Source organism: Actinomycetospora sp. NBRC 106375 (genome assembly GCF_030269665.1).
Classification (GTDB): domain Bacteria; phylum Actinomycetota; class Actinomycetes; order Mycobacteriales; family Pseudonocardiaceae; genus Actinomycetospora.
Genome location: NZ_BSTS01000020.1, coordinates 1 through 57671 on the forward strand (window position 1 = coordinate 1; position 57671 = coordinate 57671).

Here is a 57671-nt window from a genome sequence, read left to right on the forward strand (position 1 = left end):
GTCGTGCTCCAGCCCTTCCAGCCGGGCACGCCAGAACTCGCGCACTTGCCCCCGCAACGCCCGCGCACGACCCATCACACTCACCCCTAGCTCAGACGAGGTGTTGCGACAGCCCCTTGAATCCGCCGCCCGTCGAGGTGGACGACGTGCTCCTGATCTCCGGGAGCGGTCGCCGACGGGTCAGCGGACGATGTTGACCAGGCGCCCCGGGACGACGATGACCTTGCGCGGCTCGGCGCCGGCGAGGAGCTCGACGACCTTCGGGTCACCGAGGGCGGCACCCCGGACGTCGTCCTCGCCCGCGGCGGCGGGCACCGTGATCCGCGAGCGGACCTTCCCGTTGACCTGGATCGGGTACTCGACGGAGTCCTCGACCAGCAGGGACGGGTCGGGCTCGGGGAACGGCTCGTAGGCCAGCGTGTCCGGGTGGCCCAGGCGTGACCACAGCTCCTCGGCCACGTGCGGGCACAGCGGCGAGAGCAGGAGCACGAGCGGCTCCACCACCGCGCGCGGCGTGCCGCCGGCCGGGTAGGTCTTGGTCAGGTGGTTGGCCAGCTCGATGAGCTTCGCGACCGCGGTGTTGTAGTGCATCGCGGGCAGGTCGGAGCGCACGCCGTCGATCGACCGGTGCAGCGCGACGAGGGTGTCGCGGTCGGGCTCGGCGTCCGAGACCCGCAGCTCGCCGGTCTCCTCGTCGATCACCAGGCGCCACACGCGCTGCAGGAAGCGGTGCGAGCCGACGACGTCACGGGTCGACCAGGGGCGCGACGCCTCCATCGGCCCGGTCGACATCTCGTAGAGCCGGAACGTGTCCGCGCCGTAGGCCTCGCACATCTCGTCGGGCGTCACCACGTTGCGCAGCGACTTGCCCATCTTCCCGTACTCCTGGCGCACGGGCTCGCCGTTCCACGTGAATCCGGTGGCCGAAGCGGCGTCCTCGACGACCTCCTCGGCGGGCACGTAGACCCCGCGGGCGTCGGTGTAGGCCCAGGCCTGGACGTAGCCCTGGTTGAACAGCCGGCGGAACGGCTCCGAGGACGTGACGTAGCCGAGGTCGAAGAGCACCTTGTGCCAGAACCGCGAGTACAGCAGGTGCAGCACCGCGTGCTCGACGCCGCCGACGTAGAGGTCGACCCCGCCCGGATCCCCCGGAGCGCGCGGGCCCAGCCAGTAGCGCTCGACGTCGGGGTCGACGAAGCGCTCGCTGTTGTGCGGGTCGAGGTAGCGCAGGTAGTACCAGCACGACCCCGCCCACTGCGGCATCGTGTTGGTCTCCCGCACGTACTCCGCGAAGCCGCGCTCCGGGTCGGAGGGCAGGTCCTCGGCGAAGGCCACCCAGTCGGTCGCGCGCGCCAGCGGCGACTCCGGCGAGGAGTCGCGGTCGTCCGGGGCGAACGACTTCGGCGCGTAGTCCTCGACGTCGGGCAGCAGCACCGGGAGGTCGCCGTCGGGCAGCGCGCGCGGGATCGACGGCCCGCCGTCGGTCTCGCCGTCGGCCGCGTAGGCGACGGGGAACGGCTCGCCCCAGTAGCGCTGCCGGGAGAACAGCCAGTCCCGCAGCTTGTACTGGACCACCGGCTCGCCGGTGCCCTTCCCGGCCAGCCACGCGACGATCGCCGTCTTGGCGGCGTCGACCTCGAGCCCGTCGAGGCTGATCTCGTCGTTCGCCGAGTTGATCGCCGGTCCGGCGCCGACGTAGGCCTGGCCCCCGGAGCCCTCGAAGCCCTCCGGCGGCGCGACGGTGCGGCGGATCGGCAGCCCGAACACCGTCGCGAAGTCCCAGTCGCGCTGGTCCTGGCCGGGCACGGCCATGATCGCGCCGGTGCCGTAGCCCATGAGGACGTAGTCGGCGACGAACACCGGCAGCGGCTCGCCGTTGACCGGGTTCGTCGCCCAGGCGCCGGTGAAGACGCCGGTCTTGTCCCGGGCCTCCTGACGCTCGAGCTCGGAGCGCTGCGCGACCGCGCGGCGGTAGGCCGCCACGGCCTCGGTCGGCGACGCCGCGCCGCCGGTCCAGCGCCCGTCGAGCTCCTCACCGGTCAGCGGCGAGGGCCAGGCGTCGGCGGTCAGCGCGTCGACCAGCGGGTGCTCGGGGGCGAGCACCAGGTACGTGGCGCCGAACAGGGTGTCCGGGCGGGTGGTGAAGACCTCGATCGGCGGCGTCGATGGTCCGGCTCCGCTGCGCTGCGCGTCCTGGCCGCTGACGGCGAACCGCACCTGCGCGCCCTGCGAGCGCCCGATCCAGTTGCGCTGCATCGTCTTGACCGAGTCCGGCCAGTCGACGCCGTCGAGGTCGTCGGCCAGACGGTCGGCGTAGGCGGTGATCCGCATCATCCACTGGCGCAGGTTGCGCCGGAACACCGGGAAGTTGCCGCGCTCGGAGCGCCCGTCGGCGGTGACCTCCTCGTTCGACAGCACCGTGCCCAGCGCGGGACACCAGTTGACGGGGGCGTCGGCGAGGTAGGCCAGCCGGTGGTCGTCGAGGACGCGGTCCTGCTCCGGGCGGGACAGCGCGCTCCAGTCGCGGCCGTCGGGCAGGCCGCGGATGCCCTTCTCGAGCTCGTCCTCCAGCTCCGTGATCGGCCGTGCCCGCCCGATCTCGGTGTCGTACCAGGAGCCGTGGATCCGCAGGAAGATCCACTGCGTCCAGCGGTAGAAGTCGACGTCGGTGGTCGAGACCGAGCGGTGCTGGTCGTGCGCGAGGCCGAGCTGGCGGATCTGGGCGCGGTAGCGCGCGATGTTGGCCTCGGTCGTGGTGCGCGGGTGCGTGCCCGTCTGCACCGCGTACTGCTCGGCGGGCAGGCCGAAGGCGTCGAAGCCCATCGTGTGCAGCACGGTCCGCCCGGACATGCGCAGGAAGCGACCCAGGACGTCGGTGCCGATGAACCCCAGCGGGTGCCCGACGTGCAGCCCGGCGCCGGACGGATAGGGGAACATGTCCATCAGGTAGAACTTCTCGCCCGCCGGCGCCGGGTGGTCCGGGCCCGGGTTGGTGACGGCGAACGTGTCGGCCGACTCCCAGTGGTCCTGCCAGCGCCGCTCGATGTCGTTCGCGAGCGCGGCGGTGTAGCGGTACGGCGGGACGCCGCTCGCCCCGCCGGGACTGTCGGCGCGGCTCGCCACCTCGGGCTCGGCGGTCACGGCTTCCTCCTGGGTATCGACCGGGGGTCCTCACCGCGGGGAGCCCGCGGCCGGGTCCGGCGCCGCACGAAGGGGCACCGTGGATCCCGCGAGGACGGCGTCGAGCCTACTCTGGGGGTGTGATCGTCCCGGCCCTGGTCCTGGCGGCGGCCGCCCTGCTCGTGGGCGGCGCCGGTGTCCTCGCGCTGTTCCACCGGCTCCCTCGCAACCGCGTGCTCGGCGTGCGCACGGTGTGGACCATGGGCACGGTCGACGCCTTCCGCCGCGCCAACCGCGCCGCGGCCCCGGCGTTCGTCGCCGCGGGCGTCGCGGGCATCGCCGGCGCCGTCGCCGCGGTCCTGGCCGCGACCACCGGCGCGGGCATCACGATGCTGGTGCTCGGCGCGGTCGCGCTGATCGGTCTCCTGGGCGCCGGGGGCGTCATCGGGTCGCGCTTCGCGGCCGCCGAGGAGGCCGAGGACGCGGCTCTGGCCGATCTCCCGTCGTGCACCGCGGGAGCCGTCGAGGAGGAGCCTGCCTGCGACACGGCCCCCGGCGCGTGCGGCGGCACGTGTGCGCTCTGCCCGCGGGCGCAGGCCGGCGCCTAGTCACCAGCCCCAGGTGCCCGGGGCGCCCTTGAACGGGCCGACCACGTCGTGGGTGATCCACCCGCCGTAGAACCCGCCGGGCTGGGGCTCGACGCGCTCGCCGTCGAGGGTGATCTCGTCGAACGGGGCGGGGTAGAGCGCGACGCGGTCGGCGAGCTCGGGGTACACGGCTCCTTCCGACGGTCCAGCTCCGCTGCGCTTCGTGTCCTCCCGCGGGTACCACCACCCGACGTCGGTCAGTGGCGTCGCGCCGTTGACGACGATGTCGACGTAGCGCGCCGTTCCCTTCCACTCGCACATCGTCCGGCGCTCGGCGGGACGCAGGACGCCCTCGGTGAACGCGGTGCGCGGCAGGTACCAGGTCGGCGGGTGGCTGGTCTCCAGCACGCGCACGAGGTCGTCGGAGTCGGCGACGACGGTGCCGGCGTACGTCACGACCGCGCGGCGGCGGACGGCCTCCGCCCGTGGCGGGCGCGGGTAGTCCCACACCGATTCCTGCCCGGGGCCCGGTTCGACGCGTCGCACGGCGATGACGCTAGGCCCGGACGGGCGCGTCGGCGCGTCCGGGCGCGGCGGAGCGCCGGGAATGAACGGCGCTCTCGTTGCCTCGGAAGCAGCGAGAGCGCCGTTCGTTCGTCACTCACGGCCCCGGAGTCACGGCTCACGGCGCCTGGGCGGGACAGGTCTCCACGGGGGCGTCGAGGACGATGTTCTTGCGGATCGAGCGGAACCCCGGCGGCGGGGGGCAGAACGACGCCAGCGGGAGGTCGTACTCCACGTGGTAGACGGGCTTGCCCGCCGCGACGAACGGGGCGAGCGCGTCGCACTCGCGGTACTGGGCGCACTGCTCGTTGACGGCGAAGTCGAAGTCGCCGACGAGGTCGTCGACCTGGTCGAGGTCGTTCTTGAGCCCGACGGCCAGGCCGCGCTCGTGGGCGAGGCGGGCGAGCATCAGGTTGAACGCCAGCTGGTCGCCCTCGCCGAGCGGGAAGCCCGTGGGGTGGGTGTAGCCGTCGACGTTGTCGGGCTCGACGGCGTCGAAGCCCTTCTGCTTGCAGAGGTCGAAGCGGGCCGCGAGCCACGGCTCGAGGACGTCGGTGCGCCGGACGTCGAGCCAGTACTCGTCGGGCCAGTCCTCGAGCTCCTGGCCGCGCACCTCCGCGGGGAGCGCCCCGGCGTCCGGCCGCCAGTCCTCGACCGCACCCGCGTTGACGTAGCAGACGACCTGGCGCCCGTCGGCGTGCAGCGCCGCCACGGTCTGCGCCGAGGTGCCGAAGAGGTCGACGTCGTAGGTGGCCGCGTCCACCGACGTGTCGACGGGACCTTGGAGCTGGTACTGCCACGTGCTGCCCGCCGGCGCCCGCACCGCGCCGCCGGCCCCGGCCGGCGACCCGCACGCGAGCGCCATCATCAGCCCGCCGCACACGACGGCCACGAGCCCGGCGCGCGTCACGGGCCCACCCAGGTCGCCAGCGCGCCCCACGGGTTGGGCAGGGCCGCAGCCGTGGCGTAGGCGTGCGTCGCGCCCAGGGCGGTCGCGCGGTGCAGGGTCCGCTCCTCCTCGCCGTCCGGCACCCCGTGGACGAGGTGCCAGGTGGCGGCGGGTCCGGGCGGGTCCGGGGTGTCGAGCGCGGCGTGCGCCGACCACGGGCCCTCGAAGGTCACGACGACCGACGCCAGCCGCAGGTAGCCGGGGTCGGGGCGCACGCCCGGGTTGAGGATCAGCGGTCCGTCGACGGCCGCCGCGAGGCGCGCGTAGTGGCCCAGGTGCTCGGCCGACGACGTGACCTGGTCGGCGAAGACCGCCTCGACGCCGTGCAGCCGGCGGTACGCCGCGACGTCGGCGAGCACCTCGGAGAGCGGGCGGCGGGCGTAGTCGGTGTCGACGTAGCCCGCGACGAGGCCGGGCAGGTCGCGGACCGCGCTCCGGTAGGCGGCGTCGCCGCTGCCGGGCCCGGAGTCGGGGTTGACCACCACGACACCGAGCCGGTCGCCGAGGGCCCGGAGGCGCTCCCAGTCGGCGGCCTCGCGCCGCGGGTGGAAGTAGGCGGGCACGGCCAAGCTCATGACGCTCATCGGTGCCGCACCGGGATCCCCGCGGAGCGCCGCACGAGGACGGCGAGGACGACGAGCAGCACGGCGCCGGTCCCGAGGTGCCAGAGGATGGCCGCGGTCCCGGAGGTCGGCACGGCCTGGCCGCGCACGATGAACGCCGCGAGCCCGGCCACCGCCGCGGACAGCAGGGCGAGGACACGGTCGCCGCGGCCGAGTGCGGTGGCCACGGCCGCGGCGAAGAGCGCGGTGCCGAGCACGACGTAGTCGGCCCCGAGCAGCACCAGGCGAACGTCCCACCCGGGCATCGCGACCGCCACCGCCGCGCCGTAGAGCAAGGTCGTGCCCGCGAGCGCCACGACGTAGAGCAGGTGCGCGCGCAGCGCCGCGTGCCGCGCCCCGCGGGCGAACCGCGGTACCGAACCGGTGGCGGCGAGCAGCGCCCCGGTCCGCTCCCGGTAGCGGACGAGGAGCAACTCCGCGATGCCCGTGGTCAGCACCAGCGGCAGGGCGAGCGACGTGAGCGAGAGCGGCATCGGGTCGAACCCGGGGTCGAGCAGCTGCTCGAGGGCCGGGAACAGCACGAGCACGGCGACGAAGAGCCCGAACCCGACCTGCGCGGTGGCGTGCGTCCACGCCGACCGGGGCAGCGCGGAGACCGGTCGGCGCCCGCCGCGGGTCGCGACGAGGGCGAGGACGGTCGCGAGCACCACCGACGCGGCCGGCCAGAGGAGGTCGCGGGCCGGGACGCCGCTCGTGGGGTTGGCGAGCGCGCTGGCCGGTCCCTCGTGCGGGAGGAGCAGGCCGAGCACGGCGCCGACCACGGCCGGGAGCAGCGCCGCGAGCAGCCAGGCCTCCCGCCCGCACAGCAGCAGGGCCGCCGCCGCGAACAGGTAGGCCGCCTGGCCGGTGAGCAGCACGACGGTGACGAGGTCGACCGACATCGTCGCCGTGAGCACCAGCGCGGCGAACACCGCCGCGACCGCCAGCACCAGCGCGACCCCGGTCCCGACGAGCAGGGCGCGCCGCAGGAAGCGCCGGGCGGCGGGCCGGTCGAGGTTGCCGAGGTACGACCAGGCCACGCTCGCCACGCCGTACGCCGCCGCCCAGGCCAGCACCAGCCCGCTGAGCATGAGCGTGGCCGACACGGGGTCCTCGCTCGGCAGCAGCGCGAGCGCGACCACGGCGGGCACGGCGTAGAGCACCCCGCGCGCCGGGAGCCAACGGGGGTCACCGGCGGTGGACCACGTCCGGTGCGAGGGCGCGACGGCGGGCTCCGAGCGCGGGCGGCGCCGGTCGGCGACGAGCCACCCGGCGAGCTCGAAGACGTCGGCCGCGCCGTAGCGCTGCGACGCGACGCGGTCGTCGACCCCGGCACCCTCGATCACGACAGCGGCCTCGGACCGGGTCGTCGACGAGCCCGCGGCGTGCGCCACCGCGGAGTCGACACGCTTCACGCCCATCCCGGGCCCACCTCCTCGACCGGGCGCGCCACCGCGTCGCGGTGCGGCTCGAGGCCGTGCGGGGCCGGGTCCTCTTCCGGCGCGGCGTGGTGGGCGTAGATCGCCCGGAGGTCGGTGAGGAAGCGGTCGAGCGTGAACCGCCGCCGTGCGTGGTCCTGGCCGGCGCCGGCGAGCGCCCGGCGCAGCGAGGCGTGCGTGAGCAGCTCGACGCAGGCGTCCGCGAAGGCCTCCACGTGGCCCGCGGGCACCACGATCCCGCCGGGGCCGACGGCCTCGGCGACGCCGCCGACGTCGGTGGCGACGACCGGCCGCCCGCACATCCCGGCCTCGATGACGGTCAGCGGCAGGCCCTCGGAGACGCTCGAGAGCACTACGACGTGGCCGGCCTCGAACGCCCGGCGCACCGGGCTGACCGGCCCCTCGAACACCACGGCGTCGTCGAGACCGAGCTCGGCCACCAGCGCGTCGCACGAGGCCCGGTAGCCCTCGTTGCCCGCCGGCACGCCCCCGAAGAGGCGCAGCCGGGCGGCCGGCACCGCGAGACGGACCCTGGCGAACGCCGCGAGCAGCGTGTGGAGGTCCTTGAGCGGGTCGATGCGCCCGGCGTAGACGAGGGTCGGGGCCTCCGGCTCGGTCGCGAGCGGCGCGAGCCCGGCCGGGTCGACGCCGTTGGGCAGCAGCCGCACCGCGTCGGGGCGGGCACCGCCCTGCAGCGCCCAGCGCGCGTTGAAGCCGCTCACGGGCAGGACCGCGTCGGCCCGCCGGTAGCCGAGGCCGGTGAGGGCGGCGTAGAACCCACCGACGGCGGCACGCTCGGGGCGCCCGGCGCCGGACCGCCGGGTCGCCATCAGCCGTTCCCGCAGGTAGACCCCGTGCTCGGAGAGCAGCACGGGGGTCCCGTGCTCCCACGCGGCGCACAGCCCGAGCAGCATCGCGGGCCCGTTGACGGTGCAGTGCACGAGGTCGGCCCGGGGCGCGGGGAGCTGCAGCGGCCGCAGGAAGTGCTCGACGAGGTCGGTCACGGCCAGCGCGTCGGCGAGGGTCGGGGTGAGCTCCGGCAGCGCCGAGGTCACCTCGACGACGAGATCGACGGCCTCCTGGCTGCGCAGCGCCTCGGTGAGGTCGACCGTGCGGGCCATGTCGCGCAGCGTCCGCACGGCGTGCTCGAAGTCCCGGGGGGCCGCGGCGCCGCCGAGCAGCATCGCGTCGAGCAGGTCGGTGTAGGTCCGGAGGAACCGGCGCCCGGGCCTGCGGGGCCGGCGGGGACGGGCCGGCTCGGCCCACAGCCCGATCCGGCGCACCGCGGCCACGTTGGGGGGCACCGGGTAGGTCGCCGTCTCCCGCCCCGATCCCGACAGGGCCACGACCTCGAAGTCGATCTCCGGGAGGCTCCGCACCAGCTGGTCGCACCAGTCGCTCACCCCACCCGCGTGGATCGGGTACGTCCCCTCCGTCACCAGCGCGACCTTCACGGGGCCACTCCTCCGATCCGTTGCTCCCCGGCGACCGGGATCCAGCCCGAGCGCGTGGTGCCGTAGGGCTCGCCGAACGCCCCGTCGAGCGACGGCGGGACCGTCACGGGCACGTCCACGGGGTGATCGGCCGCCACCGTCACCACGCCGTCCTGCACCCAGGCCCGCGTGCTCCCCGCGGCGGCGGCCCAGGCGGCCTGGCGGGCGAGGACCTCCGCCGACTGCGTCATCGTCGGCACCAGCAGCGGGCGCGCCTCGGTGTAGAGCGCCCGGTAGGAGCCGAGGACCTGCTCGAGCACCGGGTAGAGGGTCCGGTCCTCGGTGAGCTGCGGCTGGTGCACGTAGTGGGGCCGCGGGTCGTCGGCGAGCACGTGCCCGAGCGCCTTCGTCGCCTCCATCGGCACGATCTGCGCCAGGAACCCCGCCCGCGGGTCGCCGGCCGGCACGGGCGGCACGCAGCCGCCGTCGGTCTCGCAGGTGCCGTCGCCGCCGTCGGCTCGGGAGGTGTGCGACCAGTTGTACTGGTCGACGGTCTCGGCGAACGTGGCCGTGTCGAAGTCGAGGTCGATCGGGTGGCGCGGCACGGTCCGCGCCCCGCCGATCGGGCGCTGGCCCGCCTCCTTCGACGCGTCCGCCGCGACGCTGCGGATCCCCTCGTCGTCGAGCGCGCCGGCCAGCCCGGGGTTGTCGTCGGGCATCTCCTCGTCGCCGCGCAGACCGCTGTGCTCGCCGGTGACCAGCTCGGAGGGGTCGATCGGGAGGCCGACCTCGCGGGCGAACCCGATGTTGCGCGCCACCTCGTCGTCGATCACCCGCTCGGGCACGTACCGCGTCCAGCCCAGGATCGGCACGGTGGCGCAGCGCCAGGGCAGGGCCTCGTAGTCGCGGACGCAGCCGAGGTACTGGTGCGACCAGGTGTGGTTGATCCAGCCGAAGGCGTCCCGCCGCGCGAGCAGCGCCGCGAGCAGGGGGTCGTCCGCTCCCGGCGCCGCGAGCCGCGACCCCGCGCCGTTGAAGGCCAGATCGAGGCGGAAGTCGTGGTCGCGGGACCAGCCCGCCGCCGCGTCGACGTCGGCCGGGGTCATGCGGATGGTGGGCGCGGGCGGCACGGTCGGCGGGCAGTCCGCCCCGTAGGCGCAGTGCGCCCCCGCGACCCAGCGGGCGTCCGGGAGGAGCACGTCGTCGATGTGCACGGCGAACCAGGCGCGCCGCATCCCGAGGTGCACCCCGCGCGTCAGCCACTCGACGAGACCGGGCGCGAGCGCGGCGAAGGGCTGGGAGCCCGGGGCGTAGGAGAAGGAGAGGCCGAGCTCCTCCCGGCCCCCGGTGCGCAGCACGCCCATGAGCGGCCCGCGCCGTGCGCCGTCGGGCGAGCTCCCCGTCAGCAGCGGGGTGTAGCCGGCCAGCGGGGTCCCGATCTCGACCCAGGTGTCCCCGCCGATCGGCACGTCCCCGCGCATGTCGCCGAAGCCGTCGGCCCGGGCCGCGTCGGTGAGCCGGGCGATCCCGCTGTCGAGCCGGCCCGACCAGCCCGCGCTCGGGCTCGGCTCGGCGAGCCCGGTCTGCGCGGTCGCGCGCACCGTGGCGTTCAGCTGGCGGAGCCGGAACTCGCGCTCGACGTCGTGGAGCACCGCGAGCTCGGCGGGGGCCAGCTCGACCGGCGAGTCGCCGGGCAGCACGACGGCCTGGTAGCGGGCGTGCGGGACCGCGTCCGGGACGGTCAGCGCGGCGCGGTCGACGGGCCGGCGGGCGGGGTCGGACAGGTCGACGACATCGGTCGGCACCCCGCTCTCGGTGAGGGCCTCGAGCACGGCGTCGACCTCGGGGCTGCCGTTCTGCACGACGAGCACCCGGAGGTCGACGCGCGGCCCCGCGGCGGAGGCGGGGGTGGCGACCAGGACCGTCGCGGCAAGCGCCGTGAGCAGGGGCAGCAGGACACGACGAACGCCCACGTCACCCCCCGGTCCACCGCTCGATGCCGGATCATCCTGTGGCCGGCCGTGGGCGGCGCCCAAGCGATCTGCCCGGGTCGGGGGACACCGGTCACTCGATGGCGTCACGGTCCGTCAGGGAGGAGCGCCCCTCCTGCCCCTGACGCCACAGGGGTGAACGGATCAGTTGCGGCGGGGCTCGCTCACGTGGGTGGCCAGGAGGGCCAGCGGCACGCCCTGGCGTCGGAGGACCCCGCCCCACAGGTCGTAGCCGGGCGGGGCGAGGACGTCGTCGGGCAGGGCCGGGACGACGTACCAGTCACCGCGGCCGATCTCGCCGTCGAGCTGGCCGCGGTCCCACCCCGAGTAGCCGGCGAACACCCGCAGGCCGCGGACGCGCGGGGCGAGGTCGTCGGGGTCGCCGTCGAGGTCGACGAGCGCGACCGGGCCCCGGACGCCGACGACGCCGCCCGTGCTGGCCGGGTCCTCGCCCGTGCGCAGGGCGGCGAGGCACAGCGCGGTGCGCTGCTCGACCGGACCGCCGACGAAGACCGCGTGCGGGGTGGTGGTGTGGGGGCCCCACGTCGGCAGCACGTCGGCCACCGAGACCTCGCTGGGCCGGTTGAGCACGACGCCGAGGGTGCCGGCCGGGCGGTGGTCGATGACGAACACGACCGACCGCGAGAAGTTGGGGTCGGTGAGGGTCGGGGCGGCCACGAGAAGCGTCCCGGCCTCGACCTCGGCCTCCTGATGTTCACCCACACCACTGGCCACGAGCCCCATCGTCGCACCGCCGCGCGCCGGGGCGGCAGGCACGGTGGAGGTGGTCACTCTCCCGCCCGCCGAGCGGTGACCGAGCGGTGACCGAGCGCCGGACCGGCGGGCGGACCGGACGCGTAGCGTGGGCCCCCGTGCCCGTCGCGCCCGGTTCGACCGCTGCTGCGGCCCCGACCGCGCTGCCGGCGAGGGGCCCGGTCGCCCGCCTGCGCGAGCTGCTCACCCGTCCCGGCTTCGGGAAGCTGCTGACGGTCCGGCTGGCCGCCCAGTGGGGCGACGGCGTGTTCCAGGCCGCGCTCGGCGGGCTGGTGCTCTTCAGCCCCGAGCGCGAGGCCGACCCCGTCATGGTGGCCGTGGGCCTCGCGACGGTCCTGCTCCCGTACTCGATCGTCGGGCCGTTCGCCGGCGCGCTGCTCGACCGGTGGGACCGGCGGCGCGTGATGCTGGTCGCGGGCGCGCTGCGGGGGGTGCTGACGCTCGCGACCGCCGCCGTGGTGCTGGCCGGCGTCACCGGTCCGCTGCTCTACCTCGGGGCGCTGGCCACGATCGGCGTCAGCCGGTTCATCCAGGCCGGGCTCTCGGCGGCGCTGCCCCACGTGGTGGCCGAGGAGCACCTCGTCGGGGCGAACTCGCTGGTCACGACCTCGGGAGCCGTGGCCGCCGCCATCGGTGCCGGCTGCGCCATCGGGCTGCGCGGCGTCATCGGCCCCTACGACGTGGACGCGGCGTGGACCACGAGCGCCGCCGCCATCGGGTCGCTGCTCATCGTCGTGGTCGCCGCCCGCATCACGCCGGGATCGCTCGGACCCGACGAGCGCCGCGAGGCCGCGCAGGCGCTGCGGGCCGTCGCGTCCGGCCTCGTCGACGGGTTCCGGGCGGCCCGCGCGGCACCCGGGGTGCTGGGGGCGTTCGGCGCGGTCGCCGCGCACCGGCTCGCGTTCGGCATCACGACGCTGGTGATGCTGCTGCTCATGCGCAACTCGCTCACCGACGTCGGGCCGTTCAAGGCCGGGATCGCGGGGCTGGGGGAGGTCGTGGCGACGGTCGCGGCCGGTCTCGGCGTCGCGGCGGTGGTGACGCCGTGGCTCACCGGGCGGGTCGGGCGCTCCGGCACCGTGCGGATCATGCTCGTGCTCGCCGCGGTCGCCCTGCTCGGTCTCGGGCTGCCGATGACGCTGCCGACCATCCTCGCGGGGTCGTTCGTGCTCGGGCTCGTCGGCCAGGCGATCAAGCTGTGCTCCGACGCGGCGGTGCAGAGCGAGGTCGGCGACGCGGCGCGCGGCCGGGTGTTCTCGCTCTCGGACACCACGTTCAACGTCACCTACGTGGTCGCGGTGGCCGGCGCGGCCCTCGTGGCGCCCACCAGCGGGCGCTCGCCCCTGCTGCTCGTGCTCGCGGCCGGCATCTACCTGCTCGGGCTCGTGATCTACGAGGCCGCGCTGCGCGTCGGCGACCGGCACGCGCCTCAGGGCGGCACCCAGCCCGGCGCGCCCTCGGCGACCGCCGTGTCCACCGCGCCGTCGCCGTCGGTGTCGACGAGCAGCACGTCCCAGCGGGCCGACGGCGAGCCCGGCGCCTCCGGACCGGCCGACAGGTAGGCCAGCTCCGCGCGGCCGTCGTGGTCGGCGTCGACGAGCAGCTGCTCGGCCCGGCCGTCGCCGTCGAGGTCGCACACCACCTCGGAGCCCGGCTCGTGGTCGGCGTCCACGGCCGCGCCGTCGAGCACCCCGTCGCCGTCGGTGTCGAGCGTCGCGTCGGCCCGCGCCGAGCGCCCGCGCACGTCGGACCAGCTCAGCGCCGCGCCCACCTCGGCCCCGCCGTCCAGCGGCACCCGTGTGCCCCACAGCCCGCGCCCGCCCGGGTCGGTGTAGGCGTGGTCGCCCCGGCCGTCGTCGTCGAGGTCGAGCACCGAGTGGTCGGCGACCCCGTCGGCGTCGGCGTCCCACAGGGCGTCGTCGGCGCGCCCGTCGCCGTCGAAGTCGAGCGCCACCGCGTCCCGGGAACCCGGCGGGCCGAGGTCGAGGTCGGCGGCGGAGACGTGGCGGTGCACCGGGCCCTCCCCGGTGCCGAACACATAGCTGATCGATCCCACACCCGGTTCGACGCGGGCGTCAGTCCAGCGGTTCCCCCGAGATCCCCTCCGCCTCGGCCCACCGCAGCAGCTCCGCGCGCGCCTCGTCGTGGTCGAGCGGCCCGCGCTCCAGCCGGACGTCCTTGAGGTGGCGCCACGCCCTCCCGACGAGCGGGCCCGGCGGGATCCCCAGCAGCTCCATGATGGCGTTGCCGTCGAGATCCGGGCGGACGCGCGCGAGGTCCTCCTCCTGCGCGATCCGCGCGATCCGCTCCTCGAGGTCGTCGTAGGAGCGCTGCAGCGCCGCGGCCCGGCGCTTGTTACGGGTGGTCGAGTCGGAGCGCACGAGCTTGTGGAGGCGGTCGAGCAGCGGCCCGGCGTCGGTCACGTAGCGGCGGACCGCGGAGTCGGTCCACTCGCCCTTGCCGTAGCCGTGGAAGCGCAGGTGCAGGAACACCAGCTGCGCGACGTCCTCGACGACCTGCTTCGGGTAGCGCAGCTCCCGCAACCGCTTGCGCGTCATCTTGGCGCCCACGACCTCGTGGTGGTGGAAGCTCACGCGCCGCCCCGGCTCGACCTTGCGGGTCGCCGGCTTGCCGATGTCGTGCAGCAGGGCAGCCAGGCGCAGGACGAGGTCGGGCCCGTCCGTCTCGCGGCCGATCGCCTGCTCCATGACCGTCAGGGAGTGCTCGTAGACGTCCTTGTGCTGGGCGTGCTCGTCGATCTCCAGGCGCATGGCCGGCACCTCGGGCAGCACGACGTCGGCGAGCCCGGTGTCGACCATGAGCTCGATACCGCGCCGGGGGTGCTCGCCGAGCAGCAGCTTCGACAGCTCGGCCTGCACCCGCTCGGCCGTGATCCGTCCCAGCTGCGGGGCCATCTCGGTCATCGCCTCGCGCACGCGGGGCGTGACCTCGAACCCCAGCTGCGCGACGAACCGGGCCGCCCGCAGCAGGCGCAACGGGTCGTCGGCGAAGGAGGTCCGTGGGTCGGCCGGGGTGTCCAGCACGCCGCGGGCCAGCGCCGCCAGCCCGCCGTAGGGGTCGACGAACGTGCGGTCGGGCAGCGAGAGCGCCATGGCGTTGGCCGTGAAGTCACGCCGGACGAGGTCGCCCTCGATGGTGTCGCCGAACGCCACGACGGGGTTGCGCGTCACGCCGTCGTAGGCGTCGGCGCGGAACGTCGTGATCTCGCAGGTCACGCCCCGGCGGGCGGCGCCGACCGTCCCGAACGCGATGCCGGTGTCCCACACGGCCTCGGCCCACCCGGAGACCAGCCGCTGGATCGCGTCGGGGCGCGCGTCGGTGGTGAAGTCGAGGTCGCCCTCGACGGGTCGAGCTCCCCTATCGGCGTGCTCCCCTGACTGCTCCGTCTCCCGGGACCCCCGTCCGAGCAGCGCGTCGCGGACGCTGCCGCCGACGAGGTAGAGCCGGTGCCCGGCGTCCGCGAACCGCTCCGCGAGCTCGTCGGCCACGGGGGAGAAGCGCAGCATGTCGACCACCGCCGCGTGATCGGCGCCGGTGGAGGCGGTGGGGGCCTGGGCGGGGACGGGCACGGCAGGACAGAGTACCGCGACCGGGTCGCGCGACCCCGACACCGGAGGTCCGCGGATCCGACACCCGCGCGTCGACCCGCCGACAGATCCCCGCCACCGAGGGGGCGCCGTACGATCGCGAGCGTGTCCACCCCGTCCCGCCGGTCCGGCGACCGGCGCCGGCGGGGCTCCCGACGGCGGATGCGCACGGTCGACGAGACCTCGGCGGGAGGCCTCGTCGTCGACGCCACCGGCGCCAGCGCGGCCCTGATCGGCCGGCTCGACCGCCGCGGCCGCCTGCTGTGGTCGCTGCCCAAGGGTCACCTCGAGGAGGGCGAGACCGCCGAGCAGGCCGCCGTGCGCGAGGTCGAGGAGGAGACCGGCATCATCGCGTCCGTGCGGGCGTTCCTCGGCAGCATCGACTACTGGTTCGTGGCCGAGGACCGCCGTATCCACAAGACGGTGCACCACTACCTGCTGCGGGCCCACGGCGGCGAGCTCTCCGACGCCGACGTCGAGGTCACCGAGGTGGCGTGGGTGCCGCTCGCGGAGCTGGACCGGAGGCTGGCCTACGCCGACGAGCGCCGCCTCGTGCGGCGCGCCGCCCAGATCCTGGAGGAGTCGGCGTGAGCCGCCGCCCGCCGCGGGCGTACGCGGCGGGGCTGCTCCTCCTCGTCGGCCTGCTCGTCGCCCTCGTCGCCGCGCCGTCCGCGGCGGCCGCGCCGGAGGCGCCCGAGGACGACGCCGCCGTCTCCCTCGTGCTCGACGGCATGACCCCGCGCGTGGTCACCGCGGACGGGCCCGGGGAGCTGGTGGTCACCGGCCACGTCGCCAACCGGTCGGCGGTGCCCGTTCGCGACCTCGCCGTGCGCCTCGCGAAGGGCTCGGCGGTCACCGGGTCCCGGGGCGCGGTCGACGCCCTCGACGGCGACGGGGCCACCCAGGCGGTCCGGGCCCGCGTCGACGCGCCGTCGACCGTCGAGCCCGGGCAGGACGCGCCGTTCACGCTGCGGGTCCCGCTCGCCGGCACGGACGCGCTCGCCGCCCGGACCGGCGTCCTCCCGCTGCGGGTCGAGGCCACCGGCAGCCTCGGCGGTGCCGGCACGAGCCGCCTCGGCGCGGTGCCGGTGCTGCTGCCCGTCGTCGGCGTGCCCGGCGGGCGGCCGGCCACCCCGCCCCCCGCGGACCGCGCCGCGAGCATCTCCGTGCTCTACCCCCTCGCCGACCGGCCGCGCCGCCTGCCGGTGGTCCCCGGGGCCCCCACCCTGCTCGCCGACGACGACCTGGCGACGTCCTTCGCTCCGGGCGGGCGTCTCGCGGGCCTGGTCGACGCACTGGGGCGGGCCGCCCCCGCCGGGTCCGCCGCCGCCCGCTCGGTGTGCCTGGCCGTCGACGCCGACCTGCTCGAGACCGCGCAGGCCATGGCCGGCGGGTACCAGGTGCGCACACCGGACGGCGGTGCGCGGCCCGGAGCGGGGGCGGCCGCCGCCGGTCAGTGGCTCGACGCCGTCCGTGCGCAGGCCCGGGGGCGGTGCGTGACCGCCCTGCCCTACGCGGACACCGACCTCGTCGCGACAGCCCGGGGCAACCTCACCGACCTCACCACCGCCGCCGTGGCGACGGGCACGCGGCGCGTCGCGGAGCTGCTCGGCGTGACCCCGGTGCCGGACACGGTCTGGCCCGCCGGCGGGCTCGTCGACGAGCGCAGCCTCGCCGACCTCACGGCGGGCGGCACGCGGAACCTCCTGCTCGACCCCGACGTGCTCGACGGCGACCCGCCCGCCGGCGCCCTCGCCCGCCTGCCCGGTCCGGCCGGTGCCGCGCCCACCGCGGTGACGCTCGACCCCGTGGCCGCGGCCGCGCTCGCCCCGCGCACCGACGAGGCGGTCGCGAGCCCCGCGGGGACCCCCGGCGCGCTCGCCGCCCAGGACGCCGTCGGCGCGCTCGCCCTGCGCGCGCTGCAGGGCCCGGGCACCGGGAGCCCGCCGGTGGACGTCGTCGCCCCGCCGATCGACTGGGCGGCGAACGGCGCCGAGGCGGGAGCCCTGCTGGGTGCGGTGGACGAGCTCACCCGTCTGGGCCTCGCCCGGCCCGTCGACCTGGGCGGCCTGCTCTCGCCCGTCGGCGCCGGGACGCCCCTGCCCACGGCGTCGTTGTCCGCGCGTTCGGGGCTCTCCGAGGCGGACGGTCTGCAGCAGTCGGCCGTCGCCCGGGCCGGACAGGTCCGGGACCGCCAGCGCGAACTGCTCGCCGCCACCGAACGCGACGGCGTCGGCGCGCCCTCGCCGTCGGACTTCGTCGAGCCCCTGACCGACGACGTGCTGCGCAGCCTGTCCGCGGCGTGGCGCGGCGACCCGGCCGCGCAGGACGCCGCCGTCGGCGCGGTCGAGCGTCAGAACGACGAGCTCCGCTCGCTCGTGCGCGTCGTGCAGCCGTCCGGGTCCTACTCGCTCGGCAGCAACGACGCCCCCCTGCTGCTCACCGTCGAGAACCGCCTGCCCGTGGCGGTGCGGGTCGACGTGGTGCTGGAACCCACGAACGGGTTGCGGACCACACCCGTGCCCCAGCTCACGGTGCCCGCGTTCGGCAGTCGCCAGGTGCAGGTCGAGGTCGAGGTCACCCGCGCCGGGCAGTTCGCCGTGGACGCCCGGGCCCGGACACCGGGGGGTGAACCTCTCGGGCCGACGGCTCGTCTGCTGCTGCGATCGACCGCCTACGGCACGATCACGGTGTGGTTGACCGCGTCCGCAGCCCTCGTGCTGGTGATCCTGGCGAGCGTACGGATCGCTCGCCGGGTCCGGGCGGCCCGACGCGACCGGAGGTCCCGCCGCAGCCGGCATCGCGGGGACCCCACCACGACGGATCCGCAGGATCTCCCGACCCGCGAGCTGCAGAAACGGTGAGCGCCGCCGAGCCCGACCGCCGGCGCGACGACGCGCAGGCGGACGACGTCGGCCCGGACGCACCCCAGCGCCCCGGGCGGGCGCCGAACGCCGCCGTGCACCCCGGCCAACACCAGCAGCCGGGCCAGCAGCCGGGCCCGCCGTCTCCTCCGGACGCGCCCGAGGTCGTGCCCCCGCCGCCCCCGCCCGGAGCCCGCGGCGGGGCACCGCCGGGGTCGCCCGGCGGTCCCGGCGGTCCCGGCGGTCCCGGCGGTCCGCCGCAGGGCCCGGCCCCGGGTGGCCCGGGCCGACCGCCGATGCCCCCGCCGGGACCGGTCGGCCGCGCCGGGCCCGGCGACCGGGCGCCGCGGGTGCCACCGCCGTCCCCCGCGGGTCCTCCTCCGGGCCCGCCTCCGCACCCGCCCGCTCCCGGACCGGCCCACGGGCCGCCTCTCGCCGGGCCACCGCCCGCCGGACCACCTCCGGTCGGGCCCCGGAACGGTGCACCGCACGACCCGCCCGTGTCGGAGGCCGGCGGGCCGGGCGGTGGCGCCCCGCCGGGAAACCGCCCGTCCGGTCGCCCGCCGGGACCTCCCGGGCCGCCCCGCGGATCCGGGGCACCGCCCGTCCACGGCGGTCCCGCGCCCCACGGTCCGGGGGTCCCGCCCCGGCCCCCGGGCGGGCCACCCGGGGCCGGTCCCGCCGAGCCGTCGACCACCGGGCTCACCGCGCCGACCGCCGCGATCGACGCCCTCGAGGCCGAGGGCGCCCTCGCCGAGGCCGACCCGGAGCGGACCGAGACGCTGGCGGCCGCGGCCCGGCCGCCCCGCGAGGAGCGGACCGTCCGGGTGGGTACCCCGGCACCGCTGGCGTCCTGGAGCTACGGCGGCGCGGCCGACGAGACCGTGCTGCTCCCGCGCCTACCGCTCGAGCAGGAGGCCCCGGCCGTCCCGGCGCCGCGCGCACCGGTGGACGAGCCCGGCCGCGACGACAAGGCGCTGGTCAAGGCCTCGGGCGGCATGGCCGTCGCGACCCTCGTCAGCCGGCTCACGGGCTTCCTGCGCACGCTGGGCCTGACCGCGATCGTCGGGCTGAACCTCGTCGGCAGCTCGTTCAACGTCGCGAACACCCTGCCGAACATCATCTTCGAGCTCCTGCTCGGCGGGGTGCTGACCAGCGTCGTCATCCCCGTCCTCGTCCGCGCCGCCAAGGAGGACGGGGACGACGGGGACGCCTTCGCCCAGAAGCTCCTGTCCGGGGCGACGGTCGGCCTGCTCGTCGCCACGACGCTGGCGGTGGTCGCGGCCCCGCTGCTCATCCGGCCGTACCTGGCCGCCGACGTCAACGTCGACCTCGCCGTCGACTTCGCCTACCTGCTCCTGCCGCAGATCTTCTTCTACGGCATGGGCGCCCTGTTCGGGGCGATCCTCAACTCGCGGGCGAACTTCGGCCCCGCGGCCTGGGCGCCGGTGCTCAACAACGTCGTGGCGCTCATCGCGCTGGGCCTCTACGCGATGCTGCCCTCGCCGCCCGAGGGCATCTCCACCGCACAACTGCTCGTGCTCGGCATCGGGAGCACCCTCGGCATCGTCGTCCAGGCCGGGGTGATGCTCCCGGCCATGCGCCGGGTCGGCTTCCACTGGAAGTGGCGCTTCGGATGGGACACCCGGCTCTCGGCATTCGGCGGGCTGGCGGCGTGGGTCGTCGGCTACGTGCTGGTCAGCCAGGTCGGCCTCGCGGCGATCACCCGGGTCGCGTCCGGCTCCGACGAGGGCGGGCCCGCGATCTACAGCTACGCCTGGCTGCTCATCCAGGTGCCCTACGGCGTGCTGGGCGTGTCCCTGCTGACCGCGCTCATGCCCCGGATGAGCGCCGCCGCCGCCAACGGCCGCACCGACCAGGTGGTGTCCGACCTCTCGCTGGGCACGCGCCTGTCGACGGTGACGCTGCTGCCGATGAGCGCGCTCCTCACGGTGTTCGGCTCCCAGCTCGGCGTCGCGCTGTTCAGCGTCGGGCGTTCGGGGCCCGAGGGCGCGGCGTCCCTCGGCGGCGCGATGGCCGCGTCGGCCTTCGGTCTCCTGCCCATGGCCGTCGTCATGCTGCAGATGCGCGTCTTCTACGCGATGAACGACGCCCGCACACCGACCCTGATCATGGTCGTCATCACCGCGATCAAGGTGCCGATGGCCTACCTCTGCCCGGTCCTCCTCGCGCCGGAGCAGGTCGTGCTCGGCCTGGCCGCCGTCAACGCCTTCGGGTTCGTCATCGGGCTGGTGGTCGGCAACATCTGGCTGCGGGTGCGCCTCGGACACCTCGACACGCGGCGCGTCCTGCGGACCTTCGTCCTGACGCTGCTCGCCTCGCTCGTCGCGGTGCTCGTCGCGGTGCTCGTCGTCACGCTGCTCGAGCGGGTCCTGGGGGGCGGGGTGGCGCTCGTCCTCCGGTCCTGGCTGGTGCTCGTCGTCGGATCGGTGGCGTTCCTCGTCGTCGTCGCCGTGGCCATGCGCCTCCTGCGGGTGCCCGAGCTCGATCCCGTCGTGTCCCGGTTGCGCCGTCTGGTCGGTCGGGGGCGCGCCCCGACGGCCTAGAACGAGTGGCTCACGGGCCCATCGAGCAACCGACGGCACCGGTACGGCGTCCCCCGAGGCGGCACTGGAGTCCCGTAGGCTCGGCCGGATTCGTGGGGGAGGTGAGGACGTGGCGGGCGAACCGTCTCCGGAGAGCACGACCACCGGACCTGCCCCCGCGGAGCCCGCGGTGACGGAGGGCCGGACGGAGCACGAGGAGCATCCGGACGGCGCAGACTCCTCCGGCGTCGAGGCCACGACCCGGGTCGCCGCGCAGGAGGGCCCCGAGGAGCCGGCCCCCAACGGTGCGCCCACCCGCCGCGGTGTCGGCATCGACGGGCCCACCACGCACGTCCCCCGTGCCGCCGAGGCGGGCGGCGCGGTGTCCGGCGGCACGAACGGGTCCGGTGGTCCGGCCACCGGCACGGTGCCCCCGGGCCCGCCACCCGGAGGTGGCGGCGCCGGCCGCGGCCCCCGCGGACCGGCCGCCCAGGGCCCCGGTCCCGCCGGCCCTCCCGGCCCGCCCTCCGCACCCTTCCCGGCCGCCGGCCCCCGGCGCCCCGGGCGCGGTCCCGTCCGCACCGGGCCCGGCTCCGGCCCGATCCCGGCGCCGAACGCGCTCATGCCGGGCACGGTGCTCGCGGACCGGTACCGGCTGGTGGCCGAGGTCGGTCGCGACCGCAGCGCCGACGCCGCGCTGTGGAAGGCGCGCGACATCATGCTCGAGCGCGACGTCGCGGTGACGCTGCTGGTCGGCTCGTGGCAGGGCGACGCCCGGGCCTCCGCCGCCCTGTCGCGCGCCACGCGGTCGGCACACTTCGAGCACCCGCACGCCGCGCGCATCCTCGACGTCGTGCGGCCGGGGGGCACGCCGCTGCCGACCGGCGTGCTGGGCGCCGCCGTCGCCGAGTGGACCCCGGGACGCGACCTCGCCGAGCTGGTCGCCGACGGGCCCCTGCGCCCCAGCGCCGCCCTGCGGGTGATCGAGCCCCTCGCCGACGCCGTGGCCGCGGCGCACCGCTCGGGGCTCGTGCTCGGCCTCGACCACCCCCAGCGCGTGCGCGTCAGCGCCCGCGCCGCCACCCGCCTGGCGTTCCCGATGCCACGCGGCGACGCGACGAACGCCGACGACGTGCACGGCCTCGGCGCGCTGCTCTACCTCCTGCTCACGGCCCGCTGGCCCGGGTCCGAGGGCGTCCCGACGCCCGCCGGCCTGCGGCCCGCGCCGCACGCCCCGGGCGGCGGGCCGGTGCCGGCCCGCCAGCTGCGCCCGGACCTGCCGGTCGAGCTCGGCGCGCTCGTCGACCGCACGCTGGACTCCGACGGCGGCATCCGCACCGCGGCCGCCGTGCACCGCCTCGTCGTCCAGATGCGCGAGGGCCTCGAGGACGACGGTGTGCTGCTGCCGGTCCTCGAGGACGGGCAGACGATCGACGCCGACGACCCCACCGAGGTCTGGCACGACGACGCCGTGCCCGACCCGAGCCCGGACCCGGAGCGTCGCCGCAAGCTGCGCATCGGCGTGACGGCGCTGGTCATCGCCACCCTGGCGATCCTGGGCTTCGTCACCTACCAGGTCGTGTCGGTCGTCGCCGGCGGCGGCTCGTCGGCGCCGCCGGTGGTCGTCATCCCGGACACCGCGGCCCCGAGCGCCGCGCCGGCGCCCCCGGCCGGGCCCTCCCCGGCGCCCGCCTCGCCGTCGCCGGCCCCGTCCGGACCGGTGCAGCTCTCGAGCGTGGCCGTGTACAGCCCCGCCGGCAGCCCCGACAACCCCACGCGCATCAACCGGGCCGCGGACAACGACCCGTCGACCACCTGGTCCACCTCGGACTACCGCCAGCAGCTCCCCGCCCTCAAGCCGGGCATCGGGATGATGACGACGTTCACAGCCCCGGCCCAGGTCGCGGCGGTGACGGTCCGCTCGCCCAGCCCGGGCACCCGCATCGAGGTCCGGGCCGCCGCCCGCCCCGACGTGCCGGTGGCCCAGACCCAGCTCCTGGGAGCCGGCACGGTCGACGAGGACACGCTGACGATCCCCCTCCAGGCGGCGCCGCCGACCGGCAACCTGCTCATCTGGATCACCCAGCTCGGCCAGGACGACGACGACAAGTACGTCAGCGAGCTGGCCGAGGTCACGATCCAGCGCGCCGGGCCCTGACCGGGCCCACGAGCTTCTCCGAACGACCCCGGCGGGTGCTCCCCGGCGGCTAGCGTCCCGGCTCGTGCCCGGCCCACCGCCCGACCCGCGCAGCGATCGCGAGCTGCTCGCCGCGCACGTCGCCGGGCGGGACGGGGCGTTCGACGAGCTCGTGCGGCGCTACGCCGAGCGGCTCTGGCTCCTGGCGTTCCGCACGCTCGACCACCGCGAGGACGCCAGCGACGCGGTCCAGGACACCTTCGTCTCCGCGCTGCGCGGGGCGGCCCGCTACCGCGGGGAGTCGGAGGTCTCGACGTGGCTGCACCGGATCGTCGTCAACGCCTGCCTCGACCGGATCCGCCGGCGCCGCACGCGCACCACCGAGCCCCTCGCCGGGCATGACCTGCCCACCCCCCGCGACGGGATCGACGACCACCTGACCCGCCTCACCGTCGCCGAGGCCCTCGCGACCCTGCCGGACGGGCAGCGGCTCGCCGTCGTGATGGTCGACGTCCACGGCTTCTCCGTCGCCGAGACCGCCGAGATCCTGGGCGTGCGGGAGGGCACCATCAAGAGCCGGTGCAACCGGGCACGCGGCCGTCTCACCGGGCTGCTCGGCCACCTGCAGCCGCCGCAGCGGGTCCGCGATCCGGTGGCGGCCCGGGGGAACGACGGGGCGGCCGGCGACGTCCAACCCATGAGTGCCGGCGACGAGGCGCGGGGCACCGAGCGGACGGGAGGTGGGTCGTGAGCGACGACGATCGCGTGGCCGATCTCCCGGACCCGACCGATCCCGCCGTGGCCGCGGCCCTCGAGCGCACGCGGGCGGACCTCGCCGCGCACGGCGCGCGGACGCCGGCGATGCCCTCCGAGCTCCTCGCGGACATCGACCGCGCGCTGGCCCGGGAGCGCGACGCCGGGCCGTCCGACACCGGGCCGTCCGACACCGGGCCGTCCGACACCGGGCCGTCCGACACCGGGGAGTCGCAGGTCCCGGCGGGCGGTGCCCGCCGACGCCGCCCCTCGGCCAGGTGGCTAGTCGCCGCCGCGGCGGCCGTCGTCGTCGCGGTCGCCGCCGTCGTGGCGGTGTCGGCCACCGCGGGCTCCGGCATCGGCCCCGCGCCCGCACCGCCGACCGCGGCCCCGGGACCCGCGCCGACGGCCCCGGGAGGCACGGACGTCCCGGTCCTCGCCGGCGGCGACGGCCCCGCCGCCCTGCGCGCCGGGCTGGGACGCAGCGACTACGGGCCGCTCGCCGACACCGACCGGCTCGCCGGGTGTCTCGCCGCGCACGGGGTGCCCGCCGGAGTCCGGCCGGTGGGGGCCCGCGAGGTGGCGGTGGACGGGCGCCCGGGCGTGCTGCTGGTGCTGCCCACCGGGGTGGCCGCGCGGTTCCGCCTGCTCGTGGTCGAGCCGGGGTGCGCCGCCGGCACGCCGCTCACCGTGTCCGACACGACGGTCGGCCGGTGAGCGGTGCCGCACAGGGAATCCTCGGGTGGTCTGCGACGTTGATGCCCACGTGAGCGACCAGACCATCCACGACGTGATCATCGTGGGCTCGGGCCCGGCCGGCTACACGGCCGCCGTGTACGCCGCGCGCGCCCAGCTCGACGTGCTGGTCTTCGAGGGCAGCCAGTTCGGCGGCGCCCTGATGACCACCACCGGCGTCGAGAACTACCCGGGCTTCGCGGACGAGATCCAGGGCCCGGAGCTCATGGACCGCATGCGCCGCCAGGCCGAGCGCTTCGGCACGGACCTGCGCCCCGAGGACGTCGACGCGATCGACCTCACGGGCTCCGGCGACGGCGTCAAGGCCGTGCGGGTCGACGGCACCTGGCATCGGGCCCGCGCGATCATCCTCGCGATGGGTGCCCAGGCCCGGTACCTCGGCGTGCCCGGCGAGGAGAAGCTGCTCGGCCGGGGCGTCAGTGCCTGCGCCACCTGTGACGGCTTCTTCTTCCGCGAGCACGACATCGTCGTGGTCGGCGGCGGCGACTCCGCGATGGAGGAGGCCACCTTCCTCACCCGCTTCGCCCGGTCGGTGACGATCCTGCACCGGCGCAGCGAGTTCCGGGCCTCCGCGATCATGCTGGAGCGCGCCAAGCAGGACCCGAAGATCACGATCCGCACGGACACGGTGGTCGAGGAGGTCCTCGGGGAGAACACCGTCGAGGGCGTCCGGGTCCGCAACGTGGTCACGGGCGAGGAGGAGACGTTGGCCGTCACCGGCTTCTTCGTCGCCGTGGGCCACGACCCGCGCTCGGGTCTCGTGCGCGACGCCGTCGACACCGACGACGAGGGCTACGTCCGCGTGGCGCTGCCCGGCACCGGCACCAACCTGCCCGGCGTGTTCGCCTGCGGTGACCTCGTGGACCACACGTACCGCCAGGCCATCACGGCCGCCGGCAGCGGGTGCCAGGCGGCCATCGACGCCGAGCGCTGGCTCGCCGAGCAGGCGGACGCGGGCACCGAGACCGCGCCGCCACCCACCCCGGGGGTGGACGGTGGCGCCACGAACGGCCTCGCTTCCGTGGGACCCGCCACGAGCGGTGGTTCGGTGGGTTCCGTCGACGAGGGGTCGCCCGAGCCCGCCGGCGACGCCGTCCCCGCCCCGTCCTGATCGCCCGCCATCAACCTCCCGACCCCACTCCTGAGAGGAACGCCATGAGCGCGCCCGTGAACGTCACCGATGCCACCTTCGCCGACGAGGTCCTGGGCAGCGACAAGCCCGTCGTCGTCGACTTCTGGGCGACCTGGTGCGGCCCCTGCAAGATGGTCGCCCCGGTGCTCGAGGAGATCGCCGCCGAGCACGGCGACAAGCTGACCGTGGCCAAGCTCGACATCGACCAGAACCCCGCCACCGCGCGCGACTACCAGGTCATGTCGATCCCGACGCTGCTGGTCTTCCAGGGCGGCAAGCCGGTCAAGCAGATCGTCGGCGCCAAGCCGAAGTCGGTCCTGCTCGACGACCTCTCCGACGTCATCTCCTGATCACCGTCTGAGCACGGCCGATCGGCCGCGACGGTCCGGATCCGACCGTTCATCGCCCCGGCGCCGGGCGTCCGTCATCATCGACGGGCACCCGGCGCCGTGGTGTGTCCGCTCGGCGAGCCCGAACCGTGACCCGCGACGGCGCCCCACTGCACGGCGTGACGCGCCGGACAGGGCACAATGAGGCTCCAGTGAAGCGCGACGAGACCTACGTGCCAGACGTCCCGGACGCGGACGCGGACCATCGGGAGCGAAGTGCATGCAGCTGCTGAGCCGCGGTGACGCCGGCCCGCCGGTCGCCGAGGTCCGGGCAGCACTCGAGGAGATGGGGATCCTGGAGCCGACCGGCCCCGGACCCGCCCTCTTCGACGAGCCGCTCGAGCAGGCCGTGCGCACCTTCCAGCAGCACCGTGGCCTGATCACCGACGGCATCGTCGGGCCGGCCACCTACCGGGCCCTGCGCGACGCCCGGTGGTCGCTCGGCGACCGCATGCTCCTGCTCAACACCCAGCAGCCCCTCACCGGTGACGACGTCTTCGCCCTCCAGGAGCGCCTCCTCGAGCTGGGCTACGACTCGGGGCGCGCCGACGGCGTCTTCGGCCGACAGACCGAGCAGGCGCTGCGCAGCTTCCAGCGCGACTACGGCATGAGCCCGGACGGCATGTGCGGGCCCCGCACCCTGCGCCACCTCGGCTACCTGGGCCGCAAGGTCACCGGCGGGCGTCCCGGCCTGCTGCGGGAGCAGGAGCGGCTCCACAAGGCCGGTCCGCGGCTGTCGGGCAAGCGCATCGTCATCGACCCCGGCCACGGCGGCGCCGACCGCGGCGCCCTGATCGGCGCCGGGCCGGAGGCGGTCACCGAGGCCGGACTCGTCGGCGACATCGCGCGTCGGCTCGAGGGCCGGATGGCGGCCGCCGGCATGGAGGCCCTGCTCTCCCACGGCCCGCAGGACTGCCCCACCGACGCCGAGCGCGCCGGTTTCGCCAACTCCGCGGGCGCCGACGTCGTGCTCTCGCTGCACGTCGACGCCAACACCAGCCCGGCCGCCAACGGCCTGGCCGCGTTCCATTTCGGCACCGGCACGGGCGCCACCTCCACGGTCGGCGAGGCCCTGGCCGGCTTCATCCACCGGGAGCTCCTGGCCCGCACGCGCATGCTCGACTGCGGCGTCCACCCGCGGCCGTGGGAGCTCCTGCGCCTGACCCGTATGCCGGCCGTCCGGGTCGAGATCGGTTACCTCACCAACGACCGCGACCGCGCGGCCCTGCTCGACCCGGGCTTCCGCGACGTCGTCGCCGAGGGGATCCTCGTCGCGGTCAAGCGGCTCTACCTGCTCGGCCAGGACGACAAGCCCACCGGCACGTTCACCTGGGCCGAGGTCCTGCAGCGCGAGGCCAACCGGCCCGCGGCCGCACGCTGAGCGCTCGACGCGCGGCCGGCCGGCCCTGCACGTCCCTAGCGGCAGCTCACGCGCGCCGGCGCCGCGGCGGGGGCCGTCGAGATCGTCACCGAGCCCAGGAGCTGGGCGATGGCGGCCTCGACGTCCTCCTTCCAGTTGAAGCCGGTGTTCAGCTCGAAGCGCATCCGCGGCCAGTGCGGGTGCGGCTGGACGGTCTTGAAGCCCACGGCGCGCAGGAACGCGGCGGGCAGGATGCAGGTCGGGGTGCCCGCCTCGGTGCGGCCGTGGGCCTCCGCGCGGGCGCGCGCGGAGTCGTCGGCGAACGCCTCGACGGCCTTGACCCCGCGCCGCGTGAGGTCACGGACGACGTCCTGCACGAGCAGCCGGCCGATCCCCTCCCCGGCGAAGTCCGGCAGCACGTGCACGCCGCACAGGAGCACCGCGTCCGGCGAGACCGGAGCCGTCGGGAACGCCGCGGCACGCGGCACCACGGTCGGCGGGGCGAAGAACGCGAACCCGGCCGGCAGGCCCTCGACGTGGGCGATGCGCCCGCACGAGCCCCACTCGAGCAGGACCCCGGAGACCCAGGCCTCCTTCTCGAGCTCGACGGTGCCGAACTCCTCGGCCTGGTCGCTCAGGTGCGGGGGGAACTCCCAGTACACACAGCGGCGACACTGCTTGGGCAGCTCCTCGATGTTGTCGAGGGTGACCCCGACACAGCTCCGCGACACGCGTTCCGCCTTCCCCGACATCCGGACGCCGAGAGGATAGTGTCCCGGCCTTTCTCGGCGCCCGGCCCGGGTCGCCCGAGTGGACGAACGGTCTCCCTCGACCGCCGAATCGACCCTCGATCGTGGTGACCCGAGGTGAGCGTGCTCTCCGTCGATCTCAGGGCGCCTCCAGATCGACGCTGCGGGCTCCGGAGATCAGTCCCGGGGTGATGGGCCCGAGGACGGGTCCCGTCCCATCAGCTGCGCGATGCGCTCCAGATCGTCGACCGAGCCGAACTCGACGACGATCCGGCCCTTGCGCTGACCGAGCTCGACCTTGACGCGGGTGTCGAACTGGTCCGACAGCCGCTCGGCCAGATCCTGGAGGCCGGGAGCGTGCATCGGCTTGCGCGCCGGTGCCCGCTTCGTCGCGTTCGTGGCGCCGCCGCGCGCGAGGGTCACCGCCTCCTCCGCGGCCCGGACCGACAGGCCCTCGGCGACGATGCGGGCCGCGAGCTCCTCCTGGGTGCCGGGATCGTCGAGCCCGAGCAGCGCCCGGGCATGCCCGGCCGAGAGGACGCCGGCCGCGACCCGGCGCTGCACCGCGACGGGCAGCTTCATCAGCCGGATCGTGTTGGTGATGGCCGGGCGGCTCCGCCCGATCCGGTCCGCGAGCTGCTCGTGCGTCACGTCGAACTCGGTCAGCAGCTGCTGGTAGGCGGCCGCCTCCTCGAGCGGGTTGAGCTGGACGCGGTGGATGTTCTCGAGCAGCGCGTCGCGCAGCAGGGCGTCGTCGGTGGTCTGCCGGACGATCGCCGGGATGTGCTCGAGGCCCACCCGCTGCGCCGCGCGCCACCGCCGTTCGCCCATGACGAGCTCGTGGGTCAGCGGCGGTCCGCCGTCGACACCCGGCTCGGGCCCGGGGAGCTCGCGCACGACGATCGGCTGCAGGAGACCGAACTCCCGCACCGAGTGCTCGAGCTCGCCCAGCGACTCCTCGTCGAAGACGGTGCGGGGCTGGCGGGGGTTGGGGCGGATCCCGTCGAGCCGCACCTCGCGGTAGACAGCGCCGGCGACCTCGCCCGACGGCTCGGGAGCGGTCGTCGCGCCGTTCGTCGTGGCCGCGTGGTCCCCGTGGCCGCCGTGCTCCCCGTGGTTCCCGGCCGGGGCGGCGGTGCTCTCGGTGCGGCGCGCCCCGAACACGACGTCGGCCGCCTGGTTGCCCAGCCCGTGACGCGACGGCGCTGCTGCCCCGTCGGTCTCCGGAGGTCCCGTGGGGATCAGGGCGGCGAGCCCGCGCCCCAGCCCGCCCCGCCGTTCGGTCCTCTCCGTCATCGTGCTCCCTCGCCCTCGGGCTGGCGCCGCACGATCGTGCGGGCGGCGAACTCCCGGGCCGCGTCGAGGTAGCTCATCGCTCCCCGGGAGCCCGGGTCGTAGGTGAGGACGGTCTGGCCGAAGCCGGGCGCCTCCGAGACCTTCACGCTGCGCGGGATGACGGTCCGCAGGACCACGTCACCGAAGTGGTTGCGGACCTCGGAGGTGACCTGGTCGGCGAGCTTGGTGCGCCCGTCGTACATGGTCAGCAGGATCGTCGACACGTGGAGCCCGGGGTTGAGGTGCGACTGCACCAGGGCGATGTTGTTGAGCAGCTGGCTCAGCCCCTCCAACGCGTAGTACTCGCACTGGATCGGGATGAGCACCTCGGGCGCCGCCACCATCGCGTTGAGCGTGAGCAGACCGAGCGACGGTGGGCAGTCGATGACGACGTAGTCGACGTCGAGCCGGTCGAGCGCGTCGGTGGTCAGAGCGTTCTTGAGGCGGGACTCGCGGTTGAGCATCGAGACGAGCTCGATCTCGGACCCGGCGAGGTCGATGGTCGCGGGCACGCAGAGGAGGTCGTCCGAGCGCTCGCAGACCGCGGCCGCCTGGTCGATCGTCAGCTCGCCGAGGAGCACCTCGTAGATCGAGGGCGTCCCGCTGCGGTGGTCGACGCCGAGCGCGGTGCTGGCGTTGCCCTGCGGGTCGAGATCGACGACCAGCACCCGGGCGCCGTGCAGCGCCAGGGCCGCGGCGAGGTTGACCGCGCTCGTCGTCTTGCCGACGCCGCCCTTCTGGTTGGCGACGGTGATGATGCGCCGCTCGGTGGGCCGCGGGAGGCGGTGGTCCTCGGGATGCAGGACCCGCGCGGCCCGTGCGGCCTCCTCGGCGATCGGCGTCATGCCCTCGTCGCCGTCCGGGTAGAGCACCTCACCGGCACCGAGGACGCCGGCGCCGACACTGGCCGCCGCGTCACTGACCGCCTCGCGCACCTTCTCGGCGGACGGCCGGTCGGCGGCGGCTGTTCCACGTGGAACAGAGCGGCTAGGCGTCGTCGGTCGATCGGTCACGGGCACGATCCTTCCTGCCGCGGGCGCGGCGTCCGGAACCGGGGGAGGGGCCGCGTCGCTCACTCCGACTTACCAGCACGACGGACGTCGCCGCGTCTCCCACGCCGCAACGCACCACCCGGGGTTCGTCCCCGCCCGCCGCGCGAATCTGTTTGAGGTCACGCGCCACCTCGTCGGCGGCGCTCGCGCCCTTCATCGCCGCCAGCGTCCCACCCGGGCGGACCAGAGGCAGCGTCCATGTGACGAGACGCCCCATCGGGGCCACCGCCCGCGCGGTGACGACGTCGCTCTCCCCGCACCGGCGACGCGCCTCCCGCTCCTCGGCCCGTCCCCGCACGACAGCGACGTCGAGATCCAGCTCCGCCACCACCCGCTCCAGCCACGCGACGCGACGGGCCATCGGCTCGAGCAGCGTCACCGTGAGATCGGGTCGCGCGAGAGCCAGCGGGATACCGGGCAGGCCCGCACCGGAACCGACGTCGACCACGGTCGCGTCGGCGGGCAGCACCTCGCCGACCGCCGCGCTGTTGAGGACGTGGCGGTCCCAGAGCCGCGGCAGCTCGCGCGGTCCGATGACTCCTTGCTCGAGCCCCGGCCCGGCGAGCAGGGCGACGTAGCGCTCGGCGGACGCCAGCCGGGCGCCGAAGACGGCTGCGGCCTCGCTCGGTGTCGGCGGGACGGCGGTCGTCGCGGCGGTCGCCTCGGCGGTGACCTCGGCGGTGACCTCCGCGCCGCCGGGCCCTTCCACGGGCTCGCCGTGCGTGGTGCTCATCGTCGTGTTCCACGTGGAACCGGAACGCCCGGGACCCTCGCGGGGAGCGCCGGGACCGGAGCCGCGGGCACCGTGATCAGCCCGCCGGGTGGACCACGACGCGGCGGCGGGGCTCCTCGCCCTCGCTCTCGCTCCGCACGCCACCGACCGCCGCCACCGCGTCGTGCACGATCTTGCGCTCGAACGGGGTCATCGGGCGGAGCTTCTGGAGGTGCCCGGTGTCCTTGGCCTCCTGGGCGGCCTGGCGCCCGAGGTCGGTGAGCTCGGAGCGGCGCTGCGAGCGCCAGCCGGCGACGTCGAGCATCAGCCGGTTGCGCGACCCGGTCGACTGCTGCACCGCGAGCCGCGTCAGCTCCTGGAGCGCCTCGAGGACGTCACCGCGGGCGCCGACCAGCTTCTCGAGGTCCTTGCCCCCGTCCACGCTCACGACGGCGCGGCCGGCCTCCACGTCGAGGTCGATGTCCCCGTCGAAGTCGAGGATGTCGAGCAACCGCTCCAGGTAGTCGCCCGCGATGTCGCCCTCGCGGACGAGCTGGTCCTCGGAGCTGCGCTCCGCGCGCGACGCGTCCTCCGGGGGCGCGCCCGACCCGGACGTCTCCGCCGACTCGACCGTGCCTGCCTCGTCCTGCGACGCCACCGTCTCCGACACGTCGTCTCCTTCCGCCCGGCCCCGTCACGGGGCCTGTCTGGCACGCGCCGCGCCACCGTCGCGGGCGTGCGGGTCCGTGGTCCCGGTCCGCGCTGCGGGGGATCGCGCGCGGCCACCGGAGGGCCCGCCCCGGCCGGGCGCCCGCAGGGGGCCGCCGGCCGGTCGGCGGGCTACTTCTTCTTCTTGTTCGGCCGCTTGCCCTGACCGGACGACGCCAGCTGACCGCCCTTGCCGCCCGCGCCCTTGCCGGACCCGTTCGACCCGCCGGAGCCGTTGCCGTTGGCGCCGTTCGCGCCGCCTCCGCCGTTGCCCCGGGCGACCTTGCCGGGCGTGGGGTTGCCCGAGCCCTGGCGGGCGTTGCCCGACCGCGCGGGGCCGACCTTGCCCGGGGCCCGGCGCCCGCCGTTGCCGCTGTTGCCGGAGCCGCCCTTCTTCCCGCCGCCCGACTTCGCGCCCTTCCCGGCGCCGCCGGTGGTGCCGCCCGTGGTCGCGGGCGTCCCGGCCCCGTCCGGCTCCTGCGCCTCGGCGACCTCTGCCACGTCGACCGCGTCCTCGTCCACCGCCACGTCGGCGGCGGCGCGCTGGGGCTTCTGACCCGGCTGCGGCTTCTGGCCCGTCTGCGGCTTCTGGCCCGGCTTCGGCGCGAGGGCGTCACGCTGCTCGCGGGCCTGCTCGCGCTTCTCCTCCTCCTCGCGGGCGATCTTGCGGTAGATGAGGAACTGCTGGCCGAGCGTCCAGGTGTTCTGGCTCAGGAAGTAGATGAGGATCGCGATCGGGAAGAAGGCACCGAAGACCAGCAGGCCGATGGGGAACAGCCACATCGTGATCTTGCCCATGATCGCGGCCTGCGGGTTCGCTGCGGCGGCCGGGCTCTGGTGCTGCTGGGAGACGCGCGCGGTGAAGTGGGTCGCGATGGCCGCCAGGATCATCAGCGGCAGCGCCACGGGCACGACGTGGGCCTGGAAGTCGCCGAAGTTGAACGAGATGTGGCCCAGCTGCTGCATGCCGCCGGCGATCGCCTCGTTCAGCTTCACGCCGAAGATGTCGGCGTTGTTGAACGACTCGATGTCGGCCCGGTCGAAGACGTAGTTGTAGGGGAAGTTCGGCTGGAAACCCTTGAGCACGTGGAACAGGCCGATGAAGACCGGCAGCTGCACCAGCAGCGGGAGGCAGCCGCCGAGGGGGTTGACCCCGTGCTCCTTCTGGAGCTTCTGCATCTCCTCGGCGAGCTTCTGCCGGTCGTTCTTGTACTTCTCCTGCAGCTTCTTGATCTGCGGCTGGAACTCCTGCATCTTGCGCATCGAGCGCACCTGGCTGATGAACGGCTTGATCAGCAGGGAGCGCAGCGTGAAGACGAGGAAGATGACCGAGAGCGCCCAGCCGAAGCCGTTGGCGGGCCCGAGGACGAAGCCGAACACCTCGTGCCAGAACCACATGATGGCCGACACGGGGTAGTAGATGAAGTTCAGCACGTCTCTCGCTCCTCGGTGTGGGGGCCGTCGGCCCCCGGGTCGGCGGTGCGGCGGGGCCACCCGCACCACGTCCGGTCGCCGCGCGGCGGGACCGGGTCCAGGCCTCCAGGGTGCCAGGGAGCGCACTTGGCCACCCTGACCAGGGTCAGCCCCGTGCCGATCACGACACCGTGCACGCGCAGCGACCCGATCGCGTAGGCGCTGCAGCTGGGGTAGAAGCGGCACGAGGGACCGAACAGCGGGGAGATCCAGCGCTGGTAGAACCGCAGCACGGCGACGAGCGCGCGGACCGCGGGGGAGCGCCGCTCACCGTCGGGTGCGCCCGCAGGCGTGGGTCCGGGCGCCGGGGGCTCGGATGCCGGCGGCCCGGGTGCCGGCGGCCCGGCCGTCGCGGACGGATCGCCCGACGCGGCGTGCACCGGTGCTCGGTCCTCCACCGATGCCGTCCTCCTCGTCGGGGCCCGGGCGGCGCGCACCCCGCCCGCCGTCGGTGCCGTGGGCCCCGGTCGTCGGTTCCATGGTGCCCGTCGTCGCGCCCGGAAGCGACCGCCCACGGGGTCGGGCCGGGCGGCCGACGGCGGGGTGGGACGATCAGTGCCGTGTCGATCGACGGACACCCCGGCGGCCGGGGAGTCGGCGGGACCCGCCGATCGCAGGCCGTGCACCGCGTCCTCGCCGCCGCCGCCCGCCGGGGCACGGTGGTCGAGAAGGAGATCCTCGGTCTGCCGGATCTCGTCGGACCGGGCGACGTCTGCCTCGACGTCGGCGCCGAGTTCGGCCTCTACACCCACGTGCTCGCCGACCTCGTCGGGGCGAGCGGGGCGGTGCACAGTTTCGAGCCCCAGCGCGGGGCGCACCGGGCGCTGACCCTCGGGGTGCGGGCGGCCGGGCTGGACCACGTCCACCCGCACCGGCTCGCTCTCGGCGCGGCGCCGGGACGCCAGGAGCTCTCGGTGCCCCGACGGCGCGGCCTGCCGGTGCACGGTCGGGCGTACCTCACCGCCGGCGCGCGGGACGCCGGGCCCAACCGGGAGTTCGCCGGCCACCGGCTGGAGTCGGTCGCCGTGGACACGCTCGACGCCGTCGTCGCCGACCTGGGGCTCGCGCGGGTCGCGCTCGTGAAGGCGGACGTCGAGGGTGCGGAGGGCGCCCTGGTCGACGGGGCCGCCGCGACGCTCGCGACTCACCGGCCCCACCTCCTGCTGGAGATCGAGGACCGGCACACCAGCAAGTACGGGCTCGCGGCCGCCGACCTCTTCGACCGGCTCACCGGCGCGCTGGGGTACCGCGCGCACACGTGGTCGGCCGGCTGGCGGCCGGTGGCGGGGATCGTCGACACCGAGCGGAACTACCTGTTCAGTCCGTGAGCCGCAGGCGCGCGAGCGCCGCGTCGAGGTCGTCGCCGAGCTGTGCCGAGGTCGCGTCCGCCGCGGGCGGCTGAGCCCGCACCACCAGGTCGGTGCCCGCGGGCAGCGCCTCGAGACGCGGGCGCAGCAGGTGGCGCAGCCGCCGGCTCACCCGGTGCCGGGTCACGGCCGGTCCGACGCCGCGGCCGACCACCAGGCCCGCGCGGGCGGGACGGACCGGACGGTCGGTGGCCGGGGTCGCGACCGCGTGCACCACTAGGTGACGACGCCCCGCACGCCGACCGCCGCGCAGCACGCGGCGGAAGTCCTGGGGCCGGGTGATCCGGAGTTCGCGGGGGAGCACGGTGGCGTGCGCCGGGCGCGGCGACCCTGCGGACACGACGACGGGACCGCGTCCACGAAGGAGCGGTCCCGTCGGGAGAGCCGTGTCGCGCGGGACGGACCCGCGGGCCGACTAGGCGCTGATCTGCTCGCGGCCCTTGCGGCGGCGCGAGGCCAGCACCGCGCGGCCGGCGCGCGTCCGCATGCGCAGCCGGAAGCCGTGGGTCTTCGACCGCCGACGGTTGTTCGGCTGGAACGTGCGCTTGCCCTTGGCCACTTTCGATGTCTCCTGCTCCGAGCGCGCAGTTGCGCGTGGGTGCCGACAGCCCCGTCCGGGCGCCGGATCCGGTCACGACCAGGGTAGCCGGTGCTCCCCCGCGGGGTCGCACCCCGGTCGCGTAGCACCACTCGATCGTCCGCCACCGCCGTCCGGGGGGAGGTTGTGGCCCGTGCTGGAGGCTTGTTAGCGTCCGTGCTCCCGTCGAGGACAGAGGACACGGGATCCCGGTCTCCCGGGCCGTGCCCGCCGAGCGGGACCGAGGCCGGGCGTCAGGGGGAGGACGCCCTCGTACCCGCGCGTCACCGTCCGCGCGATGTCGTGCACAGTTGTGGACAGAGCTGTGGACGCGCGCGTCCACGCGACGGTGCCGAGCGGCACGCACGGGCGGCCGCCGCAGGGGACGGAGGGGGGTACCGGATGTCGGACCAGCTCTTCGACCTCGACGAGACCTGGGGCCAGGTGGTCGCCGAGCTCACCGCGGGCTCGGCCGACGGCGCCTCGCTCTCCCCGCAGCAGCGGGCCTGGGTGCGCGTCACCCGGCCGCTCGGGCTCCTCGACGACACCGCCCTGCTCGCGGCGCCCAGCGAGTTCGCCAAGGAGGCCATCGAGCGGGCCCTGCGCGACCCGATCGTCGCCGCCCTCTCCCGCCACATCGGCCGTCCGGTCTCCCTGGCCGTCCGCGTCGACCACAGCGCCCGCCCCGCGCCGGAGGCCGGTCCGAGCACCGCCCCGCTGCCGCGCGCGACGCTGCCCGCCGAGGAGGGCGAGCACACCAACGGCGACGCCCGGGCCGACGGGCACCACGCGCACACGGGCCCCGACACCGGCTATCTCGCCGCCACGTCCTCGGCGGCGTCGCCGACGTCCTCGTACCGGGCCGAGGCGATCGCCGCGGCCGCCGGTGTCGGGCGGGTGACGCACAACCCCGATCCCGCGCACCCCGAGGAACAGGTCGACGAGGTCGGCGACGGCCTCGCAGCGGTGCACGAGATCTGGGCACCCCGCGGCGGCCTCGGCGGGCCCGAGCCCGCCGGCGAGCTGCGCGACACCGGTCCGGACCCGGCCCGCGGCGCCCCGCGCTCGCAGACCCGGCTCAACGAGAAGTACACGTTCGACACGTTCGTCATCGGGGCCTCGAACCGCTTCGCCCACGCCGCCGCGGTCGCGGTGTCCGAGGCGCCGGCCCGCGCGTACAACCCGCTGTTCGTCTGGGGCGACTCCGGGCTCGGCAAGACCCACCTGCTCCACGCGGTCGGGCACTACGCCCAGCGCCTCTTCTCCGGGATGCGCGTGCGCTACGTGTCCACGGAGGAGTTCACCAACGACTTCATCAACTCGCTGCGCGACGACCGGAAGATCGCCTTCCAGCGCCGCTACCGCGACGTCGACGTGCTGCTGGTGGACGACATCCAGTTCCTGGAGGGCAAGGAAGGCACCCAGGAGGAGTTCTTCCACACCTTCAACACGCTGCACAACGCGAACAAGCAGATCGTCGTGTCGTCGGACCGGCCGCCCAAGCGCCTCGAGACGCTCGAGGACCGGCTGCGCACCCGGTTCGAGTGGGGCCTGATCACCGACATCCAGCCCCCCGAGCTCGAGACCCGCATCGCGATCCTGCGCAAGAAGGCCGCCGGCGAGCGGATGGCCGCGCCGCCCGAGGTCCTCGAGTTCATCGCCGACCGCATCGAGCGCAACATCCGCGAGCTCGAGGGCGCCCTGATCCGCGTCACCGCCTTCGCGTCGCTCAACCGGCAGCCGATCGACCTGCAGCTCGCCGAGATCGTCCTGCGCGACCTCATCCCCGACTCCCGCCAGTCGGAGATCACCGCGCCGACGATCATGGCGGTGACCGCCGAGTTCTACTCGGTGTCCATCGACGACCTCTGCGGCCCCGGCAAGACGAAGGCCCTCGCCCTGGCCCGCCAGATCGCGATGTACCTCTGCCGCGAGCTCACCGACCTCTCCCTGCCCCGCATCGGGCAGACGTTCGGCAACCGCGACCACACCACGGTCATGCACGCGGACAAGAAGATCCGCAAGGAGATGGCCGAACGGCGCCGGACCTACGAGCAGGTCCAGGAGCTCACCGCGCGCATCAAGCAGCGCGCCCGCGGCTGACGGCCCCCTCCACCCCGCGCGCCCGCCCTCGCCCGGGGCGCGCCAGGTGGATGTAGCGAACGCGCTGTTCGCTGCTTCTATGCGCGCGAAGTCCCCGTTCGCGACGACCGCGCCCACCGCGACGCACACCGCGACGCACACCGCGACGCCCGGTGCGGCGCACGCGGCCCCGCACGAGGACCGAGGGCGTCCCTGGCTGCGTGGGAGGCAGCGAGGGACGCCCTCGCTCCGCTCACCCGCGCCGTCCCGCAACGTCGCCGTGCGCCGGTTCCCGAGATCGCGGGTGCCCGCACCGACGACCGGTGCTCCGGACACAGATTGATCACGCTGTGTCGAGATCCAGTGCCTCGTCGAGCGACCGAGCGTGACCACTGGAGCACCGCCTCGACGACGAGATGCCGGCGCCCGTCGGTGAACACCGAGCCCGGTAGCACACCGCAGTCGTTCGACTCCCGATCGACCCACAGCTGGGGACAACTCTGTGGACATACGCCGGGCGACGGTGGAAATGCACGGGACGACAAGGGAGAACACTCCGCCGTCCACCGGACACGCCGCGCTGTCCCCGGATCCGGGCACCGGCCGGGCCGAGGTGTCCACACGGGATCCGGCCGCCCCACCAGCGCGGACGGGCTCGATCCACACCACGCACAGGACCTACTGGTACTGCTGTCTTTCTCTCTTCTAGAGAACTCCTGAAGAACAGGTGATGTGGAAGGGTCGACGAGGTGGCCGGACGGCCCCCGACCGCGTACCCGATCGGCTCGAATCGAGATCGGGCCCGGAGTGTCGGACCCCTCCGGCAGGCTCTACCGTGATGGACCCGCACCGGGGTCCGTCCCCGCCCGCGGAGCACGAGTCCGCAGGGACCGGTCAGCAGGGGGAGGACCCGCGATGAAGTTCCGCGTCGAACGAGACGCGCTCGCCGACGCCGTGGCCTTCGTCGCCCGCAGCCTCCCGAGCCGCGCTCCCGTGCCGGTGCTCGGCGGCGTGCTGCTCGACACCGAGGGCGACGGCACGCTCACGGTGTCCGGGTTCGACTACGAGGTTTCCGCGCGCGTCGAGGTGCCGGCCATGGTCGGCGACGCCGGCCGAGCGCTGGTCTCCGGCCGCCTGCTCGCCGACATCACGCGGGCGCTCCCGCCGCACCCGGTGGACGTCACGGTCGACGGCCCGCGCGCCACGATCGCCTGCGGCAACGCCCGGTTCAGCCTCCCGACCATGTCGGCCGAGGACTACCCGCAGCTGCCCGACATGCCTCCGGTGGCCGGTGCGCTCGCCCCCGAGGTGTTCGCCCAGGCCGTCTCGCAGGTCGCGGTGGCCGCCGGTCGTGACGACACGCTGCCGATGCTGACCGGCATCCGCATCGAGATCGACGGCTCGACCCTGACGCTCGCCGCCACCGACCGGTTCCGGCTCGCGGTCCGCGAGTTCTCGTGGGAGCCGGGCGAGAGCGCCGGCGGCGGCGAGAACGGCGAGGTCGCGCTGCTCGCCCCGGCGAAGACGCTCTCCGAGGCGGCCAAGACGCTCACGTCCTCCGGCTCGCGCATCGAGCTCGCGCTGGCCCGCGGCGACGGCCTGCTCGGCCTCGCGGGCGGCGGCCGCCGCTCGACGACGCGCCTGCTCGACGCGGAGTTCCCGCGCTACCGCCAGCTGCTGCCCAAGGAGCACACGTCGGCGGCGGTCCTCGAGATCGCCCCGCTGGTCGAGGCCATCAAGCGCGTCTCCCTGGTCGCCGAGCGCGGCACGCAGGTGCGTCTCGAGTTCGGCGACGACACGCTGCGGCTCACCGCCGGCGGCGACGACGAGGGCAGCGCCGAGGAGGAGCTCTCCTGCCGGTTCGTCGGCGAGCCGCTGACGATCGCGTTCAACCCCGGCTACCTGCTCGACGGCCTCGGAGCCCTGGGTGCCGACCACGCGCACCTGTCGTTCACCACGCCCAGCCGGCCGGCCCTGCTGCGCCCGGCCGCCCCGTCCGGGGAGTCCGCGGACGGCGACGGCGGGGGATCCGACGCCGACGAGCCCGCCGGCGGCGGCGCCACGGCCGTCGAGCCCGGCCCGGGTGACAACGCCGATGATCTCCCCGATCCTCGTCCCGGGTATCTGTACCTCCTGATGCCGGTCCGACTCCCGGGCTGAGCCCGGTCCGGTCGTCCGGCACGCGACACGAGCGCCCCGACACGAGGGCGAGGCGCTGCAGGCCCTGACGAGAGGAACGCGGACGTGCAGCTGGGGATGGTCGGTCTCGGACGCATGGGCGGCAACATGGCCGAGCGGCTGCGCGCCGCCGGTCACGAGGTCGTGGGGTACGCCAACGACGGGTCCGGCGACGTCGCGTCGCTGGAGGAGCTCGTCAAGGCCCTGTCGGCACCGCGCACGGTCTGGCTGATGGTGCCGGCCGGAGCGGCCACCGACTCGACGGTACGCAGCCTCGCCGACCTGCTCGAGGGCGGCGACCTCGTCGTCGACGGCGGCAACAGCAAGTTCACCGACGACACCGTGCACGCCGAGCTGCTCGACGGCCACGGCGTCCGTTACGTCGACTGCGGCGTCTCCGGGGGCGTCTGGGGCCGCACCGAGGGCTACGGGCTCATGGCCGGTGGCGACGCCACCGACATCGAGCGGCTGATGCCGGTCTTCGACGCCCTGCGGCCCGAGGGCCCGCGCGAGGAGGGCTTCGTCCACGCCGGCCCGGTAGGCGCGGGGCACTACGCCAAGATGGTCCACAACGGTGTCGAGTACGGCCTCATGCAGGCCTACGCCGAGGGCTACGAGCTTCTCAGCGCCGGCGGTCCCGTCGACAACGTCGGCGCCGTGATGAAGGCCTGGAGCCGCGGCACGGTGGTGCGCAGCTGGCTGCTCGACCTCATGGTGCGCGCGCTCGAGGCCGACCCGCACCTCGACCAGATCACCGGGTACGCGGAGGACTCCGGCGAGGGCCGCTGGACGGTGGACGAGGCGATCGTGCACGCCGTGCCCGCGCCGGTGATCTCGGCGGCGCTGTTCGCGCGGTTCGCCTCGCGCCAGATCGACTCGCCGGCGATGAAGGCGGTGGCGGCCCTGCGGGCGCAGTTCGGCGGGCACGCCACCCACAAGGCCGGCGACGCCGCCAACGAGCCGCCCACGGGGGGCTGAGGGCCCCCTGACGGGCGAGCGCGGCGACGGGGAGGAGCGGATGTACGTCCGGGCGCTGTCGGTCACCGACTTCCGGTCCTGGGAGCAGGCCGACCTCACGTTCGCGCCCGGCGTCTCGGTGCTCGTCGGGGCCAACGGCCAGGGCAAGACCAACCTCGTCGAGGCCGTCGGCTACCTCGCGTCGCTGTCGTCCCACCGGGTCGCCAACGACGCGCCGCTCATCCGCCGCGGCGCGTCCTCGGCGACGGTGCGCGCGGTCGCGGTCAACGAGGGCCGCGAGCTCACCGTGCAGGTCGAGATCGCGAGCGGGAAGGCCAACCGCGCCCGGGTCAACCGGGCGCCGGTGCGCAGTCCCCGCGAGGTGCTGGGCATCGTGCGCACGGTGGTGTTCGCCCCCGAGGATCTCGCGCTGGTCCGCGGCGACCCCGCGGAGCGCCGTCGCCTGCTCGACGACCTCCTGGTGGCCCGGGCGCCGCGCTGGGCGGGGGTGCGCGCGGACTACGACAAGGTGCTGCGCCAGCGCTCGGCGCTGCTCAAGACCGCGAAGAACGCCCGCGGCGACACGAGCACCCTTGACGTGTGGGACGCCCACCTCGCGCGGGCCGGCGGCGTGCTCGTCGCGGGCCGCCTCGAGCTCGCCGCGGCCCTGGCCCCGCACGTGCGCGACGCGTACGCCGAGGTCGCCCCGGAGTCCGAGCCCGTGGGTGCGCGCTACCGGTCGAAGGTGGAGGCCGTGGACGCGCTCGGCGCGCCGGAGACCGAGCTGCCGCCGCCCGAGGCGGTCGAGGAGATGCTGCTGGACGAGATGCGCCGGCGGCGCCCCCAGGAGATCGAACGGGGGGTGTGCCTCGTCGGCCCCCACCGCGACGACCTCGAGCTCACCCTCGGGGACGGGCCGGCCAAGGGCTACGCGAGCCACGGCGAGTCGTGGTCCCTCGCGCTGGCGCTGCGCCTCGGCGGGTTCGAGCTGCTGCGCGGCGAAGGGTCCGAGCCGGTCCTGGTGCTCGACGACGTGTTCGCCGAGCTCGACGTCCGCCGCCGGCGCGCGTTGGCGCGCACCGCCGTGCGTGCCGAGCAGGTGCTGGTCACCGCCGCCGTGGACGACGATGTCCCGGACGACCTGCAGGGAGCACGATACGTGGTCGAATCGGGCACGGTGCGTGAGATGGCCGCGGCGTTACGGTCGACAGGGGGTGGATCTGGTGAGCCGGACGCGTGATGTTGCGGGGGGTTCTGGGGACAGACCTGTGGATGCTGTGGACAACTCGGCCGACAGATCCGCTGGCGGCGATCGTCCGTCCCCGGATCCGGGCCCCGAGCAGGGACGCGGCGCGGGCGGCCCTGTCCACACCCCCGATCGGGAGGATTCGGGCACCGCCGAAGCGGGGTCACCCGGTGTGTCCGAGCCGCCGCGACGGGGCGCCGACCTCGCCCGCGACGCCCTCGCCGCGGCCCGCGACGCGACCGCCGCGCGGCGTGCCGCGGCCGGTGGCGGGAAGGGCGCCGCGGGCGTCCGGAAGCCCCGGCGGCGCACCGCTGGTGGGCTGGGCCGGGGGCGCCGCCGGGGCTGGTCGGGCGCCGGTGCCGACGACCGCGATCCCCAGACCCTCGGGCGGCTCGCGTCGCGGCTGTCCGGGGAGCGGGGCTGGGCGCCGCGCCTCGCCGACGGCGCCGTCTTCGGGCGGTGGGCCGAGCTCGTCGGGTCCGAGGTCGCCGAGCACGCGCGGCCCGAGTCGCTGCGCGACGGCGTGCTCACCGTGCAGGCCGACTCGACCGCCTGGGCCACCCAGCTGCGCCTGCTCCAGCGCCAGCTCCTGGCACGCATCGCCTCCGGGCTGGGCGACGGCGTGGTGACGTCCATGCGCATCCACGGGCCGGCCGCGCCGAGCTGGCGGCGCGGCCCCCGGCACGTCTCCGGCCGTGGACCGCGGGACACGTACGGGTGAGCACCGACTCGCCCGGGGACGTCAGCGACGCTCTCAGGGCGCGCGGAGACGGTCACGAGAGTCGTCGGGGGGCCCTCGCGGGCGGTCGGACCCTCCCGACGTCGATTTCGCGGCGCTGTGACGCGCTGAGCCGCGTGCCCGGCCCGTTCTGCGACAGGTGACCCGGTAGACTGGAAGCAGATGTTCCGCCCGCGCGTCACGCGCGCGGGCACGTGCCCACGCGAGGGAGACACCGGAGCCCGTGGCAGCCGCACCGAACTCGGCCCAGAAGAAGAACAACGGGGACTACAGCGCCTCGTCCATCACCGTCCTCGAGGGCCTCGAGGCCGTCCGCAAGCGGCCCGGCATGTACATCGGCTCCACCGGTGAGCGGGGTCTGCACCACCTCATCTGGGAGGCCGTCGACAACTCCGTCGACGAGGCGATGGCGGGCTACGCCTCGTACGTGCACGTGAACCTCCTCGCCGACGGCGGCATCTCGGTGGTCGACGACGGCCGCGGCATCCCGGTCGACACGCACCCGGTGGAGAAGAAGCCGGCCGTGGAGATGGTGCTGACGATGCTCCACGCGGGCGGCAAGTTCGACGACAAGTCGTACGCCGTCTCCGGCGGCCTGCACGGCGTCGGCATCAGCGTCGTGAACGCGCTGTCCACCGCGCTCGACGTGGAGATCCACCGCGACGGCCAGATCTGGACCCAGCACTACGACCACTCGGTGCCCGGCCAGCTCGTCGCGAGCGGCAAGACCCGCAAGACCGGGACGTCGATCACCTTCTGGGCCGACCCGACGATCTTCGAGACGACGACCTACAACTTCGAGACGGTCTCGCGCCGGCTCCAGGAGATGGCGTTCCTGAACAAGGGCCTGACCATCGTGCTGCGCGACGAGCGCAAGCCGGAGAGCGCCGACGCCGACGGCGCGGGTCTCGACGACTCCCCGGACGCCGAGGGCTACGTCGCCAACGTCACGGAGCGCACGTTCCACTACCCGGGCGGCCTCGAGGACTTCGTCGCCCACATCAACCACGCGAAGGACCCGATCCACCGCAAGCCGGTGGGGTTCCAGGCCGACGGCACCGGCCACCAGGTCGAGGTCGCGATGCAGTGGAACTCCGGCTACTCCGAGTCGGTCTACACGTTCTGCAACACGATCAACACCACCGAGGGCGGCACCCACGAGGAGGGCTTCCGCTCGGCGCTCACCGCGACGGTCAACCGCTACGCGCGCGACAAGAAGCTCATCAAGGACAAGGACCCGGCGCTCACCGGTGACGACATCCGCGAGGGTCTCGCCGCGATCGTCTCGGTGAAGGTGGCCGAGCCGCAGTTCGAGGGCCAGACGAAGACCAAGCTGGGCAACACCGAGGTCCGCTCGTTCGTCCAGAAGGTCTGCAACGAGTACCTCGGCGACTGGTTCGAGGCCAACCCGGCCGAGGCCAAGACCATCATCAACAAGGCGGTCGGCTCGGCCCAGGCCCGCATGGCCGCCCGCAAGGCCCGCGAGCTCGTGCGCCGCAAGACGGCCGGCGACCTGGGCGGCCTGCCGGGCAAGCTCGCCGATTGCCGCAGCAACGACCCGGAGCGCAGCGAGGTCTACATCGTCGAGGGCGACTCGGCGGGCGGTTCGGCGAAGTCCGGCCGCGACTCGATGTTCCAGGCGATCCTCCCGATCCGCGGGAAGATCATCAACGTCGAGAAGGCCCGGATCGACCGCGTCCTCAAGAACACCGAGGTCCAGTCGATCATCACGGCGCTCGGCACGGGCATCCACGACGAGTTCGACCTGACGAAGCTGCGCTATCACAAGATCGTGCTGATGGCGGACGCCGACGTCGACGGCCAGCACATCCGCACGCTGCTGCTGACCCTGCTGTTCCGCTTCATGCGGCCGCTGGTCGAGAACGGCCACGTGTTCCTCGCGATGCCGCCGCTCTACAAGATCAAGTGGAGCGGTCGCGGCGCGGAGCCGGAGTTCGCCTACTCCGACCGCGAGCGGGACGGGCTGCTCGAGGCCGGTCGGGCGGCCGGAAAGAAGATCAATAAGGATGAGGGCATTCAGCGCTACAAGGGCCTCGGCGAGATGAACGCCAAGGAGCTCTGGGAGACCACGATGGATCCCGACACGCGCCAGATGATGCAGGTGACGCTCGACGACGCCGCGACCGCCGACGAGCTGTTCAGCGTGCTGATGGGCGAGGACGTCGAGTCCCGCCGTTCCTTCATCACCCGCAACGCCAAGGACGTGCGGTTCCTCGACGTGTAGTCGAGGTCGAGGGACGGAGGTGCGCGTTTCCCGTGGAACACCGAGGAACACGGCCTCCGTCCCGCACCCGGACCGGTGCGCTGACCGGCGTGGACACGCCGCGACGGGCCGTCCGGGGGAGCCGGGAGAGCACCCCCGGCCCCGATAGGATCGACGGCGTCCGGCGCCCCGCGAGGAGCGCCAGGAGGGTGAGAACCGCGTGACCGAGACGACCCTGCCTCCCGGTGGAGGGTCCGGCGACCGCATCGAGCCGGTCGACATCCAGCAGGAGATGCAGCGCTCCTACATCGACTACGCGATGTCGGTCATCGTGGGTCGCGCGCTGCCCCTGGTCGAGGACGGGCTGAAGCCGGTCCACCGACGGGTCCTGTACTCGATGTACGACTCGGGCTTCCGGCCCGACCGCAGCTACGTCAAGTGCGCCCGCGTCGTCGGCGACGTCATGGGGAACTACCACCCCCACGGCGACTCGGCGATCTACGACGCGCTCGTGCGCCTCGCGCAGCCGTGGTCGATGCGCTACCCGCTGATCGACGGGCAGGGCAACTTCGGCAGCCCGGGCAATGACCCGGCTGCAGCAATGAGATACACCGAATGCCGGCTCACCCCGCTCGCGATGTCGATGCTCGCCGACATCGACGAGGAGACCGTCGACTTCGTCGACAACTACGACGGCCGCACGCAGGAGCCGGCCGTCCTGCCGAGCCGCATCCCGAACCTGCTCGTCAACGGCTCCGCCGGCATCGCGGTGGGCATGGCGACGAACATCCCGCCGCACAACCTGCGCGAGGTCGCCGACGGCGCGATGTGGGCGCTGGACAACCCCGAGGCCTCCGAGGAGGAGACCCTCGAGGCGCTCATGGCGCGGGTGAAGGGCCCGGACTTCCCCACGGCGGGGCTCGTCGTCGGCACCGACGGCATCGAGTCGGCCTACCGCACCGGCCGCGGCTCGATCCGCATGCGCGCGGTGGTCGAGGCCGAGGAGGACGCCAAGGGGCGCACGATCCTCGTCGTCACCGAGCTGCCCTACCAGGTCAACCCGGACTCGCTCATCGAGTCGATCGCGACGCTGGTGCGCGACGGGCGCATCCAGGGCATCGCCGAGATCAACGACGAGTCGTCGGACCGCGTGGGCCGCCGGATCGTCATCACGCTGCGCCGCGACGCCGTCGCGAAGGTCGTGCTGAACAACCTCTACAAGCACACGCAGCTGCAGTACAGCTTCGGCGTCAACATGCTCTCGATCGTCGACGGCGTGCCGCGCACCTTGCGGCTCGACCAGATGATCCGGCACTGGATCCGCCACCAGATCGACGTCATCGTCCGGCGCACCCGCTACCGCCTGCGCAAGGCCGAGGAGCGGGCCCACATCCTGCGCGGTCTGGTCAAGGCGCTCGACGCGCTCGACGAGGTCATCGCCCTGATCCGAGCGTCGGAGACCGTCGACGTCGCGCGCGCCGGCCTGATCGACCTGCTGGAGATCGACGAGATCCAGGCGCAGGCAATCCTCGACATGCAGCTGCGTCGTCTGGCCGCCCTCGAGCGCCAGAAGATCATCGACGAGCTGGCCGAGATCGAGGAGACCATCCGCGACCTCGAGGACATCCTGGCCCGCCCGGAGAGGCAGCGTCAGATCGTCCGCGACGAGCTCGGCGAGATCGTCGAGAAGCACGGCGACGACCGCATGACCCGTCTCGTCGGCTACGACGGCGAGGTCGCCGACGCCGACCTCATCGCGGTCGAGGATGTCGTCGTGACGATCACGCGCACCGGCTACGCGAAGCGCACCAAGACCGACCTCTACCGCACCCAGAAGCGGGGCGGTCGCGGCGTCCAGGGCGCGACGCTCAAGCAGGACGACATCGTCTCCCACTTCTTCGTGTGCTCCACGCACGACTGGCTGCTGTTCTTCACCAACAAGGGCCGCGTGTACCGGGCCAAGGCCTACGAGCTGCCCGAGGCGACGCGCAACGCGCGCGGCCAGCACGTGGCCAACCTCCTCGCGTTCCAGCCCGAGGAGCAGATCGCGCAGGTCATGCAGATCAAGGACTACGACGCGGCGCCGTACCTGGTGCTCGCGACGAAGGCCGGTCTGGTGAAGAAGTCGCGCCTGCAGGACTTCGACTCCAACCGCTCGGGCGGCCTCATCGGCATCAACCTGCGCGACAACGACGAGCTCGTCGGTGCCGTGCTGTGCTCCGCCGACGACGACCTGCTGCTGGTGTCCGCCGAGGGCCAGTCGATCCGGTTCTCGGCCACCGACGAGGCCCTGCGCCCGATGGGCCGGGCCACCTCCGGTGTCACCGGCATGCGGTTCAACAGCGGTGACGAGCTGCTCTCGCTCGGCGTCGTGCGTGCCGGGACGTTCCTGCTGGTCGCCACCGGCGGCGGGTACGCGAAGCGGACGCCGATCGAGGAGTACCCGGTGCAGGGCCGCGGCGGCAAGGGCGTGCTGACGCTGCAGTACGACCGCCGGCGCGGCACGCTCGTGGGCGCCCTCATCGTCGAGCTCGACGACGAGCTGTACGCCATCACCGAGAGCGGCGGGGTGATCCGGACGACGGCCAAGTCGGTCCGCAAGGCCGGGCGCCAGACCAAGGGCGTGCGCCTGATGAACCTCGGTGAGGGTGGCACGCTGCTCGCGATCGCCCGCAACGCCGAGGAGGCTGCCGATCCCGACGCCGGTGGCTCGACCTCCTCGCAGCCCCAGCCCTGACCGGCCCTGACCGGTCCGTCCCCCGTCACCGACCGACGAGACGAGTTCCGTGAGCACACCGAGCAAGCCCGACGAGCCGAGCTCCGCGACGTCGCAGGAGACGAAGCGCGGAGCTCGACCCGAGGAGTCGGAGAGGTCGGGCCCCGGCGGGACGCGGACGAGCACGGAGGAACCCGCTGACGCCGCGGCCTCGGCCGAGGCGACGGAGGGCGCCGACGCGACGAGCTCGACCACGAAGGTGCCCGCCGTCGAGGACACCGCCGAGGGCGGCCGAACGGCGGAGACGTCGTCGGCCGGCTCGACGGGTGCCGCCAACGGCAACGGCCACGGTGACGCCGAGTCCGGCTCGGGCAGCGGCCCGGTCGGTCCGCCGCCGCCGTGGCAGCGCGGCGGTACGGCCGTCGGCCCGCCGTCCGGTCCCCTGCCCGCGGGTGGTCGACCGGCCGGTCCGCCGACCCCCGCGGGCGGCCAGCCGCGTCCCGGTCCGGGCGGGCCGGGTGGTCCCGGTGGTCCCGGTGGTCCCGGTGGGGCACACCCGCCGTCGGGCCCGTTCCCGCGGCCCGGGGGCCCGGGCCCCCAGGGCGGCCCGAACGTCGGCCCGCCGTCGGGCGGTATCCCCGTCGCGGCGCGGACGGCGCCGTCGGGTGGCACCGCGCGTCCCGGCGGCACCGGCGAGGCCGGCCCGGGACCGGGTGCCTCGGGCATCGATGCCCCGACCAACCAGCTCTCGCCCGAGCAGCTCGGCCTGCGCCACCGCGAGGCCGAGGACCGGCGCGAGCCCGACGACGTCGCCGAGCTCGCGGCGGCCCGGCCGCGCAGCGGGAAGGCGCCTCGGCGGGCCAGCCTGCAGGTGCGGCGCTTCGACCCGTGGTCGGTGCTGAAGCTCGCGCTCGTGCTGGGTGTGGCGCTCTTCTTCGTGTGGATGTTCGCCGTCGGCGTGCTCTACGCGGTCCTCGACGGCATGGGTGTCTGGGCGCAGCTCAACGGCACCTACCAGGACCTCACGTCCGACGCCGGGGGCGGCGGCGAGCTCATCACCGCCGGCGGCGTCTTCGGCGTGGCGGCCGTGATCGGCGTCGTCAACATCATCTTGTTCACCGCGCTCGCGAGCGTGTCGGCGTTCATCTACAACATCTCCGCCGACGTCGCAGGCGGTATCGAGGTGACGTTGAGCGAGCGCGAGTAGGGGAGCCGGGTGCGAGTCGCGGGGTGACCGTCGGGTACCGTGGCGCCCGCACCTCGCTGGGGCCCATAGCTCAGTTGGTTAGAGCGCGTCGCTGATAACGACGAGGTCGCTGGTTCAAATCCAGCTGGGCCCACCACTACGGTGCACCCCACCGACACGAACGGCCCCGGAGCATCGCGCTCCGGGGCCGTCGTCGTGCGTGGGCCGGGTCAGCCCGAGAACGTCGCGGCGTGCTCGGAGCCCTTGCGCTGGGCCTCCCACGCCTCCACGACGTTGTTGGGCACGCGGCCGCGGTCGGACACCTCGAACCCCTGGGCCTTGGCCCACTCGCGGATCTGCTTCGAGGTCTCGCGGTCGTAGCCGCCGGGCGAGGTGGCCCTCGGGGTGCCCGTGCCGGCGCCGGAGCGGCGACGGCCGCCCGAGGAGCGCCGACCGCCGGTGCGGCGGGCCGCGGCCACGTACTCGGCCAGCGCGTCGCGCAGCTTCGCGCTGTTCTTGTCGTCGAGGTCGATCTCGTAGGTCACGCCGTCGAGTGCGAACTCGACAGTGGTGATGTCCTCGGCCTCCTCCCCGGTCAGGTCGTCGACCAGGGTGACGATGGTCTTCTGGGCCATGGCGGGCGTGACTCCTCACTACATCATCGAACCGATGAGGTGCCGTCTATTCGTTGCAACGCGAGATTAGCAAAGAAATGACGGGGTGTTCGCACCGGACCCGTTTCGTGCTGTGAGCGTCACGCTGCCGAGGACGAATACGCCACCAGGCCCTCGCGCCGGCCGCCGAACACGCCACCTTTGCAGAACGCACTGAGCCGTTCGGCGTCGACGAGCTGACAGCGCTTTCACCCGTCGAGGTCATCGGAACGACATGCGCCGTCGCCCCGCGCCCCGGAAACGGCGAATGGGATCGCGTGGTCGGTCGGCGCGGGTGAGTTCCCGCACGTGCGCCGTGCGGCTCATGCTCGCCGTCTCAGCGCGAGTCCTGCGGGCCGGATTCCGGGCGGAGCTGGACGAACGCCCGGGTGGTCGCGGTCAGGGCCTGCTCGGTGGGGAGTCGTTCCATGCTGCTGGCGCCGTAGAAGCCGTGGCACGTCCGCGTCCTGGACAGCACGAACGCCGCGTCGTCGGGCGACGAGACCGGGCCGCCGTGGACGAGGACGAGGACGTCGTCACGCACCTCGAGCGCCGCGGCCGCCCACTCGTCCACGAGATCGACGCAGTCCGCCAGCGATTTCGCGGTCTGGGCGCCGATCGATCCGCCGGTCGTGAGTCCCATGTGGCACACCACGATGTCGGCACCGGCCTCGGTCATCGCGCGGGCGTCGTCGGCGGAGAACACGTACGGCGTCGTGAGCAGATCCTCGCCGTGGGCCGCGGCGATGAGTTCGACCTCACGATCGAAGCCCATCCCGGTCTCCTCGAGATTCACCCGAAAGGTGCCGTCGATGAGGCCGACGGTCGGAAAGTTCTGCACCCCGGCGAACCCGAGATCTCGGAGCTCGCGGAGGAACCGGGGACGGAGCAGGAAGGGATCGGTGCCGTTCACGCCGGCGAGCACCGGGGTGTGTCGGACGACGGGGATGACCTCGCGTGCCATCTCGACGACGATGTCGTTGGCGTTGCCGTACGCGAGCAGCCCCGCGAGGGATCCGCGTCCCGCCATGCGGTATCGCCCGGAATTGTAGATGACGATGAGGTCGATCCCGCCCTCCTCCTCGCAGCGGGCGGACAGGCCGGTACCGGCGCCGCCGCCGACGATCGGCTCGCCCCGGTCGACCTTGGCGCGCAGGCGCTCGAGGATCTCGGCACGGGTCACGGGCGTCCTCCGGTGATCTCCCCGAGCGCGGCGACGAGGGCGGCCGCGAACTCGGGGTCGTTGACGTGGTGCGGGCTCTCGACGATCCGGTGGGTGTCGTCGGCGCGGAACCTCTCGCGCAGCGTGTCGACGAGCGCGGCGTCGGCGTCGGGGTCGGCGAAGGGCATGCCGGGCGCGTCCAGGGCCGAGACGCCGCCCATCGGCAGGACCAGGCGCACCGGGCCCGGGCAGGCGTTGAGGCGGTCGGCGAGGAACCCCGCCGCGGCCCGGCACTCGTCGGGGGTGGTGCGCATCAGCGTCACCTGCGCGTTGTGCTCGTAGAGGGTCCGCCCGCGGAACTGCTCGGGGACGGTGTCCGGCGCCCCGAAGTTGACCATGTCGAGCGCGCCCACCGACCCGACCCACGGCACGCCCGTGCGCGCGACGGCCCCGAGGCGGTCCTCGGTGGCCGCCATGACCCCGCCCACGACCATGTCGGCGATCTCGGTGGTGCTCACGTCGACGACGGCCTGGATCAGCCCGTCGTCGACGAGCTTCTCCATCGCCCGCCCGCCGGTACCGGTCGCGTGGAAGACGAGGCAGTCCCACTGCTCGGCGACGGCCTCGGTGACGGCCGTGACGCACGGCGTCGTGACGCCGAACATCGTCAGGCCCAGCGCCGGCTTGTCCTGCGCGGCGGGCGGCTCCGTCGCGATCATCCCGCCGAGCGCGTGCGCGGCGTTGCCGAGCACCCGGCGGCTGATTCGGTTGAGGCCGGCGACGTCGGTGACCGAGTACATGAGCGTCAGGTCGACCGACCCCACGTACGGGGCGACGTTGCCGGACGCGACCGTCGAGACGACGACCTTCGGCAGCCCGACCGGCAGGCGCTGCAGGGCCGGTGTCACGAGCGCCGTGCCGCCGGAGCCGCCGAGCGCGATCACACCCGCGACGTCGTCCCGCGCCGGGAGCCACCCTTCGAGCGCCGCGCTCATCGCCGAGACCGAGCTGCCGCGGTCGCCCGTGAACGCCTCGGCGCCGGCCACCTCGCGCGGCCCGACGTCGGCGGTGCTCGCGTCGGGGTCGTTGGTGCCGACGTCGACCGTCGTCACCGCGTGACCCGCGTCCCGCAGGAGGTCAGCGACGTAGCGCAGCTCCTCCCCTTTCGTGTCGAACGTGCCCACCACGTAGGCACGGCCGGTCGAGCCCATCGCCGCTCCTGTCCTCGACGCCGTCGTCCGGGTGAGTCCTACCGCCCCCGCCCCGCCCGGCGCGAGGCCCTCCGACGATCACGGGCTCCGCGCGTGTCAGCGAAGTGCCGTCACGGACGCTGAGCGTCCGTATCCGTACTTCGATCACCGGAGGTCCGGCGGTGTGAGGGGCCGGGGCGGCCGCGAGTGCTGCGGTACCGTGGACTGGGTCGTCGTGGGAAAGGGGTGCGGTGAAGGCACTCGTGACGCTCGCCGTGGCCGCCGGGGCCGTGCTGGTGCTGCGGCGCCAGCGCGAACAGCGACCCACCAGGAACGTCTGGCACGAGGCGACCACCTCGTCCTGACGCCAGGGGACGTAGCTCAATTGGCAGAGCACCGCCTTTGCAAGGCGGGGGTTGAGGGTTCGATTCCCTTCGTCTCCACCTATCGTGACCTGCAATGACGGCTGTCTTTCGTGATCTTCCGTGTCCGGACGTGACGCGAAATCGAGGCGGTGGTCGTCGTCGACTCCAGCCTCATCCATCGACGGGCGGTCACATGACCGTCAGGGGGTGATGGTGCAAGCAGGTCAGTTCACCGGGACTTCAGGCCTCCGAGGAACTCACGGAGCGCCTGCCCGATCTGGTCGGGGGAATCCTCCTGCAGGAAGTGGATGCCGGGGACCTCGACCTCGTGCTGGTTGGACCACGTGCGGCAGTGGTCGACCTCGACGCCGGGCTCGTGGAGGATGTTCCCGGGGTTGGCGCGCACGAACAGCTTCGGGATCGGCGAGCTCTTCATGAAGGCGGCGTAGTCGGTGACGATGTCGACCATGTCGGCTGGCCGGGTCTCGCCCTCGACAGGGATCTCCCGGGCCCACAGCAGGGTGGGGATGCGGCTCTCCCGGGTCGGGTACGGGGCCCGGTAGACCTCCATCTCCTCGGTGGTCATCGTGCGCAGGACCGTCCCGGGGATGACGTCCTCGACGAAGATGTTGTCGCCCAGCGCCATGTCCTCGCCCCGGGCGGTCCGCAGCGCGCGGAACATCGCTTCCCCGTCCCCGAAGCCTTCCCACGGTCGCGGCTGGACCAGGGCTTCCATGTACGTGATCGAGGCGATCTGGTCGGGGAAGCGCTTCGCCCGGTGGAATCCGAGGCCCGAGCCCCAATCGTGGACGACGAGGTGGACGTTCGTGGTGGCGCCGACGGCGTCGAACCACTCGTCGAGCCAGCGCACGTGGTCGACGAAGCGGTAGTTGTACTCGGGCGCCTTGGCCGAGTCGCCGTGCCCGATCAGGTCCGGCGCCAGGCAACGTCCCAGGTCCGCGACGTGCGGGATGACGTTGCGCCACAGGTACGCCGACGTCGGGTTGCCGTGCAGGAAGACGATCGGGTCGCCGGTACCGGTGTCGACGTAGGACATCTCGAGCCCGTCGACCGCGACGCGCCGGCGGGGGTGGGAATCGGTGGCTGAAGGTGTCGATGCCGTGGTCACGGTCTGTCTCCTGTGATGGTCGGGGTGCTCGGTCACGCCTCGTCGGCGGGCAGGATCGGCAGCAGGAGCCGCGACGAGGAATGGACGGTGTTGCGGCTGGACTCCGCGATCGGGCTGTGCACGAAGCCGAGCACCGTGGGGCCGTCGGGACCGTCGTCGTGGCTGGCCAGCACGAGCTGCAGCCGGTGCCCGGGCTCGATGCGGCGGGCGTTGGGCACGACCGGGATCCGGTAGCGGACGACCCGGCCGACCGGCACCGCGGCGGGCTCGCGGCACGGGATCACCGGGCTGCCGGGCCGGCTCGCCACTTCGTCGACGCTGCGCAGCGTGGCGCGCAGCCAGCCCGCGGTGATCGGCGTGGCGGTGGCGTCGGGGGCGAGGTCGTAGAGCACGGCGATCCACGCGGTGTCCAGGGCGGTGATCTCGGCGTCGAGGTCGAGCTCGATGTCGCCGACGACGTCCATCGGCTCGGCCGCCGCCTCGGTCTGCCACGACAGGCGGTCGGGCAGCACGGGCGCGCCGGCGTTGCGGGGACGGCCGACCTCCGGCGCGATGAACAGGTAGCTGCGGGATCCGGCGTCGCCCTCGTCGGGGGAGAGGATGCCATCGGCGCGGAGCGCGTAGGGCACGAGCGTGGTCTGTTCCGGGGGCCACTGCTCGGCGGTGCGCCACTGGTCGGTGCCGGGGATGACGTAGCGGATCGGGGGCCCGTCGTCGATCCCGGTCTCGCGGCCCTTGAGCCACTGGTCGAACCAGGCGAGCGCCTCGACGTGCATGCTCTCCCACGGCCAGGCCAGGGCATCCTCGGCCGGGAGGGCCATCCGGACGTGCGGGTTGTGGGCGAGGGCTCGCCAGACCGGGAAGGTGCTGGGCAGGTGCATCGGCGCGTTGTCCCACTCGCACCCCAGGTAGACCGGGATGTCGATGTCGGCCAGCGCCGGGCGCACGGAGCGGGTGTCCCACCAGGCGTCGTGGGTGGGGTGCTCGATCGCGCCCTCCTGCCACAGGCGCCCGAAGGGTTCCTCGGCGTAGTGGGTGCGGTTCAGTGACCCGAGGACCTTGGCGGCGGTGTCGCCGGTGACGTGCGCCATCTGCCGGTGCACAGGCGGGGTGTTGAGCAACCGACGCGCGAAGCCGACGCCGTGGCCGCGCCAGAAGTCGTCCGGCACGGCGGCCATCGCCCCGACCGCGGACATCCACGAGGCGAAGAACCCGGAGCTGAGCACGCCGCGGTGCCAGACCGCGTCGTAGAGGTCGTCCAGCGTCGCGTAAGGGAAGATCGCCTTGAGGTGCGGCGCCCGGAGGGCCGCCGCAGCGAGCTGGGCCATCGCGAAGTAGCTGATGCCGACCCCGCCGACGGCGCCGTCGCACCACGGCTGGTCGGCGATCCACTCCACGACGTCGTAGACGTCCTCGTGTTCCTGGCCGTCGTAGAGCCCGAAGGTGTCCTCCGAGCCTGCCGTGCCCCGGGCGTTGACGATCACGTGGGCGTAGCCGCGGGGGACGAAGAAGTCGCTGGCGCCCGCCTCGATGAACCCCAACGGCGCGCCCAGGTCCTGGACCTGCCGCGGATAGGCGGTGAACGAGAACAGCGCCGGCGCGGCGATACCGTCGGTGTCATCGCGGACCGATCCGTCCACGCTCTGCGTCGTGGCGGGCTCGCCGCCACTGGGCAGGAACACGTCGGCTCGCAGCCGGGTGCCGTCCCGGACCGGGATCGTGATCGAGTTCGTCCGCGAGATCGCGTACCGGGGCTCGCTCAGGTCGCGGTACGTGCGGCCGGAGGTCTGCAGCCCGTTGAGCTGCCGCTCACCGGGCCCGGTCCCGGCCGAGGCGACGGTGCGCGCCGGGCTCGTCTGGTCGGTCATGATGATCCCTGCCTCTCGAGCTGGTTCACGGGGCGACGGGCAGCAGCAGCCGCGAGGTCGCGTGCACGGTGTTGGTGGCGGTGGAAGCGACCGGGGTGTGGGTGAAACCGAGCATCGGGCGGCTGCCCGGCACGGTGTCGTCGCTGGTCACGGTGAGCCGGATGCGGTGGCCGGCGGCGAAGCGGCGGGCGGCCGGCACGAGCGGGATGCGGTACTCGACCAGCTCGCCGATCGGGATCGGGACCGCGCGGCGCACGGGCAGGATCGGGCGCCCGGGGACGCTCTTCTGCTCGTCGACCTCGCGCAGCGCGGCCCGCAACCAGCCCTGGGTGATGGGGGTGGCGGTGCCGTCGACGGCGAGGTCCTCGAGCAGCACGATCCATCCGGTGTCCTCGGCGGTGCTCGTCGCGGTGAGGGCCAGCTCGCCGTGGCCGAGCACGTCGAGGTCCTCCGACAGCGGGGCCGTGGTCCAGGCCACGCGCCCGTACGCGCTGTCGTAGCTGCGTTCGCCGGCCGCGTCGGCGCCGGGGTCCGGAGCGAGTCGCCCGTCGGCCTGCAGGGCCAGCTCGATGAGGTCGGCCGTCGGCGGCCACTCCTCGGCGGTGCGCCACCCGTCGGCACCGGGCAGCACGTAGCGGATCCGCGGACCCTCCAGGATCCCGGTGTCGCGGCCCTTGAGCCACTGGTCGAACCACGCCAGGGCCTCGACGTGCATGCTCTCCCACGGCCATGGCAGGCCGTGGTCACCGAGCAGGGCCAGTCGCACGTTCGGCTTGTCGGCCAGTTGCTCCCAGGCGGCGAGCGTCCCCGGCAGGTGCATCGGCACGTTGGTCCACTCGGTGCCCAGGTAGACCGGGATGTCGATGGCGGCGAGGCGGCTGACGAGCTCGCGGTCGTCCCACCACGCGTCCCGGACCGGGTGCTCGTGGCCGCAGGCGCGGAGCAGGTCGTCCCAGGGGTGCTCGGCGTGGGGGAGGTGCTGGACCTTCTCGAGCCCGGCCAGGGCGGCCTCGCCGTTGAAGGTCGCGAACCGGCGGTGCACGCGCGGGAGCGCGAGGACGCGGCGGGCCAGGCTCACCAGCGGGCTGCGGAAGGCTCGGTTGCGGGGGGCCACCAGCGCCAGGGCGGACAACCACGAGTCCATGAACCCGGAGCTGTAGAGCCCGTTGTGGTTGGCGAACTCGAAGCCCGAGATCGTGGCGTGGAAGGGGAAGATCGCCGCGAGGTGCGGGGGGCGTTCGACCGCGGCCGCGAGCATCGCCATCGCGTAGTAGCTGATGCCGATCATGCCGACCTGCCCGTCGCACCAGGGCTGCTCGGCGACCCACTCGACGATGTCGTGGAGGTCGAGGCGTTCCTGGGAGTCGAAGAAGGTCCAGGTGCCCTCCGAGCCGCACATCCCGCGCAGGTTCACGATCACGTGCGCGTAGCCGCGGGGCACCCAGAAGTCGCTGATGCCGGCCTCGATGATCCCCGTCGGGGCACCCAGGTCCTGGATCTGACGCGGGTAGGGCGCCGCGGCGACGAGCGCGGGGACCTGACGGTCGGTGTCCGGGCGGTAGACGTCGGCGAGCAGTACCGTGCCGTCCCGTGTCGGGATCCGGACGTCGTTCTCGCGCCGCACACCGAACTCGGCAGCCGAGAGGTTGCGGTAGTCGCGCCCGGTGGTCTGGGGACCGTTGAGCGGGCGCTGTCCCGGCTCGACGCCGGCGACGTGGGTGGTGGACATGGCGACCTCGTTCACGAAGCTCGAAGGGTTGACGGGAGGGCTGGTCCCGGCGGCCGGGGCGATCAGAAGTCGGGCTCGTCGGCGGGCGCGGCCGAGAGGTCGAACAGTCGCTGGAGGTGCAGCCACCGGGTGAGGCGGATCATCGGGCGCACGAGGAGCTCGACGCTGCCCAGGACGAACAGCCAGGTGCCGGCCCACGTCGTCTGCGGGGTGAAGAACAGGACGCTGCCGACCAGGAACCAGACGGCGATCAAGATGTCGTTGACGATGCTGAGGAGCTCGTAGCGCTCGCGGATCGTCCGCTCCCGCGGGCTGATCGCGAGCAGCAGCGGGGTCCTCTGGTGCTTCTCGTGCCGGCGGGCCCGGCGAGCGCCGTCGTTCACGCGGCCCCGCTCTCGATCGGGACCTCGCGGCGGAGGAACTCCAGCTGGTCGTGCAGGACGACCTCGCGCTCGCCGTCGAGGTAGATCGCGAAGTGCCCGAAGGGGTACTCGTGGAGTCGCGTCCGGGTGCCGGCGGCGGCATACCGCCGCGTCCGGGCGGTGGGCGCGACCGAGTCTTCGCTGCACAGGCAGAGCAGCACCGGACACCGCACCTCGCGGAGTCGCCGACCCGGCCGGTACCGCGGGAGCTGGAAGGCGAACCGCGCGGCGACCTCGTTGCGGAACGTGGTCCCCGGGGTCAGCAGTGCGGCGTAGCCGGGGAGCGCGTCGGGCGCCGTCAGGAGCGCGGCGCTGCGGCGACGACCGACGAGGCCGACGGTGACCGGCGCCCGTCCCCGGGCCGCGCCGACGACGTCGCGGACAGCGCGGGCAGCGACCCGCATCGAGGCGACGGGGTCGTGGCGCAGTATCGAGGCGATGCCGTCGGTGAACGGGCACTGGGCGACGACGGCGGCGACGTTCCCGTCGCGGGCGGCGGCGGTGAGGGCGTGTCCGCCACCGAAGGAGCTGCCCCAGAGCACGACGCGCTCCGGATCGCACGAGGGGTGCGAGCGGGCATAAGCGATCGCCGACGACCAGTCGGTGAGCTCCTGCTCGATGTCGAGGAGTTGCCGCGGCTGGCCTCCGGAGTCGCCGAAGTGGCGGTAGTCGAAGACGACGCAGGCGTAGCCGTCGGCGCGGAAGTCCTCGGCGAAGGCGTCGAGGCTCATGTCGCGGGTGGCGCCGAGGCCGTGGCCGAGGACGACGACCGGCCGCCGCGCGTCGGGTCGGGCTGTCGCGGCCGGATCGGGGAGGTAGAGCCACGCCGCACAGGAGGCGTCGCCAGA

The 57671-nt window shown here is 74.3% G+C and carries 47 protein-coding genes and 2 tRNA genes (1 of these 49 running past the window's edge); 23 read left to right on the forward strand and 26 right to left on the reverse strand.

Annotated features, from left to right (window positions below):
• Positions 1-180: 180 nt before the first annotated feature.
• Positions 181-3123 (reverse strand): leucine--tRNA ligase, encoded by a 2943-nt coding sequence (locus tag QSK03_RS26445; protein ID WP_285658507.1) that lies wholly within the window; start codon positions 3121-3123, stop codon positions 181-183.
• A gap of 137 nt (positions 3124-3260) precedes the next feature.
• Here QSK03_RS26445 and QSK03_RS26450 point away from each other — a divergent pair, with 137 nt between their 5' ends.
• On the forward strand, positions 3261-3728 hold the full coding sequence (locus tag QSK03_RS26450; RefSeq protein ID WP_285658340.1) for an SdpI family protein: 468 nt from the start codon (positions 3261-3263) through the stop codon (positions 3726-3728).
• Here QSK03_RS26450 and QSK03_RS26455 read toward each other — a convergent pair whose 3' ends face one another.
• The 7 genes from QSK03_RS26455 to QSK03_RS26485 form a co-directional block, all read right to left on the reverse strand.
• Positions 3729-4253 carry a DUF427 domain-containing protein gene (locus QSK03_RS26455; protein ID WP_285658342.1) on the reverse strand — a complete coding sequence of 175 codons (525 nt, stop codon included), beginning with the start codon at positions 4251-4253 and terminating at the stop codon, positions 3729-3731.
• A gap of 136 nt (positions 4254-4389) precedes the next feature.
• Positions 4390-5181 carry an endo alpha-1,4 polygalactosaminidase gene (locus QSK03_RS26460; protein ID WP_285658344.1) on the reverse strand — a complete coding sequence of 264 codons (792 nt, stop codon included), beginning with the start codon at positions 5179-5181 and terminating at the stop codon, positions 4390-4392.
• Positions 5178-5795 carry a spherulation-specific family 4 protein gene (locus QSK03_RS26465; RefSeq protein ID WP_285658346.1) on the reverse strand — a complete coding sequence of 206 codons (618 nt, stop codon included), beginning with the start codon at positions 5793-5795 and terminating at the stop codon, positions 5178-5180. The genes QSK03_RS26460 and QSK03_RS26465 overlap by 4 nt, the downstream gene beginning before the upstream one ends.
• 5 nt (positions 5796-5800) lie before the next feature.
• A complete protein-coding gene (locus tag QSK03_RS26470) occupies positions 5801-7243 on the reverse strand; it encodes a hypothetical protein (protein WP_285658347.1) in 1443 nt (480 codons plus the stop codon).
• Complete coding sequence (pelF, locus tag QSK03_RS26475; protein ID WP_285658348.1) at positions 7234-8700, reverse strand: GT4 family glycosyltransferase PelF; 1467 nt, start codon at positions 8698-8700, stop codon at positions 7234-7236. Before pelF ends, QSK03_RS26470 begins: the two co-directional genes overlap by 10 nt.
• Before the next feature lie 11 nt (positions 8701-8711).
• Complete coding sequence (locus QSK03_RS26480) at positions 8712-10667, reverse strand: hypothetical protein (protein WP_285658349.1); 1956 nt, start codon at positions 10665-10667, stop codon at positions 8712-8714.
• Positions 10668-10829: 162 nt separating this feature from the next.
• Positions 10830-11420 (reverse strand): YqgE/AlgH family protein, encoded by a 591-nt coding sequence (locus QSK03_RS26485; RefSeq protein ID WP_285658350.1) that lies wholly within the window; start codon positions 11418-11420, stop codon positions 10830-10832.
• 137 nt (positions 11421-11557) lie between these two features.
• Here QSK03_RS26485 and QSK03_RS26490 point away from each other — a divergent pair, with 137 nt between their 5' ends.
• Entirely contained in the window at positions 11558-13021 is a 1464-nt protein-coding gene (locus tag QSK03_RS26490) for an MFS transporter (RefSeq protein ID WP_285658351.1), read from the forward strand.
• A 513-nt stretch (positions 13022-13534) separates the two neighbouring features.
• Here QSK03_RS26490 and QSK03_RS26495 read toward each other — a convergent pair.
• Complete coding sequence (locus QSK03_RS26495) at positions 13535-14986, reverse strand: CCA tRNA nucleotidyltransferase (protein ID WP_285658508.1); 1452 nt, start codon at positions 14984-14986, stop codon at positions 13535-13537.
• A gap of 243 nt (positions 14987-15229) precedes the next feature.
• Here QSK03_RS26495 and QSK03_RS26500 point away from each other — a divergent pair, with 243 nt between their 5' ends.
• The 9 genes from QSK03_RS26500 (at position 15230) to QSK03_RS26540 (ending at position 27025) form a co-directional block, all read left to right on the forward strand.
• Positions 15230-15658: an NUDIX hydrolase gene (locus QSK03_RS26500; RefSeq protein ID WP_285658510.1), complete on the forward strand. Its 429-nt coding sequence runs from the start codon at positions 15230-15232 to the stop codon at positions 15656-15658.
• Complete coding sequence (locus QSK03_RS26505; protein ID WP_285658352.1) at positions 15655-17931, forward strand: DUF6049 family protein; 2277 nt, start codon at positions 15655-15657, stop codon at positions 17929-17931. The genes QSK03_RS26500 and QSK03_RS26505 overlap by 4 nt, the downstream gene beginning before the upstream one ends.
• Positions 17932-18431: 500 nt before the next feature.
• Positions 18432-20498, forward strand: coding sequence for a murein biosynthesis integral membrane protein MurJ (gene murJ, locus QSK03_RS26510; RefSeq protein WP_285658353.1), 2067 nt, complete (start codon positions 18432-18434; stop codon positions 20496-20498).
• Positions 20499-20667: 169 nt separating this feature from the next.
• Positions 20668-22635: a protein kinase family protein gene (locus QSK03_RS26515; protein ID WP_285658355.1), complete on the forward strand. Its 1968-nt coding sequence runs from the start codon at positions 20668-20670 to the stop codon at positions 22633-22635.
• Between the two features lie 64 nt (positions 22636-22699).
• Positions 22700-23365 (forward strand): RNA polymerase sigma factor SigM, encoded by a 666-nt coding sequence (gene sigM, locus QSK03_RS26520; RefSeq protein WP_285658357.1) that lies wholly within the window; start codon positions 22700-22702, stop codon positions 23363-23365.
• The gene (locus QSK03_RS26525) at positions 23362-24084 is read left to right on the forward strand and encodes an RsmA family anti-sigma factor (protein WP_285658359.1); all 723 of its coding nucleotides are present in this window, start codon (positions 23362-23364) and stop codon (positions 24082-24084) included. The genes sigM and QSK03_RS26525 overlap by 4 nt, the downstream gene beginning before the upstream one ends.
• Before the next feature lie 49 nt (positions 24085-24133).
• Positions 24134-25234 carry a thioredoxin-disulfide reductase gene (trxB, locus tag QSK03_RS26530; RefSeq protein WP_285658360.1) on the forward strand — a complete coding sequence of 367 codons (1101 nt, stop codon included), beginning with the start codon at positions 24134-24136 and terminating at the stop codon, positions 25232-25234.
• A gap of 44 nt (positions 25235-25278) precedes the next feature.
• Positions 25279-25605, forward strand: coding sequence for a thioredoxin (gene trxA / locus QSK03_RS26535; protein WP_285658361.1), 327 nt, complete (start codon positions 25279-25281; stop codon positions 25603-25605).
• A 259-nt stretch (positions 25606-25864) separates the two neighbouring features.
• On the forward strand, positions 25865-27025 hold the full coding sequence (locus tag QSK03_RS26540) for an N-acetylmuramoyl-L-alanine amidase (protein WP_285658363.1): 1161 nt from the start codon (positions 25865-25867) through the stop codon (positions 27023-27025).
• 35 nt (positions 27026-27060) lie between these two features.
• On the opposite strand, the gene QSK03_RS26545 is transcribed toward QSK03_RS26540, so the two are convergent.
• The 7 genes from QSK03_RS26545 to yidD all read right to left on the reverse strand — a co-directional run bounded on the left by QSK03_RS26545 (position 27061) and on the right by yidD (position 33431).
• Positions 27061-27735, reverse strand: coding sequence for a GNAT family N-acetyltransferase (locus QSK03_RS26545; protein WP_285658364.1), 675 nt, complete (start codon positions 27733-27735; stop codon positions 27061-27063).
• A gap of 195 nt (positions 27736-27930) precedes the next feature.
• A complete protein-coding gene (locus QSK03_RS26550; protein ID WP_285658366.1) occupies positions 27931-29049 on the reverse strand; it encodes a ParB/RepB/Spo0J family partition protein in 1119 nt (372 codons plus the stop codon).
• Entirely contained in the window at positions 29046-29933 is an 888-nt protein-coding gene (locus tag QSK03_RS26555) for a ParA family protein (RefSeq protein ID WP_285658511.1), read from the reverse strand. Before QSK03_RS26555 ends, QSK03_RS26550 begins: the two co-directional genes overlap by 4 nt.
• 142 nt (positions 29934-30075) lie before the next feature.
• On the reverse strand, positions 30076-30873 hold the full coding sequence (gene rsmG, locus QSK03_RS26560; RefSeq protein ID WP_285658368.1) for a 16S rRNA (guanine(527)-N(7))-methyltransferase RsmG: 798 nt from the start codon (positions 30871-30873) through the stop codon (positions 30076-30078).
• 76 nt (positions 30874-30949) lie between these two features.
• Entirely contained in the window at positions 30950-31522 is a 573-nt protein-coding gene (locus tag QSK03_RS26565; RefSeq protein WP_285658370.1) for a Jag family protein, read from the reverse strand.
• A gap of 170 nt (positions 31523-31692) precedes the next feature.
• On the reverse strand, positions 31693-32994 hold the full coding sequence (yidC, locus tag QSK03_RS26570) for a membrane protein insertase YidC (RefSeq protein WP_285658372.1): 1302 nt from the start codon (positions 32992-32994) through the stop codon (positions 31693-31695).
• The gene (yidD, locus tag QSK03_RS26575) at positions 32988-33431 is read right to left on the reverse strand and encodes a membrane protein insertion efficiency factor YidD (protein WP_285658374.1); all 444 of its coding nucleotides are present in this window, start codon (positions 33429-33431) and stop codon (positions 32988-32990) included. The genes yidC and yidD overlap by 7 nt, the downstream gene beginning before the upstream one ends.
• Positions 33432-33593: 162 nt before the next feature.
• On the opposite strand from yidD, the gene QSK03_RS26580 reads away from it, so the two are divergent.
• Positions 33594-34361 carry an FkbM family methyltransferase gene (locus QSK03_RS26580; RefSeq protein WP_285658376.1) on the forward strand — a complete coding sequence of 256 codons (768 nt, stop codon included), beginning with the start codon at positions 33594-33596 and terminating at the stop codon, positions 34359-34361.
• Here QSK03_RS26580 and rnpA read toward each other — a convergent pair.
• Both rnpA and rpmH read right to left on the reverse strand, forming a co-directional pair.
• Positions 34351-34740 carry a ribonuclease P protein component gene (gene rnpA, locus QSK03_RS26585; RefSeq protein WP_502872223.1) on the reverse strand — a complete coding sequence of 130 codons (390 nt, stop codon included), beginning with the start codon at positions 34738-34740 and terminating at the stop codon, positions 34351-34353. The genes QSK03_RS26580 and rnpA overlap by 11 nt on opposite strands.
• 75 nt (positions 34741-34815) lie before the next feature.
• Complete coding sequence (gene rpmH / locus QSK03_RS26590; RefSeq protein ID WP_285658377.1) at positions 34816-34959, reverse strand: 50S ribosomal protein L34; 144 nt, start codon at positions 34957-34959, stop codon at positions 34816-34818.
• Between the two features lie 420 nt (positions 34960-35379).
• On the opposite strand from rpmH, the gene dnaA reads away from it, so the two are divergent.
• From dnaA to QSK03_RS26635, 9 genes are all read left to right on the forward strand, one after another.
• Entirely contained in the window at positions 35380-37080 is a 1701-nt protein-coding gene (dnaA, locus tag QSK03_RS26595; RefSeq protein ID WP_285658379.1) for a chromosomal replication initiator protein DnaA, read from the forward strand.
• 894 nt (positions 37081-37974) lie between these two features.
• Positions 37975-39219, forward strand: a complete 1245-nt coding sequence (gene dnaN, locus QSK03_RS26600; RefSeq protein ID WP_285658380.1) for a DNA polymerase III subunit beta — start codon at positions 37975-37977, stop codon at positions 39217-39219.
• A gap of 84 nt (positions 39220-39303) precedes the next feature.
• Entirely contained in the window at positions 39304-40215 is a 912-nt protein-coding gene (gene gnd, locus QSK03_RS26605) for a phosphogluconate dehydrogenase (NAD(+)-dependent, decarboxylating) (RefSeq protein WP_285658382.1), read from the forward strand.
• Between the two features lie 40 nt (positions 40216-40255).
• Positions 40256-41434, forward strand: a complete 1179-nt coding sequence (gene recF / locus QSK03_RS26610; protein WP_285658384.1) for a DNA replication/repair protein RecF — start codon at positions 40256-40258, stop codon at positions 41432-41434.
• A gap of 178 nt (positions 41435-41612) precedes the next feature.
• On the forward strand, positions 41613-42161 hold the full coding sequence (locus tag QSK03_RS26615) for a DciA family protein (protein ID WP_285658385.1): 549 nt from the start codon (positions 41613-41615) through the stop codon (positions 42159-42161).
• Positions 42162-42402: 241 nt separating this feature from the next.
• Complete coding sequence (gene gyrB / locus QSK03_RS26620; protein ID WP_285658386.1) at positions 42403-44424, forward strand: DNA topoisomerase (ATP-hydrolyzing) subunit B; 2022 nt, start codon at positions 42403-42405, stop codon at positions 44422-44424.
• Positions 44425-44623: 199 nt separating this feature from the next.
• Complete coding sequence (gyrA, locus tag QSK03_RS26625; protein WP_285658388.1) at positions 44624-47140, forward strand: DNA gyrase subunit A; 2517 nt, start codon at positions 44624-44626, stop codon at positions 47138-47140.
• Positions 47141-47189: 49 nt separating this feature from the next.
• Positions 47190-48326 (forward strand): DUF3566 domain-containing protein, encoded by a 1137-nt coding sequence (locus tag QSK03_RS33470; protein WP_502872224.1) that lies wholly within the window; start codon positions 47190-47192, stop codon positions 48324-48326.
• A gap of 59 nt (positions 48327-48385) precedes the next feature.
• Positions 48386-48462: transfer RNA gene (locus QSK03_RS26635), tRNA-Ile, on the forward strand.
• A gap of 73 nt (positions 48463-48535) precedes the next feature.
• On the opposite strand, the gene QSK03_RS26640 is transcribed toward QSK03_RS26635, so the two are convergent.
• From QSK03_RS26640 to QSK03_RS26650, 3 genes are all read right to left on the reverse strand, one after another.
• Positions 48536-48940 carry a histone-like nucleoid-structuring protein Lsr2 gene (locus tag QSK03_RS26640; protein ID WP_285658390.1) on the reverse strand — a complete coding sequence of 135 codons (405 nt, stop codon included), beginning with the start codon at positions 48938-48940 and terminating at the stop codon, positions 48536-48538.
• A 355-nt stretch (positions 48941-49295) separates the two neighbouring features.
• The gene (locus QSK03_RS26645) at positions 49296-50141 is read right to left on the reverse strand and encodes a phosphoenolpyruvate hydrolase family protein (protein WP_285658391.1); all 846 of its coding nucleotides are present in this window, start codon (positions 50139-50141) and stop codon (positions 49296-49298) included.
• Positions 50138-51331 carry a Tm-1-like ATP-binding domain-containing protein gene (locus QSK03_RS26650; protein ID WP_285658393.1) on the reverse strand — a complete coding sequence of 398 codons (1194 nt, stop codon included), beginning with the start codon at positions 51329-51331 and terminating at the stop codon, positions 50138-50140. The genes QSK03_RS26645 and QSK03_RS26650 overlap by 4 nt, the downstream gene beginning before the upstream one ends.
• Before the next feature lie 230 nt (positions 51332-51561).
• On the opposite strand from QSK03_RS26650, the gene QSK03_RS26655 reads away from it, so the two are divergent.
• Both QSK03_RS26655 and QSK03_RS26660 read left to right on the forward strand, forming a co-directional pair.
• On the forward strand, positions 51562-51675 hold the full coding sequence (locus tag QSK03_RS26655; protein WP_285658395.1) for a DLW-39 family protein: 114 nt from the start codon (positions 51562-51564) through the stop codon (positions 51673-51675).
• A 5-nt stretch (positions 51676-51680) separates the two neighbouring features.
• Positions 51681-51753 (forward strand) — tRNA-Ala (locus QSK03_RS26660).
• A gap of 151 nt (positions 51754-51904) precedes the next feature.
• Here QSK03_RS26660 and QSK03_RS26665 read toward each other — a convergent pair.
• From QSK03_RS26665 to QSK03_RS26685, 5 genes are all read right to left on the reverse strand, one after another.
• A complete protein-coding gene (locus QSK03_RS26665; RefSeq protein ID WP_285658397.1) occupies positions 51905-52804 on the reverse strand; it encodes a haloalkane dehalogenase in 900 nt (299 codons plus the stop codon).
• A gap of 32 nt (positions 52805-52836) precedes the next feature.
• A complete protein-coding gene (locus QSK03_RS26670; RefSeq protein WP_285658398.1) occupies positions 52837-54672 on the reverse strand; it encodes a CocE/NonD family hydrolase in 1836 nt (611 codons plus the stop codon).
• 25 nt (positions 54673-54697) lie between these two features.
• Positions 54698-56401, reverse strand: coding sequence for a CocE/NonD family hydrolase (locus QSK03_RS26675; RefSeq protein ID WP_285658399.1), 1704 nt, complete (start codon positions 56399-56401; stop codon positions 54698-54700).
• Between the two features lie 62 nt (positions 56402-56463).
• A complete protein-coding gene (locus tag QSK03_RS26680) occupies positions 56464-56784 on the reverse strand; it encodes a YrhK family protein (RefSeq protein ID WP_502872225.1) in 321 nt (106 codons plus the stop codon).
• Positions 56781-57671, reverse strand: the 3' portion of a protein-coding gene (locus tag QSK03_RS26685) for an alpha/beta hydrolase (protein ID WP_285658400.1). Its footprint extends 39 nt past the window's final position; the window shows 891 of its 930 coding nt (coding positions 40-930); the start codon falls outside the window, past its right edge; its stop codon occupies positions 56781-56783. Before QSK03_RS26685 ends, QSK03_RS26680 begins: the two co-directional genes overlap by 4 nt.

Coding starts and splice junctions, on each gene's coding strand:
- dnaA (WP_285658379.1), top strand. CDS start 35,380: ATGTCGGACCAGCTCTTCGACCTCGACGAGACCTGGGGCCAGGTGGTC.
- QSK03_RS26675 (WP_285658399.1), bottom strand. CDS start 56,401: ATGTCCACCACCCACGTCGCCGGCGTCGAGCCGGGACAGCGCCCGCTC.
- QSK03_RS26540 (WP_285658363.1), top strand. CDS start 25,865: ATGCAGCTGCTGAGCCGCGGTGACGCCGGCCCGCCGGTCGCCGAGGTC.
- trxA (WP_285658361.1), top strand. CDS start 25,279: ATGAGCGCGCCCGTGAACGTCACCGATGCCACCTTCGCCGACGAGGTC.
- QSK03_RS26465 (WP_285658346.1), bottom strand. CDS start 5,795: ATGAGCTTGGCCGTGCCCGCCTACTTCCACCCGCGGCGCGAGGCCGCC.
- rsmG (WP_285658368.1), bottom strand. CDS start 30,873: ATGAGCACCACGCACGGCGAGCCCGTGGAAGGGCCCGGCGGCGCGGAG.
- QSK03_RS26495 (WP_285658508.1), bottom strand. CDS start 14,986: ATGCTGCGCTTCTCCCCCGTGGCCGACGAGCTCGCGGAGCGGTTCGCG.
- recF (WP_285658384.1), top strand. CDS start 40,256: ATGTACGTCCGGGCGCTGTCGGTCACCGACTTCCGGTCCTGGGAGCAG.
- dnaN (WP_285658380.1), top strand. CDS start 37,975: ATGAAGTTCCGCGTCGAACGAGACGCGCTCGCCGACGCCGTGGCCTTC.
- QSK03_RS26670 (WP_285658398.1), bottom strand. CDS start 54,672: ATGACCGACCAGACGAGCCCGGCGCGCACCGTCGCCTCGGCCGGGACC.
- QSK03_RS26500 (WP_285658510.1), top strand. CDS start 15,230: ATGCGCACGGTCGACGAGACCTCGGCGGGAGGCCTCGTCGTCGACGCC.
- QSK03_RS26470 (WP_285658347.1), bottom strand. CDS start 7,243: ATGGGCGTGAAGCGTGTCGACTCCGCGGTGGCGCACGCCGCGGGCTCG.
- QSK03_RS26555 (WP_285658511.1), bottom strand. CDS start 29,933: ATGACGCCGATCGCCGAGGAGGCCGCACGGGCCGCGCGGGTCCTGCAT.
- QSK03_RS26650 (WP_285658393.1), bottom strand. CDS start 51,331: ATGGGCTCGACCGGCCGTGCCTACGTGGTGGGCACGTTCGACACGAAA.
- QSK03_RS26550 (WP_285658366.1), bottom strand. CDS start 29,049: ATGACGGAGAGGACCGAACGGCGGGGCGGGCTGGGGCGCGGGCTCGCC.
- QSK03_RS26640 (WP_285658390.1), bottom strand. CDS start 48,940: ATGGCCCAGAAGACCATCGTCACCCTGGTCGACGACCTGACCGGGGAG.